At 53.7% G+C, this 40,570-nt stretch carries 36 protein-coding genes and 1 pseudogene; 12 read left to right on the top strand and 25 right to left on the bottom strand.

Translation table 11 applies throughout. The annotated features are described in order from the left end of the window. Positions 1-9: 9 nt before the first annotated feature. Genes kdpC through kdpF form a run of 4 tightly spaced genes read right to left on the bottom strand, consistent with a single transcriptional unit; the run spans position 10 to position 4,460 of the window. On the bottom strand, positions 10-555 hold the full coding sequence (gene kdpC, locus ACE04F_RS16055) for a potassium-transporting ATPase subunit KdpC (RefSeq protein WP_486108161.1): 546 nt from the start codon (positions 553-555) through the stop codon (positions 10-12). Positions 556-602: 47 nt separating this feature from the next. Beyond that, the gene (gene kdpB, locus ACE04F_RS16050) at positions 603-2,657 is read right to left on the bottom strand and encodes a potassium-transporting ATPase subunit KdpB (protein WP_486108159.1); all 2,055 of its coding nucleotides are present in this window, start codon (positions 2,655-2,657) and stop codon (positions 603-605) included. 10 nt (positions 2,658-2,667) lie between these two features. Next, positions 2,668-4,362, bottom strand: coding sequence for a potassium-transporting ATPase subunit KdpA (gene kdpA / locus ACE04F_RS16045; RefSeq protein WP_486108157.1), 1,695 nt, complete (start codon positions 4,360-4,362; stop codon positions 2,668-2,670). An 8-nt stretch (positions 4,363-4,370) separates the two neighbouring features. Next, the gene (kdpF, locus tag ACE04F_RS16040) at positions 4,371-4,460 is read right to left on the bottom strand and encodes a K(+)-transporting ATPase subunit F (RefSeq protein ID WP_003218754.1); all 90 of its coding nucleotides are present in this window, start codon (positions 4,458-4,460) and stop codon (positions 4,371-4,373) included. A 285-nt stretch (positions 4,461-4,745) separates the two neighbouring features. Here kdpF and rfbB point away from each other — a divergent pair, with 285 nt between their 5' ends. The 5 genes from rfbB to ACE04F_RS16015 all read left to right on the top strand — a co-directional run bounded on the left by rfbB (position 4,746) and on the right by ACE04F_RS16015 (position 9,449). After that, entirely contained in the window at positions 4,746-5,828 is a 1,083-nt protein-coding gene (rfbB, locus tag ACE04F_RS16035; protein ID WP_486108155.1) for a dTDP-glucose 4,6-dehydratase, read from the top strand. Beyond that, entirely contained in the window at positions 5,825-6,721 is an 897-nt protein-coding gene (gene rfbA, locus ACE04F_RS16030) for a glucose-1-phosphate thymidylyltransferase RfbA (protein ID WP_486108171.1), read from the top strand. The genes rfbB and rfbA overlap by 4 nt, the downstream gene beginning before the upstream one ends. After that, positions 6,718-7,584, top strand: a complete 867-nt coding sequence (rfbD, locus tag ACE04F_RS16025; protein WP_486108153.1) for a dTDP-4-dehydrorhamnose reductase — start codon at positions 6,718-6,720, stop codon at positions 7,582-7,584. Before rfbA ends, rfbD begins: the two co-directional genes overlap by 4 nt. 214 nt (positions 7,585-7,798) lie before the next feature. Further along, positions 7,799-9,163: an ethanolamine permease gene (eat, locus tag ACE04F_RS16020; RefSeq protein WP_305499719.1), complete on the top strand. Its 1,365-nt coding sequence runs from the start codon at positions 7,799-7,801 to the stop codon at positions 9,161-9,163. A 118-nt stretch (positions 9,164-9,281) separates the two neighbouring features. Further along, positions 9,282-9,449, top strand: a complete 168-nt coding sequence (locus tag ACE04F_RS16015) for a DUF2897 family protein (protein WP_014337248.1) — start codon at positions 9,282-9,284, stop codon at positions 9,447-9,449. Between the two features lie 125 nt (positions 9,450-9,574). Here ACE04F_RS16015 and ACE04F_RS16010 read toward each other — a convergent pair whose 3' ends face one another. The 11 genes from ACE04F_RS16010 to ACE04F_RS15960 form a co-directional block, all read right to left on the bottom strand. Further along, on the bottom strand, positions 9,575-10,426 hold the full coding sequence (locus tag ACE04F_RS16010; protein WP_486108150.1) for an urea carboxylase-associated family protein: 852 nt from the start codon (positions 10,424-10,426) through the stop codon (positions 9,575-9,577). Between the two features lie 55 nt (positions 10,427-10,481). Continuing rightward, entirely contained in the window at positions 10,482-11,495 is a 1,014-nt protein-coding gene (locus ACE04F_RS16005; protein ID WP_486108148.1) for an MraY family glycosyltransferase, read from the bottom strand. Between the two features lie 122 nt (positions 11,496-11,617). Beyond that, on the bottom strand, positions 11,618-11,953 hold the full coding sequence (locus ACE04F_RS16000; RefSeq protein WP_486108146.1) for a ComEA family DNA-binding protein: 336 nt from the start codon (positions 11,951-11,953) through the stop codon (positions 11,618-11,620). 114 nt (positions 11,954-12,067) lie between these two features. Then, positions 12,068-14,062, bottom strand: coding sequence for a polysaccharide biosynthesis protein (locus ACE04F_RS15995; RefSeq protein WP_486108144.1), 1,995 nt, complete (start codon positions 14,060-14,062; stop codon positions 12,068-12,070). 233 nt (positions 14,063-14,295) lie between these two features. Next, positions 14,296-15,474: a DegT/DnrJ/EryC1/StrS family aminotransferase gene (locus ACE04F_RS15990; RefSeq protein WP_486108142.1), complete on the bottom strand. Its 1,179-nt coding sequence runs from the start codon at positions 15,472-15,474 to the stop codon at positions 14,296-14,298. A gap of 61 nt (positions 15,475-15,535) precedes the next feature. Beyond that, positions 15,536-16,162, bottom strand: coding sequence for an acetyltransferase (locus tag ACE04F_RS15985; RefSeq protein ID WP_486108140.1), 627 nt, complete (start codon positions 16,160-16,162; stop codon positions 15,536-15,538). Continuing rightward, positions 16,159-16,755, bottom strand: coding sequence for a sugar transferase (locus tag ACE04F_RS15980; protein ID WP_486108138.1), 597 nt, complete (start codon positions 16,753-16,755; stop codon positions 16,159-16,161). Before ACE04F_RS15980 ends, ACE04F_RS15985 begins: the two co-directional genes overlap by 4 nt. Before the next feature lie 53 nt (positions 16,756-16,808). After that, positions 16,809-18,029 carry a glycosyltransferase family 4 protein gene (locus tag ACE04F_RS15975; protein WP_486108136.1) on the bottom strand — a complete coding sequence of 407 codons (1,221 nt, stop codon included), beginning with the start codon at positions 18,027-18,029 and terminating at the stop codon, positions 16,809-16,811. A gap of 2 nt (positions 18,030-18,031) precedes the next feature. After that, positions 18,032-19,165 carry a non-hydrolyzing UDP-N-acetylglucosamine 2-epimerase gene (wecB, locus tag ACE04F_RS15970; protein ID WP_486108134.1) on the bottom strand — a complete coding sequence of 378 codons (1,134 nt, stop codon included), beginning with the start codon at positions 19,163-19,165 and terminating at the stop codon, positions 18,032-18,034. A 26-nt stretch (positions 19,166-19,191) separates the two neighbouring features. Beyond that, on the bottom strand, positions 19,192-20,304 hold the full coding sequence (gene wbjC, locus ACE04F_RS15965; protein WP_486108169.1) for a UDP-2-acetamido-2,6-beta-L-arabino-hexul-4-ose reductase: 1,113 nt from the start codon (positions 20,302-20,304) through the stop codon (positions 19,192-19,194). A 2-nt stretch (positions 20,305-20,306) separates the two neighbouring features. Beyond that, positions 20,307-21,347 carry a polysaccharide biosynthesis protein gene (locus ACE04F_RS15960; protein WP_486108132.1) on the bottom strand — a complete coding sequence of 347 codons (1,041 nt, stop codon included), beginning with the start codon at positions 21,345-21,347 and terminating at the stop codon, positions 20,307-20,309. 1,002 nt (positions 21,348-22,349) lie between these two features. Between ACE04F_RS15960 and ACE04F_RS15955 the strand changes: the two genes are divergently transcribed. From ACE04F_RS15955 to ACE04F_RS15925, 7 genes and pseudogenes are all read left to right on the top strand, one after another. Next, positions 22,350-23,204 (top strand): GNAT family N-acetyltransferase, encoded by an 855-nt coding sequence (locus ACE04F_RS15955; protein ID WP_486108130.1) that lies wholly within the window; start codon positions 22,350-22,352, stop codon positions 23,202-23,204. A gap of 80 nt (positions 23,205-23,284) precedes the next feature. Beyond that, complete coding sequence (locus tag ACE04F_RS15950) at positions 23,285-24,145, top strand: GNAT family N-acetyltransferase (protein WP_486108128.1); 861 nt, start codon at positions 23,285-23,287, stop codon at positions 24,143-24,145. Then, positions 24,142-25,260: a DegT/DnrJ/EryC1/StrS family aminotransferase gene (locus ACE04F_RS15945; protein ID WP_486108126.1), complete on the top strand. Its 1,119-nt coding sequence runs from the start codon at positions 24,142-24,144 to the stop codon at positions 25,258-25,260. Before ACE04F_RS15950 ends, ACE04F_RS15945 begins: the two co-directional genes overlap by 4 nt. 9 nt (positions 25,261-25,269) lie before the next feature. Further along, a complete protein-coding gene (locus tag ACE04F_RS15940) occupies positions 25,270-26,529 on the top strand; it encodes an O-antigen translocase (protein ID WP_486108124.1) in 1,260 nt (419 codons plus the stop codon). A gap of 17 nt (positions 26,530-26,546) precedes the next feature. Then, positions 26,547-27,488, top strand: coding sequence for a glycosyltransferase family 2 protein (locus tag ACE04F_RS15935; protein ID WP_486108122.1), 942 nt, complete (start codon positions 26,547-26,549; stop codon positions 27,486-27,488). A gap of 351 nt (positions 27,489-27,839) precedes the next feature. Further along, a complete protein-coding gene (locus ACE04F_RS15930) occupies positions 27,840-28,631 on the top strand; it encodes a hypothetical protein (RefSeq protein WP_486108120.1) in 792 nt (263 codons plus the stop codon). Between the two features lie 118 nt (positions 28,632-28,749). Beyond that, positions 28,750-29,444, top strand: a pseudogene (locus tag ACE04F_RS15925) (transposase); the annotation flags it as partial. Positions 29,445-29,798: 354 nt separating this feature from the next. On the opposite strand, the gene ACE04F_RS15920 reads toward ACE04F_RS15925, so the two are convergent. From ACE04F_RS15920 to serC, 10 genes are all read right to left on the bottom strand, one after another. Beyond that, positions 29,799-30,860, bottom strand: a complete 1,062-nt coding sequence (locus tag ACE04F_RS15920; protein ID WP_486108118.1) for an LPS O-antigen chain length determinant protein WzzB — start codon at positions 30,858-30,860, stop codon at positions 29,799-29,801. 363 nt (positions 30,861-31,223) lie between these two features. Further along, on the bottom strand, positions 31,224-31,451 hold the full coding sequence (locus ACE04F_RS15915; RefSeq protein WP_486108167.1) for a lipopolysaccharide assembly protein LapA domain-containing protein: 228 nt from the start codon (positions 31,449-31,451) through the stop codon (positions 31,224-31,226). A 67-nt stretch (positions 31,452-31,518) separates the two neighbouring features. After that, positions 31,519-31,812 carry an integration host factor subunit beta gene (gene ihfB / locus ACE04F_RS15910; RefSeq protein WP_486108116.1) on the bottom strand — a complete coding sequence of 98 codons (294 nt, stop codon included), beginning with the start codon at positions 31,810-31,812 and terminating at the stop codon, positions 31,519-31,521. Between the two features lie 145 nt (positions 31,813-31,957). After that, on the bottom strand, positions 31,958-32,236 hold the full coding sequence (locus ACE04F_RS15905) for a hypothetical protein (protein WP_486108114.1): 279 nt from the start codon (positions 32,234-32,236) through the stop codon (positions 31,958-31,960). Between the two features lie 199 nt (positions 32,237-32,435). Beyond that, positions 32,436-34,124 (bottom strand): 30S ribosomal protein S1, encoded by a 1,689-nt coding sequence (rpsA, locus tag ACE04F_RS15900; RefSeq protein ID WP_186704721.1) that lies wholly within the window; start codon positions 34,122-34,124, stop codon positions 32,436-32,438. Positions 34,125-34,243: 119 nt separating this feature from the next. Continuing rightward, a complete protein-coding gene (cmk, locus tag ACE04F_RS15895) occupies positions 34,244-34,933 on the bottom strand; it encodes a (d)CMP kinase (protein WP_434572729.1) in 690 nt (229 codons plus the stop codon). After that, entirely contained in the window at positions 34,930-37,137 is a 2,208-nt protein-coding gene (locus tag ACE04F_RS15890) for a bifunctional prephenate dehydrogenase/3-phosphoshikimate 1-carboxyvinyltransferase (protein ID WP_486108165.1), read from the bottom strand. Before ACE04F_RS15890 ends, cmk begins: the two co-directional genes overlap by 4 nt. Before the next feature lie 28 nt (positions 37,138-37,165). Then, positions 37,166-38,278, bottom strand: a complete 1,113-nt coding sequence (hisC, locus tag ACE04F_RS15885; RefSeq protein ID WP_486108112.1) for a histidinol-phosphate transaminase — start codon at positions 38,276-38,278, stop codon at positions 37,166-37,168. A 12-nt stretch (positions 38,279-38,290) separates the two neighbouring features. Then, on the bottom strand, positions 38,291-39,385 hold the full coding sequence (gene pheA / locus ACE04F_RS15880) for a prephenate dehydratase (RefSeq protein WP_486108110.1): 1,095 nt from the start codon (positions 39,383-39,385) through the stop codon (positions 38,291-38,293). After that, positions 39,385-40,470, bottom strand: coding sequence for a 3-phosphoserine/phosphohydroxythreonine transaminase (serC, locus tag ACE04F_RS15875; RefSeq protein WP_486108108.1), 1,086 nt, complete (start codon positions 40,468-40,470; stop codon positions 39,385-39,387). The genes pheA and serC overlap by 1 nt, the downstream gene beginning before the upstream one ends. Between the last annotated feature and the right edge of the window lie 100 nt (positions 40,471-40,570).

Raw genomic sequence — 40,570 nt, 5'->3', positions numbered from 1 at the left:
CACAGGGGTTTACAGGTTTTCCAGGGCCAGGTTCAGCGCCAGCACGTTCACCACCGGCGGGCCCACCAAAGGCCGCTCGATATGGCTGTCGAGCAACTGCTGCAACGTCGGCACCGGCAGGTTGCGCGCCGCGGCGACACGCGCCAGTTGATAGGCAATCGCGGCCGGAGGCAAGTGCGGATCCAGGCCGCTGCCGGAAGTGCTCAGCAGCGCCAGGGGCACCGGTCCCTGGCCGGGCACTTGCAGCTTGCCGGCGTCATCGATGACCCGGGCGGCCAGCGCCGGGTTGCTCGGGGAAAAGTTGCTCGCGCCGCTGGCCACGGTCGCAAAAGCGCCTGCCGAAGGGCGCGGATGAAACCAACCATCGCCGACGAAATCCTGGGCGATCAGCCGAGAGCCACGGACCTTGCCGTCGGCGTCATGGATCAGACTGCCGTTGGCCTGCTGCGGAAAAGCGATTTGTGCCACGCCGGTGACGAACAGCGGGTAGGCGATGCCAGTGATCAAGGTCATCAGTAATAACAGGCTCAGGGCCGGGCGAATCAAGGTGAACATTCTCTAATCCTCAGTTGAAAACACATCTGTGATGGATGTCTTCAGGCTCAAACCAACCCCAACCCCGTCAGCAACAGATCAATCGCCTTGATCCCCACGAACGGCACCGCGATCCCGCCGAGGCCGTAGATCAGCAGATTGCGTCGCAGCAACGCCGCCGCACTCGCCGCCTGCACTCGCACGCCACGCAAGGCCAAGGGGATCAGCACGACGATGATCAGGGCGTTGAAGACGATGGCCGAGAGGATCGCGCTCTGCGGGCTGTTCAGGTGCATGACGTTCAATACGCCGAGCTGTGGATAAATCGAGGCGAACAGCGCCGGCAGGATCGCAAAGTACTTGGCGATGTCGTTGGCGATGGAGAACGTGGTCAGCGCACCACGGGTGACCAGCAATTCCTTGCCGATCTGCACCACATCCAGCAGCTTGGTCGGGTCGCTGTCGAGGTCGACCATGTTGGCCGCTTCCCGCGCCGCCTGGGTGCCGTCGTTCATCGCCATGCCGACATCGGCCTGGGCCAGGGCCGGGGCGTCGTTGGCGCCGTCGCCGCACATGGCGACCAGCCGGCCGTCGTTCTGCTCGTGACGAATGCGCGCCAGCTTCTTCTCCGGCGTGGCCTCCGCCAGTACGTCATCGACACCCGCCTCGGCGGCAATCGCGGCAGCGGTCAGCGGGTTGTCACCGGTGACCATGACGGTGCGGATACCCAGCTTGCGCAACTCGGCAAAGCGCTCACGGATGCCGGGCTTGACCACGTCCTTCAGGTGAATGGCACCGAGCAACCTGCCGTCCACGCAGACCAGCAACGGCGTGCCGCCGCTCTGGGCGATCTTGTCGATTTCCCGCGCCAGTACCGGCGGCAGCTCGTTGCGTGGCAGGCCGATGAAACTCAGCAAGGAATCCACCGCGCCCTTGCGATAGACGCGCCCCTGATGATCCACGCCGGACAACCGGGTTTCCGCGCTGAATGGCACCGCCGTCAGCGCGTCCAAAGCCGGCTCGGGCTGGGGATGCAAGCCGCGCAGATACTCGACGATGGATTTGCCCTCGGCCGTATCATCGGCCAACGAGGCGAACAAGGCGCCTTCAGCCAGTTCCTTGGCGCTTACGCCTGGGGCCGCATAGACCGCGGCACAGCGCCGGTTGCCAAAGGTGATGGTGCCGGTCTTGTCCAGCATCAGCACGTGGACATCACCCGCCGCCTCCACCGCGCGGCCGGATTTGGCGATGACGTTCAGGCGCACCAGACGGTCCATCCCGGCGATGCCGATCGCCGACAGCAGCCCGCCGATGGTGGTGGGAATCAACGTCACCAACAGCGCAACGAGGAACACCAGCGGCAGGCTGCCATTGGCGAAATGGGCGAACGGCTGCAGCGTCACCACCACCAGCAGGAAAATCAACGTCAGGCCGATCAGCAGGATGTCCAGCGCCACTTCGTTCGGGGTTTTCTGGCGCTTGGCGCCTTCGACCAGGGCAATCATGCGGTCCAGGGTGGATTCGCCGGGATTGCTGGTGATGCGTACCAGCAACCAGTCGGAGACCAGCCGCGTATTACCGGTGACGGCCGAACGATCCCCGCCGGATTCACGAATCACGGGGGCCGATTCCCCGGTGATCGCCGCTTCGTTGACCGCCGCGATGCCTTCGATCACCTCCCCGTCGCCGGGGATCATTTCCCCCGCCGCGACCCGCACCACATCGCCTTTACGCAAGCGGGTGGCGGGAATCACTTCAAAGCCGTCCGCCGTCTGGCGGCGAGCGCTCAGGCCTTCGCTGCCAGCCTTGAGGCTATCGGCACGGGCCTTGCCACGGCCTTCGGCCAGGGCTTCGGCGAAGTTGGCGAACAGCACGGTGAACCACAGCCACAGGGCGATCTGCGCGGCGACGAAAGTCGGCACGGCGCTATCGGGGATCAGACACAGCACGGTGGTAAGGATTGCGGTCAGCTCCACCACCAACATCACCGGAGCGCGGTGCAACTGGCGCGGATCAAGCTTGACGAAGGCTTGCACCAGCGCTGGCCGCCACAGCGCCGACAACTGGGTTTGCGGTTGTTCCGGCGCCTTGGCGACGACGGTTTTGCTCATTGGCATATTCATCATCTGTTCCTCAGAAACCCATGCTCAGGTGTTCGGCGATCGGCCCCAGGGCCAGGGTCGGCAAGAACGTCAGGCCACCTACCAGCAGGATGGTCACGGTCAGCAGGGTCACGAACAGCGGGCCGTGGGTGGGGAAGCTGTTCTGGCCGATCGGCGCGGTTTTCTTCAGCGCCAGGCTGCCGGCCAACGCCAGTACCGGCAGGATGTAGCCGAAACGGCCGATCAACATGCCCAGGCCCAGCATCAGGTTGTGAAACGGCGTATTGGCGCCGAACCCGGCAAACGCGGAACCGTTGTTCGCCCCCGCCGAGGTGTAGGCGTAGAGCAACTGGCTGAAACCGTGCGCGCCAGGATTGCTCACCGCTGCGGCAGGCCCGGGCAGGCTTGCGGCAATCGCGCCGAGTACCAGCACGCTCACCGGCATCACCAGCAGCGTCACTACCAGCAACTGCACCTCCCGGGCGCCGAGTTTCTTGCCCAGGTATTCCGGCGTACGACCGATCATCAATCCGGCGAGGAACACCGCGATCAACACGTTGAGCAGCATCCCGTAGAGCCCCGCGCCGACACCGCCGAAGATCACTTCGCCCAGCATCATGTTGACCAGCGCGACCATGCCGCTCAGCGGGTTGAGGCTGTCGTGCATCGCATTGACCGAGCCGTTGGACGCCGCCGTGGTGGTCACTGACCAGAGCACCGATGCGGTGGTGCCGAAGCGCGCCTCCTTGCCTTCCAGCGGCGCGGCTTGTTCAACGGCCGCGTGATCAAGGGCCGGGTTGGGTTGGAATTCCGCCCATAGCGACGTCGCGCCGCCGATCAGGAACAGCGCCAGCATGCAGGCGATGATCGCCCGACTCTGGCGCAGGTCCTTGACGTAATGGCCGAAGGTGAACACCAGCGCCGCCGGGATCAGAATGATCGACGCGACTTCAAACAGATTGCTCCAGGCCGTCGGGTTCTCGAACGGGTGCGCCGAGTTGACACCAAAAAAACCACCGCCGTTGGTGCCCAGTTGCTTGATCGCAATCTGACTGGCCGCCGGCCCCAACGGAATCACCTGGTCGACGCCCTGCATCGTCACCCCGTGCACATATTGCGCGAAGGTTTGCGGCACGCCCTGCCATACCAGGAACAGCGCCAGCAGCAGGCACAGCGGCAACAGCCCATAGAGAGTGGCACGGGTCATGTCGACCCAGAAATTGCCCAGCGTCGTCGCGGACTTGCGCCCGATCCCACGACACAGCGCCACCAGCACGGCCAGGCCGGTGGCGGCGCTGACGAAGTTCTGCACCGTCAGGCCGATCATCTGGCTCAAGTAACTGAGGGACGCCTCGCCGCTGTAGGACTGCCAGTTGGTGTTGGTCACGAAACTGACCGCCGTATTGAACGCCTGGGTCCACTCCATGCCGGGCAGGTTTTCCGGATTGAGTGGCAAATGCCCCTGCAACAACAGGATCGCAAACAACAACACAAACCCCGCCAGATTGAACGCGAGCAAGGCCAAGGTGTACTTCTGCCAACTCTGCTCGGCAGTCGGATCAACGCCGGCCACCTTGTAGCAACCGCGCTCCACCGGCCCAAGAATCGGCGACAGCCAGGTACGCTGGCCCTCCATCACCCGGTAGTAAAACCGTCCCAGGAACGGTGCCGGAATCAGCACCAGGGCAAAAAAGCCGAGGATCAGCCAGAAGTCATAACCGTGCATAACCGCTCCTAGTTCCGATCCGCGCGCAACAGCGCAACCAGCAGATAAATGAACAGCGCCACTGCCAGCAGCAGCGACACCCCGTCCAGAACACTCATGGGATTTCTCCGTGGTACGGCGTCGTTGCCGTGTGTGGAGTGATTGTCGGTAGGGTGGGTGTAAAGACGCGAGATCGAGGGTTGGGGTGGGGGATAAAGAAACTGTAAAAAAGATGGGTGATTGGGGGTGGGTCGCGAGTTCCTTCGACGGCGTCAGTTATTTTCCATGGGCTAGGCTCTATAAATCTCAAATTGGGCCGACACTTCTATTGCACTGTCTGGCTCATGCCGACAAGCTATGCCCTCTGCAACAATATCTACTTTTTTGAAGAAGGTTGGGCTCACATGCGTATCCTCATCACCGGCGGGGCCGGTTTCATAGGCTCTGCCCTGATTCGCGAGCTGATTGAGCACTCAGATCATGAAGTCCTTAACCTGGACAAACTGACTTACGCTGGCAACCTCGAATCGCTGGCCAGCGTTGCCAGTAACAGTCGCTACGAATTCGTTCAGGCCGATATCGTCGATCAAGCAACCGTCAGCGCGGTGCTGGACCGCTTCCAGCCACATGCAATCATGCATCTCGCTGCTGAGTCCCATGTCGACCGTTCCATTGACGGACCATCGGACTTCATCCAGACCAACATTGTCGGCACGTACAGCTTGCTGGAGGCTACCCGCGCTTATTGGCAGACCCTGGCCGAGCCAGAAAAAACCGCCTTCCGCTTCCATCATATTTCGACCGACGAGGTCTATGGCGACCTGCACGGCGTCGACGATCTGTTTACAGAGACGACCCCCTACGCGCCAAGCTCGCCCTACTCCGCGAGCAAGGCCGCGTCCGATCATCTGGTTCGCGCCTGGCATCGCACCTATGGCCTGCCGGTGCTGCTGACGAACTGTTCAAACAACTATGGTCCGTTCCACTTTCCTGAGAAGCTCATTCCGCTTGTCATCCTCAACGCCTTGGCTGGCAAGCCCCTGCCCGTTTACGGCAACGGCCTGCAAGTTCGTGACTGGTTGTTCGTCGAGGATCACGCCCGAGCGCTCATCAAAGTCGTTACAACAGGCGAGATCGGCGAGACCTACAACATCGGCGGGCACAACGAGCAGAAGAACATCGACGTGGTCCGCGGCATTTGCCAACTGCTGGAAGAACTCGCGCCGCAAAAGCCTGAAGGCATCGCGAACTATGCCGACCTGATAACTTTTGTGCAGGACCGTCCGGGCCATGACCTGCGCTACGCCATCGACGCCGGGAAAATCGAACGGGAACTGGGCTGGGTGCCGCAGGAGACGTTCGAGTCGGGGCTGCGCAAAACGGTCAAATGGTATCTGAATAACCTGGAATGGTGCCGTCGCGTTCAAGACGGCACTTATCAAGGCGAACGCCTTGGCTTCACCAATAAAAAGGAACTCCTCGCATAATGAAAGGCATCGTATTAGCGGGTGGCTCGGGCACTCGTCTGCATCCCATTACTCTTGGCGTTTCGAAACAGCTGTTGCCGGTCTACGACAAGCCGATGATCTATTACCCGATATCGGTACTCATGTTGGCTGGTATCAGGGAAATATTGCTCATCTCCACTCCACAGGATCTACCGCAGTACCGCAATTTGCTGCAAGACGGTAGCCAATTCGGCGTTAAGTTCAGCTATGCAGTCCAACCCTCGCCGGATGGCCTAGCCCAGGCTTTTCTGATTGGCGAAGAGTTTATCGGCACCGATCCGGTGTGCCTGATTCTTGGGGATAACATCTTCCATGGGGCATATTTCGGAGCGCAGCTGCAACGGGCAGCCGAACGCCCCTCAGGCGCGACTGTATTTGGTTATTGGGTAAAAGACCCGGAGCGTTTCGGGGTGATCGATTTCGACAGCAATGGCTGCGCCTTGTCGATTGAAGAAAAACCTCAGGAACCAAAATCCAATTACGCAGTAACCGGCCTGTACTTCTACGATAATAACGTGATTGAAATCGCCAAGGCAGTCAAACCCTCGGCACGTGGCGAGCTGGAAATCACTGACATCAATAATGTCTATCTCCAGCGCGGTGATCTACAGGTCGAGCGCTTCGGTCGCGGCTTCGCCTGGCTCGACACCGGAACCCATGACAGCCTGCTCGATGCCTCACAGTACGTACAAACCATCGAACACCGCCAAGGGCTTAAAGTGGCGTGTCTTGAAGAAATTGCTTATCACAATGGGTGGATTAACCGCGAACAGCTACTCGAGCGCGCGCGTTATTTCGGCAAGATCGGGTACGGTCAATATCTTGCCCAGGTCGCCGGAGAGGAAATCAATCCCGTCGGTTTGAGGCCATGAGAATTCTAATCAGCGGTCAACATGGTCAAGTATCCCATGAACTGCAGCGGCGACTGCGCGACGTCGGGGAATTGATCGTCATGGGGCGTGACCAACTCAATCTGACTAAACCGGAGCTGATCCGCCAAACGGTACGGAACAACCACCCAGATCTAATCATTAACGCTGCTGGGCACACTGGCGTCGACCAAGCTGAAAGCGAGCCGGAAGCGGCGTATGCCATTAACGCGGTAGCGCCTGGAATCTTTGCAGAAGAAGCATTGGCACTCCGTATACCGCTAATTCATTACTCTACTGACTATGTATTCGACGGCGATAAAAATCAGCCTTACAACGAAGAGGACGCACCTAATCCGCTTGGCATTTACGGCGGGAGCAAACTCGCAGGTGAGCGAGCCGTCTCTATCGTCAATGGTAAACATTTGATCCTTCGTACCAGTTGGGTGTACTCAACCCATGGAAGTAATTTTCTATTGACCATGCAACGATTGCTTCAAGAAAGATCGGAACTGCGTGTCGTCGATGACCAAATAGGTGCGCCGACTTGGGCGGGCTCCGTTGCCAATAGCACGCTAGCGATCATCAAGGAGTGGCAACGGGGTAACGAAAACTGGGGAACCTATCATCTGACGGCTCAAGGCCAGGTTTCCTGGTTTGGTTTCGCCCAGGCTATCCGCGATACGTTACAACGACAGGGCAAATCCGTTGCGGCGCTGTTACCCATTTCTTCCGCCGAATATCCCGCAAAAGCAGCCCGCCCACTGAACTCTCGGCTTGATTGCAGCAAGTTGGAAAATGATTGGGGCGTGAGCCAGCCCCATTGGCAAGAGGCGCTGCTTGAATGTTTGAATGAGCAACACTAGGCGTCTCTTGGGGTTCCCAGCGCTATAAGCGTGCCTCAGATAGCAGCGGGCCATGAGCTAAAGCGCTGAACTGGGGCACGCAACATCCTGAACGATGGCGAAACATTCCTGATACGACCTGATTCGACTCATTACGACCGCGACTGCTTTACTGGCACGCCCACTGCACTGCCCTCCCCCCAGCGCTTTTGCTATTTATCGAGGGGAGCCACCGATGAACACACAACTCAAACCCACCCTGGGCACCCTGCACTTATGGGGCATCGCCGTTGGCCTGGTGATTTCCGGTGAATATTTCGGCTGGAGCTACGGCTGGGGAGTCGCCGGCACGCTGGGCTTTTTGGTGACGTCGTTCATGGTCGCGGCCATGTACACCTGCTTCATTTTCAGCTTCACCGAACTGACCACCGCCATCCCCCACGCCGGCGGCCCGTTCGCCTACAGCCGTCGGGCTTTTGGTGAAAAAGGCGGCTTGATCGCCGGCTTGGCAACTCTGATCGAATTTGTCTTCGCCCCACCGGCCATTGCCCTGGCCATCGGCGCCTACCTGAACGTGCAATTCCCGGCGCTCGACCCGAAACATGCTGCCGTCGGCGCCTACATCGTGTTCATGGGCCTGAACATCCTCGGGGTGAAACTGGCCGCGACCTTCGAGCTGATCGTCTGCGTGCTTGCGGTGGCCGAATTGCTGGTGTTCATGGGCGTCGTCGCGCCGGCGTTCAGTTTCAGCAGCTTCGCCCTGAACGGCTGGGCCGGTTCCGATGTGTTCGGCGCACCAGCCATCGCCGGAATGTTCGCGGCGATCCCCTTCGCGATCTGGTTCTTCCTCGCCATCGAAGGCGCGGCCATGGCCGCTGAAGAAGCCAAGGATCCGAAACGCACGATTCCCAAGGCCTACATCAGCGGCATCCTGACGTTGGTGTTCCTGGCCATGGGCGTGATGTTCTTCGCCGGCGGCGTCGGTGACTGGCGTACCCTGTCGAACATCAACGACCCTCTGCCACAAGCCATGAAAACCGTAGTCGGTGAAAGCTCCGGCTGGTTGCACATGCTGGTGTGGATCGGCCTGTTCGGCCTGGTGGCGAGCTTCCACGGCATCATCCTCGGCTACTCGCGCCAGTTCTTCGCCCTGGCCCGCGCCGGCTACCTGCCCGCCTCCCTTGCCAAACTGTCACGCTTCCAGACCCCGCACCGCGCCATCATCGCCGGCGGCCTGATCGGCATCGCCGCCATCTACAGCGACGGCCTGATCAACCTCGGCGGCATGACCCTGACCGCGGCGATGATCACCATGGCCGTGTTCGGCGCAATCGTCATGTACATCATGAGCATGCTCAGCCTGTTCAAGTTGCGCAAAACCGAACCGAATCTCGAACGTACGTTCCGCGCCCCCGGCTATCCGATCGTACCGGGGATCGCCCTGGCACTGGCGGTGGTGTGCCTGGTGGCGATGGCCTGGTTCAACACGCTGATCGGGCTGATCTTCCTGGGGTTCATGGCGGTGGGTTTCGTGTATTTCGTGATGACCGCCCAACTGCGCGCAGATGCGCCGGCTGATGCGATGTTGACCGGGCTATAAGGTGAAGCCGGCATAACGGGCGTAGTATGGAACCACTGCGAACAGCCTTCGCTCATAAGTGGTATGGGCAATGGCCAGCGAATACTCGTCTGGCTATTGCCCACTCAAGGAGAACCCTATGCCCTGGTATGCCTGGTTAATCCTGATCGTCGCCATCGGCTCGATCGTGGGTGGTTTGATGATGCTGCGCGACACCGCCCATAAGGTCGAACTGACGGATGAGCAGCGCAAGCGCGTTGCGGAACGCAATGCGGAAATGGATGCAAAGGAAGCCAAGGACCGCTGATCCTCAGTTACCACACCGCTTCCGTGGCGAGGGAGCTTGCTCCCGCTGGGCTGCGCAGCAGCCCCAAAACTGCTGACGCGGTGTGTCTGCTAATCGTGCGCTGCTATCTGGACCGCCGCCTGCTGTTACTTCTCCCAATCCGCCTTGGCAATATGCAACCCATGCTGCCCCTTGTAAGCCGCCCTCTCCGGCTGACTCCAGCCCTGCAGCAACGAATCCTCCAACCGATAAATCTCCACCCCCAGCGGACGACAAACGCTTAGAGGATCCTGCGCATCCGGTCCCCACATCGCCAACGACAGGTCACCCCCAGGACACGTCGACAACGCACACAACAAATCAATCTCTGCAAAAAACTCCAAGTAATCGCCCTTCTGCGCCGGACACGCCTTCATGAAATACATGTCGTCATGATTCAGCCCGGTGCATTGGAAGATATTCAGCACGTCGTGCACATCGAACTCGGTTAAACCATGAGGCAACACCGCCCGGGTCAGATTTGAGTGGCAATGATGGTGGAAATCCTCGCCGGTCAGCATCTTGTTCACATACGGGTCACACCGTGTACCCAGCAAATCGTGCAAACGCCCGCCATGCTCGTCGATGCCATAGCTCGCGAGACTGTCATCGGTAATCGTCACCAACGGTCGCAGAAATGGGAGGTTCGACCACAGCCGATCGTAGGTGCTGACATGGGCGCCCTGAAGCTGCCGAGTACGCGCCGCCCACAACCGCTCCCGCGGGTCATGGGCGTTCCAGACGTTGAAATCTCCTACTTGTGGGCCGACCGGTGTGGTGATGCGAAACACATGACCGGCGGGTACCTGCCAGGCGCGGCCGGTACGGATGGGTACTTCGAACTGTTCGACCAAGCTGCGCTTGTCGTGTTCGGCGCGGATTCGGTCGTAGAACGGCTTGTCCACCTGAAGGGCAGAACCTTTACTGACTTGGTAGGCGGCTGGATAGTCTTTGTGCATGGCTTCCTCGATTTTGTTGCGACGAAGGAATAACCGACAAAATCAAGCTGTTCGGCTAACGAACTTCTGACTCCCCGGCCCGAAATCTAAATGCAAGTAGCAGCAGAGGAATATAAGCCACTAACAAGCCGACAATACCCTCCAGCTTTTCGCAAACAACCAGAACCGCAATTGGTAGCAGCCAACCGATATTAAGCGCTCCTGTGGCCAATGTCACAGGCAAATGCCGCCCATAGCGACGTGAAGCGAATTGATAAGCATGGCTCCGATGAGCTTCGTATATCCTCTCCCCACGCAGAAAACGGCGAGCCAACGTCAGGGTGGCATCTACAATGAACACACCGAGCAGGATCAACCACCCGAAGAACAAATTGGACGATATCCATGCAGCCTGAAGTGCGAAAATCCCGAGCGTAATACCTAAAAAGCCGCTTCCTGCGTCCCCCATGAATATCTTGGCGGGTGGATAGTTCCAGCACAGAAACCCCAGAACAGAACAGGCGAGTAGTATGGGTCCAATAGCTTGCGCCCCTTCTCCAACCAACCAATACAGTAACGCGGCGCCAGCGCAAACAGATACCGCCTCCACCGCAGCGATACCGTCAATCCCATCCATGAAGTTGTAGAGATTGAGCATACCGGCCAAAAAGACGCTGCCTATCAGGTAACCCAAAGCCCCCGTCTCAATATTTAGTCCTAGAAAGGAAATAGGGGCAAGACCGCCAATCCAGTACAATGCCCAGAAGGCAGCTATAAAGTGACCTAAAAGTCGCCATTTTGCAGCAATGTGAACATGATCATCCCGGAATCCGTTCAAAGCCACGAATGATCCCGCGCCAAGTAGAGCAGCGACATTACCCAACGGAAGCGTATGCAGAAAATACAAGGTCAAGATAGCAAAAATAAAGCTCAAAACAATGGCTGCACCGCCACCGCTAGGAGTGGGAATCGTATGGGAACTGCGCGCATTTGGAAAATCGATAACGCCATAAGCCAATGCGTAGCGTCGGAAAAACCAAGTCAGAATGAAAGAAAAAAAAACGACAATCAGGAACATGAGCCAAAGCATTAAACACTCCTGAATGCTGGCTTACGCCGTTGAAAAAATTCAAACAAGGTGTCCTACATACCCATCGGCGACCTACGCAAAAAGGCCGGTCATATCGACTGGCCTCATCTCATTGCTTTAGTTCAATTTATTTCCAGCTTGTCACGATTCCGATCGAGAATAGCCTTGCCGATTCCTTTGACTTCCAACAGTTCGTCCACCGAAGAGAACGGCCCGTTACTCTCCCGGTACGCAACAATCGCTTCAGCTTTGCCTTTGCCTATCCCTGACAACTCGCGCTGCAGCGTTGCGGCATCCGCACCATTCAAATCCACTTTGGCGCCCTGCGTTCTGGCCGGCTGCTCCACCGACTGCGGCGTAGCGAGCGTGTCAGGCTTCACCAAAGGAGCTGCGATAACCGCTATCGAGGCGCTGGTAAGAAGGGCAAAAATCAGAGAGTAGAAGTAGCCTGTACGCATAAGTGACGCTCCATGACATCGTTAAAAGAGAAGCAGCTTTTCCGAAGCTGCTACTCAAACTTAGGCGAGGATGGTGAGCTGTCAAAAATGTGTACGTTACGAGGTGTGTAACGCTCAGGGTTCGAGGCGACGTTGCTGATAGACCCAATCGACGATTTCACCGTCCGGGGCATAGCCATGAACAGTTTCGCGCAGCAGCTGACGCACCCTTGCGTAATCGTCACTCTGGACTGCGGCAAGCAACTCATCCAGCCTGAGCTTTAGCACGTCCCAAGGAAGATAATCCTCCTTGGCGGTCATGATCATCGGATGCTCGGTCGCCGCGACGTTATCGCCAATCAGCAATTCTTCATACAACTTCTCACCGGGTCGTAGGCCGGTGAACTCAATGGAAATATCGCCTTGGGGATTACGCTCCGAACGAACGCTCAGACCTGAAAGATGAATCATCTTCTCTGCCAGTTCGATAATCCTTACTGGCTCTCCCATGTCCAACACAAAGACATCTCCGCCTTGCCCCATGGACCCTGCTTGAATCACGAGTTGCGCGGCTTCCGGGATGGTCATGAAATAGCGAGTGATCTTCGGATGCGTGACGGTCAGCGGTCCGCCAGATTTTATTTGCCTGTGAAACAAAGGAATGACCGAGCCGGAGGAGCCCAGAACGTTACCGAATCGAACCATCGTGAAACGCGTTTTGTTGACGTGGGAAACATTGTCCTGGCCACCAAACAATACCGGAGCTACTTCCCGACTAAGCGCTTGCAGCGTCATTTCGGAAAGCCTCTTGGTGCTCCCCATCACATTAGTAGGACGAACCGCCTTGTCTGTTGAGATCAAAACAAAGTTGGCGACATTTGCCTTTAGCGCCGCTTGAGCAGTATTGAGAGTACCTATCACATTATTAAGAACACCCTCTGCGATATTGTGCTCAACCATAGGTACATGCTTATATGCGGCAGCATGATAAACTGTGTTTACATGCCAGGTTCTCATTACATCAAGCAACTTTTCTTGATCGCGCACTGATCCGAGAATCGGTAAAAGCCGGACAGAGAGAGATTCCCGAGCAATGCGTTGCTCAAGCTCACACATGATTGTGTATAGATTGAACTCGCTGTGCTCAAAAAGTAGAAGCGTCGTCGGATGCAGGCTAAGAATCTGTCGGCACAGTTCTGAACCGATGGATCCCCCTGCCCCCGTCACCATGACCGATTGATTTCCGACGCAATGTTCCAATAGGTTTTCTTGAGCAGGCACGGCGTCGCGCCCTAAGAGATCAGCAATATCAACCTCCTGGATGTCATCCACTTTTACCCGTCCACTCGCAAGATCCATAAAACCCGGAACGCTGCGAACGTGAAGTGGAAAACCTTCCAGAAATCCAAGAATCTCTCGCCGTCGACCTCGACTGGCGGAAGGTATGGCCAACAGAATCTCCTGCGCGCCCGTCTCGTCAATCATCTGTTGGATATGCTTTGGTTTATAAACTTGGAGGCCGGAGATGATTCTATCGGCGATGCTGGCGTCGTCGTCGATGAACGCAACAGGGCGCATGATCCGGCCCATGCGCAACGCGGCGACCAGCTGGTTCCCGGCCGCTCCGGCGCCGAAAATTGCCACCCTCGGTAAGCCGTCGTCACGATTGGCAAAAGGAACGTGCTGCGCAGCGGCAAACCAGTCCCCCAGAAAATATTGCCGCATGGCCAGCCGCAACCCGCCCACCATGATTAAGCTCAGCCACCAATAGTTGAAAATAATCGAACGAGGTACGAGATTCTGATGATTACTATACCAATATACAACAATGCCTAGAACCAAGGCCGATAAACTTACGGCCTTGATTATGGCAATCAGCGCATCGTTGCCAAAATATCGCATCACCGCACGGTACATGCCGAACCGAATGAATAAAGGAATCGAAACTAAAGGAGCACTAAAAAACAACCAAGTGTGCGCAAAAAGCGGATTTATCATATCGTCAATGCCCAGACGGACCAGAAACGATAGCCATAAAGCAATCCACACCAAAACAATGTCGGTGGACACCTGTATGAGTCGTTTCTGACGGCGCGGCAATCCTAGCAGCAGAGCGCGTATCCTATCCATAAATCCTTCATGCACCTCAATCGTCCCCCGCCTATCATCTATAAATGCAACTTTACTTATGCACTGTCTAGACACGTCTTCCAAATGGGTAAGTTTGTAAATATTTGTAAAGCGGCATAATCAATGGACAGCCAAACTTATTAAATCTAGTGATTCTGCTTGAAATCCACCTACTGGACAAATGGCTTACGCCGCTTTCGCCGAGTGGCATTCGGAGTATGAAACAGAACATTTTACGGTCTTGCAGCCTGTTGCATGACGGCTCGGATCGTCTGGACGGTCTTGTCTATCTCGGCATCGGTTAAGGTCGGATGTACAAGAAACATCAAGCTGGTCTCACCCAGTTCCTTAGCGACAGCCAACCGTGTTGCAGGGCGCCAGCCGGTGCCGTCAAAGGCTTTCTCCAAGTACACCTCAGAGCAGGATCCAGAAAAACAAGGTACACCCGATGCAGAGATTTCGGAAAGTATGCGATCGCGACTCCAGTCTGCTCTCAGTTGCCCGGGCTCTACGAAAACGTAACACTTATAGGCCGCATGAGAATGCGATTCAGGAATCGTCGGTACACGCAAACCTTTGATCGTCCGAGCGTGCGACCAAATACGTTCCGCGTAATTCAATCGAGTTGTTTGCCACTCGGCCATGCGGCGCAGTTGAATACGACCGATGGCCCCTTGTACTTCCAGCATCCGCCAGTTCGTGCCGAAGCTCTCATGCAGCCACCGAAAGCCAGGGAGGTGCTCACGTTCGTAGATTGCTTCCCAACTTTTACCATGGTCCTTATAGGACCACATCTTCGACCACAGGCTTCGGTCATTGGTCGTCACCATGCCGCCCTCGCCGCCAGTAGTCATTATCTTGTCCTGGCAAAACGACCACGCACCGATATGGCCAATAGAGCCAACCGAGCGGTCCTTATACTTCGCACCATGAGCTTGTGCGCAGTCCTCGATAATTTTTAGGTCGTGAAGCGCTGCCAGCTCCATAATCGGGTCCATGTCGCACGGCCAGCCAGCAAGATGGACGCAAATAACGCCTCTTGTACGAGGTGTGAGCACCGCCCGAATAGTTTCAGCCGTAATGTTCTGTGTATCGCGGTCGACCTCGGCAAAGACCGGAATCGCACCCACATTCACGACGCTGGAAACCGAAGCCAGGAACGTACGAGGCGTGACGATAACCTCATCCCCAGGGCCGATGCCCAAAGCTTGCAAAGCTAGATCAAGCGCCACCGTGCCATTCGCAAGGGCGACGGAGTACTCCGTACCAGCCCAAGCGGCAAACTCTTTTTCAAATCGGCGGCACTCCTGACCGGTCCAGTAATTCACCTTGTTGGACAGAATCACATCACGAACTGCGTCAGCTTCTTCAGCAGTGAACGAAGGCCACGGAGAAAATTGGGTATTCAACACGCTCTTACCTGCCATCCATAATTATGGTGATCAAACAGCCTTATTAGGTACCGACCAGAAGCTAAGCCCGGACAACTGCACGAGCGGGCACTCCCGATGCGATCATGTTATCAGCGATATCGCAGACCACCGCTGCGCCAGCGCCGATCACTACGTTAGCACCGATGGTGATCATTTGCCTGACGGATGCCCCGATACCAATCCAACTCCCTGCACCCACGCTCACGGCGCCTGCCAAGCGAGCGCCAGGGCTAATATGTACGCAACTTCCCAAAACGCAGTCATGATCAACGCTGCATCCGGTATTTAGAATCGCGCCTTCATCAACCTTGGCATAAGCATTGACCACCGCGTTGGCAAAAACCACTGTGCCCGGTCCCAAGGAGGCGTGGCGGCTGATTATTGCGGAGGGATGGATCAAAATGGGCAGATGAGTGCCAGTGGCTTTCAGTTGGTCCAGCTTGTTTTGACGGATACAGTTATTGCCGATTGCAACCAAAACGCCACCATACTCAGACGCGCGATTGAGCAGCTCCTCTGTCGTGCCTACGACAGGCCAGTCGCCAACAGCTGACACCAAAGGCCAACGGTCATCAAAAAACTCGACGGTTTCCCAACCACAACACTCGGCAGTGTCCGCGACAACCTTACCGTGGCCACTCGCCCCAAGAATTGCCAATCGTTTCATTTGCTGGAACCAGTGAACTTCGACATGGTCACTTCACCTTCAGCGCTGATCCCATCCTTGATTAATACTTTCTTCACGGTAAGAATAATAATCTTCAAATCTAACCATAACGATCGATTATCGACGTACCAAACATCTAGATTGAACTTCTCTTCCCACGACAGCGCATTCCTGCCATTGATCTGAGCCCATCCGGTAACTCCTGGGCGGACCTCATGCCGACGTACCTGTTCTGAATCGTAAAGAGGTAGATACTCCATTAGCAACGGGCGCGGCCCGACCAAGCTCATATCACCCTTGATTACATTCCAAAGCTCGGGCAATTCGTCCAGACTGCTCGAACGGAGAAACTGACCAAAGTGCGTCATACGCTCGGAATCTGGCAAGGGGTTCCCTTCGTTATCCAGGGCATCACGCATCGTTCGAAACTTGACCATTTCGAAAGCTCTGCCATTGAGTCCAGGTCGTACTTGGCGGAACAAAACCGGCGACCCCAACCGCTTCCGGATCAAATAGGCTACTATCGCTATGACCGGAGATAACAGAAGCAAGCCTATTGCGGCAGCGAAAATATCAAATAGCCGTTTAGACATAGAAGCTCCTTCAACGAAATCATTTATTCGCTGGCATATGGAAGCGCTGGAAATCACTTCACCAACCGCCTGAAATGGGCGCCGAAACGCTCCACCCCGACGCGTAACGACAGCTCTCTCTGATAAAATTCCCGTCCATTTTCAGCCATCTGCTCTCGTGCTTCCGGAGTCATACGCATCAAAGTGAGTACCGCTTCGGCCAATGCGTGCGGATCGTCAGACTCACTGACAACCCCACAACCCGCATTGGTCACCAAGTCCGCAGCGTCACCATCCACAGCCATCAGAATTGGTTTTCCGGCGGCCATGTAGGCCTGCGTTTTTGATGGGATCGTGATCGAGAACAACGGATCGCTCTTCAGGTGTACGAGCAAAGCGTCGGCACTGGCCAAGTAAGCACCAACTTCGGTCATGGAGACCCCGGGAAGGAAGCGAACGTTGTCGAGACCTTCGTTTTTCGCAAGCGCTTCGAGTCGAGAAACTTCCACTCCTCCGCCGAGAAAAACAAACATAACCTCATCCGCTTGTTCGCGAAGCAACCGAGCCGCAGCAATGACGGTACCCAACGACTGTGCTTTACCCATATTCCCAGCGAACAGAACTTTGAATTTCGATGAGTCCGGAAAATTCGGTGGTGGAAAACTAGACTGCACTCTCATCATATCTTCGGAACACCAATTATAAATCACATCAATTTTTGATGGTGGCACACCCCGCGCAATTAATAGACGCTTGAAGCCTGGTGACAAAACTACAATTTGGTCTACATTGCCATATACCCAATCGCAGATTCGAGATACTAGCTTTAATAGTTTCTCGTTAGAAAACATACCTGTCGCTTTCAGCGTGTCAGGCCACATGTCCTGAATGTCATAAACCACGGGCACGCGTCGAAGAAAACGAGCCAGCGCAGCAGCCATGCCGACCGTCAACGGCGGGTGATAGGCGTATATCACATCCGGCTTCTTCGCGCGAAAAAGGCTGTACAGCAAAAGGCTGGCTGCAAAACTTACGTAATTAAGGACACGGCCAACACCGCTCTGCCCGTGGCTAGGGTACAAGGGGACACGAGTTATCTGAACGCCATCGATAACCTCCCGTTGTAATGCCTTGACTTTATAGCCTGGATAAAGCCGTCCTCCAGGGTAATTAGGAAAGCCTGTGACCACTTCGACTTCAAATCCTTGCGCGACTAACTCGCGAGCAAATACCAATCCTTTGAAGGTAGGCTCAGGATCAAACCACTGCGTCATTAAAAGAACCCGAGTAGCCATGCTTATGAGTACCTTCTCCAGACTGTGCGCATGACGTAATCGCGATAGCTGTGAATGATTCGAACCACTTTCTCTGAGACGTTCGGCATGCTGTAATCCGCGACAAGCCGCAACGTCCGTTCTTGACCCCGCGCTTGACATTCAATCATTTGAAGTGCTTGAAGGACCCGGTTGATCTCCAGCCCAACCATCATCACTGCAGCCTCCTCCATGCCCTCAGGGCGCTCGTGTGCCTCACGCAGGTTCAATGCTGGGAAATTGAGTATCGATGATTCCTCATTGATCGTTCCGCTGTCGGATAGTGCGGCCTTTGACGAAAGCTGCAGTTTGTTGTAATCCATGAAACCTAGCGGCTTCAGCAAACGGACGTTGGGGTGAAAAACGATGCCTAATGCATCCACACGCTTTTGGGTCCGTGGATGCGTGGAAACGATAACAGGGATATCGTGATCCTGCGCCACGGTATTCAACACCTCTACCAACTTCAAAAAATTTCTGTCGCTGTCGATGTTTTCTTCTCGATGCGCACTCACCACGAAAAACTGCCCCTCCTGTAGACCGAGACGCTCCAAGACGTCCGATGCATCAATACCTGCACGGTAATGGGTGAGCACCTCAAACATCGGACTGCCGGTCTTGATGATCATGTCTGGCGAGAGCCCTTCGCGCAGGAGGTAATCCCGAGCGATGGTGCTGTAGGTCAGATTTATATCCGCCGTATGATCGACAATTCGACGGTTGATTTCCTCTGGAACTCGCATATCAAAACAGCGGTTGCCTGCTTCCATGTGGAACGTTGGAATTTTACGGCGTTTGGCTGGAATCACTGCCATGCAGCTGTTGGTATCACCCAACACTAAGAGGGCCTCCGGTAGAATCTCACCGAGAACGCGGTCTACCGAGATAATGACGTTACCGATAGTTTCCGCACCGGTTGCGCCCGCCGCGTTTAGGAAATGATCTGGCTTACGAATGCCGAGATCTCTAAAAAAAATCTCATTTAACTCGTAATCATAATTCTGCCCCGTGTGGACTAGAATATGCTCACAATGCTCATCCAGGGCTGAGATAACCCGTGACAAACGAATGATTTCAGGGCGCGTCCCAACAACAGTAACTACCTTCAATTTTTTCATGACAATTCTTTACCTTATCGATTGGCTCAAGAGCTCAATGGCAGCGCGAATGTATCTGGACGCTCGCGGTCAAAAATCTCGTTGGCCCAAAGCATGACAATCAACTCCTCATCTCCGACATTGGTGATGTCATGCGTCCAGCCTGGGACCGTTTCAACAATCACTGATTGCTCACCTGTCGTTTTCAACTCGTAAAATTCGTCAGACATAATGTGCCGGAAGCGAAAGAGAGCACTCCCCTTTATGACCAAAAATTTTTCGGTCTTGGAATGATGGTAATGGCCACCCCGAGTAATCCCTGGATGAGCGGTGAAATAAGAGAACTGCCCGGCATCGGGCGTTTTCAACATTTCCACAAAAACGCCACGAGGGTCGCCGTACTTGGGCACCTCGTAGGTAAAAAATTCAGGTGGCAAGTAGCTCAGATAAGTCGAGTACAAAGCCCGGGTCAGCCCTGTGCCCACTGCCTCACTGATCAATGTCGAGCGACTTTCACGGAAGGCAGCGATCTGATCAGCGATCTCTCCAACGGTGGTGAAGTACACCGGATCAACTTGCGCATTGCCGTCAAGAGCAGCCTTACCGTCCATGATGTCAATAAAGTGCCTTACTACATCATCGACATACACCAGCGTGAGCGCAGCCGCTCTGTCATGAATGGAAATGGGCAAACCACGAGCTATGTTGTGGCAAAAAGTTGCCACGGCGGAATTGTAATTCGGCTTTGCCCATTTTCCGAAGACGTTCGGAAGGCGGATTACATGCAGATCAACGGAATGCCGGTCAGCTAGCTCACTCAGGGCCTGCTCCGCCACTAACTTGCTCACACCATAAGGATTGTCTCGTTCAGCCTGGGTTGAAGATGTGTACACGATTGTAGGCGTACGCCCACTGGCTGCGACAGCGTCACATAGCGACCGCGTCAAATCGCTGTTACCGCTTTTAAATTCCGATGGATCCTGTGGACGATTAACCCCGGCCAAGTGGAAAATACAATCGGCTTGGGCCGCTAGATGCTTAAGCAACTCACCACCATCGTCCCTGCCGAAACGCAAAACCTCTACGTCGCTGCGCTCGCGCAGATGAGCATCAAGATTTTTACCAATAAATCCGTTTGCCCCGGTAATTAGGACCTTCATCATCATTCCTCCGGCGTAGCATATTCGCCACGCTGGATTGCTTGAATGAATTCAAGCTTAAGAAGCAATTTTCGCATACCTGCTACATCGAGCCGCTCGGTGTTATGCGAATTATAATCTTCAGTACGTGAAATTCTCTCCTCACCCTGCTCGACAAATTTACTGTAGTTCAGATCGCGAAGATCAGGCGGAATACGGAAATATTCGCCCATATCTTCGGCACAGGCCATTTCTTCTCTGCTCAACAGCGCCTCATAGAGCTTCTCGCCATGACGAGTTCCAATGATTTGGATCGGGTGTTCAGGCTGATCGAGCAACTGGGTCAACGCCTTAGCCAATGTTTCGACAGTCGCCGCAGGTGCTTTTTGGACGAACAGGTCACCGTTATTGCCGTTTTCGAAGGCGTAGAGCACCAGATCGACAGCATCCGCCAGTGTCATCATGAAGCGGGTCATATTCGGATCGGTGATCGATAGCGCGATGCCCGCGCGAATCTGTTCGATGAAAAGAGGAATGACCGAACCGCGGGACGCCATTACATTTCCATAGCGGGTTCCGCAGATAACAGTTTTGGTTTCATCGACATTTCTGGACTTCGCAACCATGACCTTCTCCATCATGGCTTTTGAAATTCCCATTGCATTGATGGGATAGACCGCTTTGTCGGTACTCAGGCAAACCACTCGGCTGACACCATTCTGAATGGCCGCTTCCAAAACATTGTCAGTACCGATCACATTCGTCTTGACGGCTTCCATCGGGTGGAATTCACAGGATGGGACCTGTTTCAGGGCCGCCGCATGAAATATATAATCGACGCCACGCGTTGCGTTAAGAATACTCTGATAATCTCGCACATCGCCGATGTAGAACTTAATTTTGCTGTTGGCGTAACATTTACGCATATCGTCTTGCTTTTTTTCATCGCGACTGAAGATTCGTATTTCGTCAATTTCGCTGCTTAAAAAACGCTTTAAAACGGCGTTTCCAAAGGAACCGGTACCACCGGTAATTAACAAGGTTTTGCTTGCAAAGTTATCCACACAGACTCTTCCCAAAAAAATATATGAAAGTTTACCACGACACTTCGCGTTTTTTGAACAACTTTCTATCTGAACCGACCACCGCTGTTCGAACAACCGAACTGCAGCCTACTATGCCCTTCCATTACCGATGAACCTAGGGGCGCCGCGACTCCTGAGGAAACTGACTGGAGCCCCTGCACACCAACACACCCATCCTACATGCCCCCAAGACCTAACGATCCCACAGCACGAGAAGCATCGCCTCGCTCAAAGGGTAAGCTCCAGCTGCCATCCATCATTGCGCTTAACTTGGTAGGGGTTGCCACCCAAAAAACGCAATTTTTAGCGTCCTGAAAACTACTCAAATGGAATATTTTTCCGAGATCGAGCACCTTTCAGCCCAGAAAAGTGATGGCTATTTGAGACCATCGTTTCAATAGTCGTTTGTCCTTACAGCATCCCCTCTTTAGCAAGAAAAGCGCAATCCGACCCGTGCCCACCCTCCAAGCAGCGGCTGCGAAACCCCAAAGCAAGCACTGTCACACTGATAATTCACAGACCACAGAAATACAATACTATCGAGCCCGCCCTCACCACGACACGCCTAGCCTAGCCTAGCCTTTGGGCATACCCATACTAAATAGTCGATCAGTTATGGCTGTCTAAGCGCACTCCAATAAAATTGGTTAGCATGCTCGCAAGGAGGCTTGACCACTGAGCCCATCGCGCGCGACGCGACTTGGGTAAGACTGCCTAAACGCCATCTCTTCTTACTGACCACCTGCCCTTCCCCGCTAAAGACACTTGGCCTTTGCTCCGCTTAGCTAGATAATAGCGACTCCCAAGCAAGCCCGCATATGGCTAAAAAGCTGAGAGGAGCTGAGAACGCCGGCTCAAGACGACCTAATGGAAAGTGCATTCATCGAACGAGTCTAAAAATCAAGATCTACAAGGTGCCAATTATTCGCTGGACGACAACCACTGCGGGCGACATCTGTAGGATCGGCCAAAGGAGCAAAAATGAACTTAGCGCAATGGGTAGAGTTTCCGCCGCTTGGTGATGAACGCGGCTCACTGGTCGCCCTAGAGGGCGGAAAATCAGTGCCGTTTGAGATTAAGCGTGCTTATTATATTTTTGGCACAAAAGAAGGTGTCGCGCGTGGGTTTCACGCCCATCGGAACCTTCAACAGCTGGCGGTTTGTGTCACAGGAAAGTGCCGAATGGTGCTGGACAATGGGAAGATAAGGGAAGAAGTATGGCTCAACTCCCCCACTAGAGGACTTTTGATCGGTAATATGCTGTGGCGAGAAATGCATGATTTCAGCCCCGATTGTGTATTATTGGTTCTTGCCAGTGAACACTACGACGAAACGGATTACATCCGCAATTATGATTTGTTTTGTGGCAACAGCGCACCCTCGATTCAGTTGGTCCCTTATGATGAAATGTTTTTAAATCTTTCATGGGATTGGCTCAATGATCCGGAGATCAAGCAGCTCACTATGTCTCCATCATTCACAAAAGAGCAGCAATTAGATTTTTTTAAGAGCTTAAAGGATAGGCAAGATTATCTGATTTATGGTATCGCCTTGGGAAGCGCGCGGATCGGCGCCTGCGGCTTAAAATCGTTCCGCGACGGAATGGCTGAGCTCTGGCTTTATATAGGGGATAAAAGTTTGTGGGGCAGAGGCCTGGGCACACAAATTCTCTTTTGTTTAGAGAAACAAGCCAAATCACTGGGCTTGGGCGGATTATATCTGAAAGTAAGCAAGGAAAATATATCAGCGCAAAAGTTATATGAAAAAAATAGTTATTATTTCGCGGACAACGATGACCACGATAAAGACTACAGAATAATGGAGAAACAATTTTGAAGTTTCACATTATTAGATACAGCGCCAACCACAAAATCCGATGGGACTCATTTCTAGAAAAATGCAAAAATAAACACTTCATGTTTTATCGCGACTACATGGAATATCATGCAGATCGCTTCGAGGACCACTCCTTACTGATTCATGACGAAAACGACAAGTTAATTGCTTTATTGCCTGCAAACACAAAAGGAACGACGCTCTACAGTCACCAAGGGCTAACCTTTGGCGGCTTTCTTATTGACGAAAAGATGCGGACAGAGGTGATGCTGGGCATTTTTTCCGAGCTGATCGATTTCCTTAAAAAATCCTCTTTTAAAAAACTTGTCTACAAGTGCATTCCTCACATCTACCACTCTATGCCCGCAGAGGAGGACCAATACGCTCTATTTTTGAATGATGCTCGGCTAATACGCAGAGACGTTAGTTCTACAATACCCCTAATGAAGGACGTTAAATATAGCAAAGGGCGAAAATGGAGCGTCAACAAGGCAAAAAAATCGAACATATTGGTAGAACAGTCGAATTCTTCTGACGAGTGTTGGAGTTTATTACGAGACGTGCTGTGCGCTCAGCATAATGCGACTCCAGTGCATACAAAAGAAGAGATGAATTTATTAATAACAAGATTCCCTGACAACATAAAAGTTTACATTGCACGCCTAGCAGGCGAGGTTATTGCGGGCGCGGTCATCTACGAAAATGCTGATATTGCCCACACCCAATACTTAGCCAACAGTAGCACAGGAAGAGAGATCGGCGCGCTCGATTTGGTCATTGATTTTTTGATAAACAATATTTATAGCACGAAGCAATACTTTGACTTTGGGATATCAAACGAAGATTCCGGCCGAATTCTAAATACAGGACTAATTGCTCAAAAAGAAGGCTTTGGTGCTCGCCCTATCGTTCATGATTTTTATGAGTTAAATATAAAATGATGCCTTTTCTCGATCTTAAAGAAGTTAACTTTCAGTTCCGCTCAGAGCTAATTGAAGCCTGCACTAGAGTAATTGACTCGGGATGGTATATTGGCGGCACGGAACTAACCCGTTTTGAAACTGAATTTGCTAAGTACTGCGGCACCAAACACTGCGTAGGAGTAGCGAATGGCTTAGATGCGCTGATTTTGACGCTGCGAGCATGGAAGGTGTTAGCTAAGCTGGACGATGGTGATGAGGTGATAGTTGCAGCTAACACGTATATCGCTAGTATATTAGCTATCACTGAAAATAAATTAGTCCCTGTGCTAGTCGAACCAGACGTAAGATCTTTTAATCTATGCCCCGAAAAAGTCAGATTGGCAATCACCCCCAAAACCCGCGCTATACTCCCGGTTCACTTATATGGACAACTAGCGCAGATGCCAGCGCTTCTTGAAATCGCCAGAGAGCATAACTTACTAGTTCTAGAGGACGCGGCGCAGGCTCATGGCGCTAGTCTTACAGGGCGGAGGGCTGGTAATTGGGGGGACGCTGCTGGCTTCAGCTTCTATCCGGGTAAAAATCTCGGTGCGCTAGGCGACGCAGGAGCTATTACTACTAACGACGACGAACTAGCACATACGTTGCGCGCGCTGCGAAATTATGGCTCACATGAGAAATATAAAAATCTGTATCAAGGCGTAAATAGCCGATTGGACGAAATTCAAGCGGCCATGCTAAATGTAAAGTTGAAGTATTTGGACAGCCAAACGGCCCATCGTCGCCTCATCGCTAAAATATATATGGATGGAATAAAAAACCCAGCGATAGGCCTGCCCCTTTCGCTTGATGCTGAGGTAGTAGCTCTCAGCTCGCATGTTTGGCATCTATTTGTCGTCTGCTGCCAAGATCGCGCAGCATTGCAAAAGCACCTTGAAAGCGCCGGTATACAGACTTTAATTCATTACCCGATACCTCCCCATGAACAACAGGCGTACCATGAATGGAACGCCCTAAGCTTTCCGCTGACAGAAAAATTACATCAGCAAGTGCTGAGTTTACCCATCGGCCCTACTCTAACGTTTGCGGAGGCGGCTCAGGTCGTGGACGCCTGCAACAGCTTTATTGCGTAGCGGTTGGCTATGACTCTTATTAAAACCAGCCTAATAAACGGCATTGCGGTCGTCATCAAAATGCTAACACTGCTCGGCATCAATAAAATACTTGCTATTTATGTTGGTCCGGCTGGATACGCTGCCATTGGTCAATTCCAAAATGCAGTGCAAATGGTTATCACATTCGCCAGTGGAGCGATTAATACCGGAGTGACTCGATACACGGCGGAGTATTCTACCGAGGAGCCCAAGCAGCGCACTGTCTGGGGCACCGCGGGCACCGTCTCGTTAATTGGTTCGCTGCTAACGGCGCTGCTGATTATTATTTTTAACCGGCCGCTGGCAGTGTGGCTCCTCAAAGATGCTAGCTACGCTGGAGTATTTCTTTGGTTTGCCGCAACTCTGGCATTATTTACTTTCAACTCTCTGTTACTAGCGATCCTCAACGGTAAGAAAGAGCTAGTTCTTTATGTAGTTGCCAATAGCGCTGGTAGCCTATTTGCCCTTGTAGTTACCTCTATTTTGTCCATAGCGTTTGGTCTATATGGAGCATTGGTCGCGTTAGCCACATACCAGTCGATAGCATTTTTCGCGACCCTGCTCGTATGCTGCCGGGCCCCATGGTTCAAAATCAGTTATTTGTTTGGCGCCTTAGACAAAGAAACTGTGATCAATCTAGGCAAGTACACGGCAATGGCATTAACCTCTGCCGCTTGCGTACCGGTGAGCCACATCCTAGTTCGAAACCATTTAGGCGAAACCTTTGGCTGGGAAGCCGCCGGCTACTGGGAGGCAATCTGGCGTCTTAGTACGGCGTACCTACTGCTCGTAACCACTACTCTTGGCGTTTACTATCTACCTAGATTATCCGAGCTAAGAGATTCACTTGAAATCAAAAAGGAAATCATTCAAGGCTATAAAATAATTCTTCCAACAGCGGCATTGTGCGGCCTCGTCATTTACTTGTCACGCGACGTTTTGATTGCGCTACTTTTCACTGATGACTTCGCGCCCACCCGCGACTTATTTGCTTGGCAAATGATTGGAGACACATTAAAAATTGGTAGCTGGATATTGGCCTATCTAATGCTAAGCAAGGCCATGCTTAAGCTGTTTATGATTACAGAGATACTATTTTCGGGTGCTTTTGTGTTACTGACTTGGTTATTTACAAGCACTGGGGAGCTCCAAGGTGTGGCTGTAGCACACGCAGTTAACTATGCGATCTATTGGGTTGTACTAGCTTATTTTATTAGAAAATACTTACGGAACCAAAAGTCAATTTAAATTTCAGGGACATCAACATGACTAAAACTCAGCCCAAAGTCAGCATTTTTATGATTTCCTACAACCAAGCCCCTTATATTGAGGAGGCTGTGTTGTCTTGTATCAAACAGGACTATAAAAATATCGAGATTACTATCTCTGATGACGGATCAAGTGATGGTACAGCTGAAATCTTGACACAACTTGAAAATAAGTATCCGCAAAAAATAAAGCTAATTCTGAATCCTGTCAATCAAGGTATCGTCAAGAACTCTAATGTCGCACTTGCTAACTGCTCGGGTGACTTGATTGCGTTTATGGGGGGTGACGATGTCATATACCCAACAAAAATAAGCACTCAAGTCCAAGCTTTTTTACAGAATCCCGAGCTCGTTTTTTGTTATCATCCTTGCCATATTATGAAGGACGGCATCGTAACAGAGACAGCTGGAAACCAAAGCAAAGATTTGGTTCGAAATTTTTACGAAATGATCTCTAACTACGGTGCACAAATTCCAGGCCCCGTTCCGATGGTGGCTAAACGGGCATTGCCTGAGGATGGATTCAACGAAAAAATTTCCACCGCATGCGATTGGCTTTTGTTTATCGAGATTAGCTCTAAAGGTCAAATCGTTCGGCTTGACCAAACCCTTTCTATCTATAGAAAACATTCAAATAATATAGGGCAGAAAATTTTCTCATACGCCGACAACTTTTTAGAAACCTTAAAAATCGTAGAATCCAAATATAGCCAGGACCCGAAGGTTTTCGCTGCTTGCAACAAGGGCCGAAAAAGGTTTCTACTTGGAATAATTTACAATGCAATACTTGTTGGCGAAAGAGTTGCGCTAGAAAAATATCTTAATATCTATAGAGAATCAGGTGGCCGCATGTCCGGACTCATCTACCTAATAAGCGTTACCCCCGCCTCCAGATGGCTCTTCACAACAATAAAAAGCTTTATGAAGAGAATATTTTAAAATTTTCAACCAGGTCGGTGATTAATGTTACACAAATTTATTGCACTATTTATTCTCCTATCGCCCGTTTTTTCTAACTATGTTTTTTTGGGCAGTATTAGCATAGGCGATTTTTTAGTTATCACCTCTGTCCTATTAGGTATTTTGGCGCTGCAAGTTACGCCTTTTTTTCTTTGGTCAATATTCCTTACATTTTTTGTTATAAGCACCAGCTTAATAGTTTTACATTTTAACGGAGTCATATCGCTTAGCTTTTTCAGGGCCTCGTTTTATTTGATTGCCCCATGTATTCTCTTATCCTTTAAACCTCAGTTTTATGAAATCTTCTTTCGCTGTTATTTAGGCATATCAATGTTATTCGTATGGGCATTAATTATTCAGGGTTTCATCTTCTATGTCATGGGGATTAATTTCCCGCTTCAGTTACCTTTTTTACGGGTATATGAAACCGACACTCTTTTTCTTGTGGACTTACAAACTCAAGGGTTCCGTACTGGGGGTGTTTTCAAGGAGCCAAGCTATTTTGCCATTTACATTCTTCCTGCCTTGCTCTATTTTCCGATAGCAAGAAAAATCAAAGAACACGCCTTATTTATTGTATCCGCTATTCTATCGACCTCGTCCCTAGGCATCGCCTCGTCCCTCGCCTCTCTATATTTTTATACAGTAACAAAAGATTATAGAGCAAAAATAGCGAAAATTTTATTGTTTATGACCTTTTCTACCGCTTTTGTTTTTCTGCTATTTTTATTTAAAAATATACCATGGATAAGCAGATTTTTTGAAATTTTCATTGATGGCGGCACTCTTAACGCTCGTTTTTTTCCGATATTTGAATCGTTAGTTATATCCGGTTACGGCCTAGTACAGCCAGAACTGAATGAGAAAGTATTGAACTCCGACGGCTATACTAATTGGTACAGTTCTTTTATTTACCTGCTCTCAAATTTCGGCTGGATATTTGTTTTACCATTCGCATTTCTGCTTCGTCGCGTGGGCTTTGTAGGTGCTGCATTTGCTTTCACCATCCTCACGCTTACGCATGCGTTTTCAACAGCATACTTTACGTGCTTCATTGTAGCTTTGTACGCAATTTATTTACAGACCCATCCCCCATTGAGGGAAAAACGTTATGCCAATTAGCTTTGTTAAACACATTAATAACGTTTTGGGAGTTTCTGCCAATTGCCAAACTATATTATTGAATCGACTAAAAATTAAACAGACACAACATCATGTAGTTTTACTTAAATATGACGAGGGCTTGCGGCCCTCACTGCATGCCGCTGCGCGGCAGATGGAGTACCTTCCTTTCAGCTTAGCGGCACTGTATGAAAAGGTCAGCCGCACAGGACCTGCCCTGCTTCGCGCCCTGGTCACCAGCAGCGAAGAGCGCTTGGCTCCGACGATGGAAGAGTTGGGACACTCAGCCGTTTTGCCTGGCTGGCAACTATGGATTGTTGACGGTAACCACCTGCCTTCCGGCGGAAAACGTCTGGGCGCTTTACGCCGTGAACGGGGCGCTGCCCTGCCTGGTTTTCCGTTGTGGTCTACAACCTCGATCGACTCTACTGCACGCTCCCGTCATGGAGACCTGCGAAGATGCCAGGGCTTCGTTCATCATCCTCGAGCGGTGCAAGCATCCACGCCTGCTTAAGGAAAGCGACTGGCACAAGCCTGTCGCGGTCACGGCAGCTAGCGTGCGCAAGAAAATCATCGAAGTCCAAGGTTGTCGCCAGTGGCGGCGTGTGGAACTACTCTGCAAATCCCTACCGAATCTGGCCACACCGCACTGTTGTTCTGGAGCAACTTGCCCGACTTCATCAATGCTGAGCAGATCGCTGATTTTTACCGCCGTCGCAGGAGCATCGAAGGGATGTCGCAGCGCCTGGAGTCGGTGCTGGTCAGTGAAATTGAAACATTGACCACCCCAAGGCAGCCTTGCTCGGGTTCTCACGTGTCGCCGGATGGGGCTCAAGGCCGCTAAAGCCAAAAGACCTTGAATGGGCTGGCTCTAGACCGCGAAGATTAGTCTTCAGTATAACTACCATCCCAAGTAACTCATTAAAGCCAATCGTATCTCTAGGTGGATATGATACGTATATCTCTGTGAAACTCCATGGTTGCACCGAAAGCGGACAGTAGCTTATGGCTAATCATGGTTCGCAGTCGACTTTTTATTACTTTATAGAAAGCATAGTCGCGTCCCCGCACCATTTACAAAAGCATTAACTTATAGATTGTATCCCTGTAACATCGAGCGTCATGTTCAGTATATGCCATTCAACGCAACCACGCCCTTAGAATCAACTATTCCGCCGTTTCCAATTTTTGCTCGTCACTATTAATAAAAATTCGAAAAAGCGCAATAATCACACCAAACATCAGTCCAAATAACCCACCAAGTAGCAATATAGCCATTTTTTTCGGCTGGATAGGTCTATCAGGAGAACTGACTTCGCCATCCATTCTGAAAACTTGTACATTTTTTATTTCGGAACCAAGTTCTGCGTAGAATTTAGATCTAGCCTGAAGAGTTCTAAGCCTGTTAATAAACGGATCATCGGACTTACGGGCACTAAGGTTTTCTATCTCTGCCTTTAGGGCCTTCGTCCCTCGCATATATAAAGGCTGCTCATCCAAGCGCCCCGCAAGCTCCATGTCAGACTCCCCGTTATTTATTGAAGGGTTCACCAAACCGATTGATTCGGCTACAAACATCGCCTCTTGGAGTTTGGTTATCGAGTCTTCCCTCTCTTTTTGACCTACCTCTCGAAATAAAACAATCTGTTGGTGAAGATTACGTGCTAGAACACCCGCTTCACTAGATATATTATTTATCATTTCTCTTTGGGCCAGTTCACTTGCGCGCTCTATATATTTTTTAACAAGCTGTGCTGCCTGGTCAGCTGTGTCAGCTTTGGCCGTTACAGAATATCGATCTGTATTATCCTTCCCTGCTACAGTAACTATTAATGCATTAGAGAAATCAAGATAAAGACTTTCTTCTGATTTTTTGCGATTTTCGCCCAATATCGAAGATAAGTAAACCTCATTAAAAAAATCCCGTCGGAGGCTTTCACCTTGCAAATTCCTTAAAAATACGCCATAAACATCTTTTACTGAGAATGGATTAAGCTGCGCTTCCGTCGTCCGCCCATAGTTAAAGTTTGCAATATCGCTTTGCGTAGGAGGCAGTACAGTTCCTCTAGCCTCATAAATAGGGGCACTTAGAAAAGCATATAGCGCGGCTACAAGCGTCGAAATTATGGCAACGACACATATAATCAGCCGTTCACGCCAAAGCGACGCTATGAGCATTCTCAAGTCAATGGTTTCGTCGGTAGAGGGTGAACTATAATAGTTACGCACTTTCTGGCAGCCCTTTAGATTTTTTAATATTTCTGCAAACCATCAATATTAGGCTTGCACGTGAATCTTAGCATATCACTATAGCTGGCATTATTGCCGAACTAGCCGAAGCTCTCGTACGATCCAGCTAATATTTCATAACGTTCGTATATAGCTTCAGAGATCAATGAACAATTTTTATCGAAAAGTCATACCAAAGAAAAAATGCAGCGAGTTTAGACCTAACGGTTATTTGCTCTTCCGTGCAATTCAAAACTAGTAGGACACAGCACATTTCACCTTTTCCATACTAATCAATTAAGCCAAAAAAATAGTATTAAAACTGTGTAGTTTCCCGTAGCTAATAAGCGTTCTACTAATGGCTTAATTCAATGACTTCGCATTGATCTTAGCGTGACTATCCGTTTTCCGGTTTGCTGTTCCCATCAAGTGAGTCGCCACAAGGAACGGACCAAGGACCATGCCGAGCAGTAATGCAATTATCATTAAAATAGACGCTGGCAACTCGGGCGCAGCCCAGCTGAAATATCTAATGGTAACAGGCTGTTGATTTTCTAAAATAAAAGACAAAACTGCTAAAATAATTAGCATGGAAAATGCAATGAGCAATCCACTTCGATGACTGAGCATAATCAAATCTCTTAACCGGGACGAAACATCAAAGACTGTCCTCCTCCTCATTCACCCGATCCCTTAACTCCTTTCCCGGCTTGAAATGCGGAACAAACTTCCCATCCAGGCTAACCGACTGCCCCGTCTTGGGATTCCGCCCTACCCGCGGCGCGCGGTAATGCAGAGAAAAGCTGCCAAACCCGCGAATCTCAATCCTATCCCCGGTCGCGAGGCATTGGGACATTTGTTCAAGCATGGTCTTGATGGCCAGCTCCACATCCTTGGACGAGAGCAGCCCTTGATGGGTGACAATCCGTTCGATCAACTCCGACTTCGTCATGTTTTTCCCTTCTTTTTCAAGCAGCTAGGAAAATCGCTTCGAAGGTTTTAGCATGCCCGGATGAATTTGAACAGCCCGGCTATTGACATATCTTCTGCACGCCGCAGACGCCCCTTTTTCGTGCGGAGCAAAGAGAATCCGCCTATCAGCGGCACATGACCAACATGGTACGAGTCACGTAACCCGCCGGATTGAAGCCAAAGGGGTATTGATCCTGGTCTTTCGCGTCGTCAGATCGGGTTATCACCTTGTAACCCGCGCCCTTGCACTCCTTGGCGGCCCGCTTCTCGCACTTCTCCCATCCGGAGCCCAACCCAGAGCAATCGATCTCGATGCCGCTTACACCGCGCATTGCGTGGGTCTTGGCGCTGGTAGCACAACCCGCCAGTATCAAAGCCATCGCGACCAGTAAGAGCTTGTTCATTCAGATCCTTAGACAGGTCGACAGAGCACTTCCCAGGATATATTTGATTTACTTCATAAAAGAGACAGCACGATGGGTCGGTTGGTTTCGCTATGCCTCGAAAGATCGTAGCGTCCAGCCTCATTACACTTAACTGTGGCGAAATCGCACCCACAAAAAAGGGCGACCGAAGTCGCCCTTTTTCATGGTCTGACAGAACTCAGTTCTGCTTTTCCATCTGTGCACGCAGCAGGTCGCCCAGAGTGGTAGGACCAGGAGCATCAGTAGCTGGCTTCTCGCGCAGGCTCTGGATTGCTTCTTTCTCTTCAGCATCGTCTTTCGACTTGATGGAGAGCTGGATTACGCGGCTCTTGCGGTCAACGCTGATGATCTTGGCTTCTACTTCTTCGCCTTCTTTCAGAACGTTGCGCGCGTCTTCAACGCGGTCACGGCTGATTTCGGAGGCTTTCAGAGTCGCTTCGATATCGTCGGCCAGGGTGATGATGGCGCCTTTGGCGTCAACTTCTTTCACGATGCCCTTAACGATTGCGCCTTTGTCGTTCTCTTGAACGTACTCGGAGAACGGATCGCTTTCCAGTTGCTTGATACCCAGGGAGATGCGCTCGCGCTCTGGGTCAACCGACAGGATAACGGTGTCCAGCTCGTCGCCCTTCTTGAAGCGGCGTACGGCTTCTTCGCCCACTTCGTTCCAGGAGATGTCGGACAGGTGAACCAGGCCGTCGATGCCGCCGTCCAGACCAATGAAGATACCGAAATCGGTGATCGACTTGATGGTGCCGGAGATTTTATCGCCCTTGTTGAACTGGCCAGAGAAGTCTTCCCATGGGTTGGACTTGCACTGCTTGATGCCGAGGGAGATACGACGACGCTCTTCGTCGATGTCCAGAACCATGACTTCCACTTCGTCGCCGACTTGTACGACTTTCGAAGGGTGGATGTTCTTGTTGGTCCAGTCCATTTCGGAAACGTGTACCAGGCCTTCAACGCCTTCTTCCAGCTCAGCGAAGCAGCCGTAGTCGGTGAGGTTGGTAACACGAGCGGTGACGCGGGTGCCTTCTGGGTAACGGGCTTTGATAGCGACCCATGGATCTTCACCCAGTTGCTTGAGGCCCAGGGAAACACGATTGCGCTCGCGATCGTACTTCAGAACCTTGACATCGATCTCGTCGCCAACGTTGACGATTTCCGAAGGATGCTTGATACGCTTCCAGGCCATGTCGGTGATGTGCAGCAGGCCATCGACGCCACCCAGATCGACGAATGCGCCGTAATCGGTGAGGTTCTTGACGATACCCTTGACCTGCTGGCCTTCCTGCAGCGATTCCAGCAGAGCTTCACGCTCGGCGGAGTTCTCGGCTTCCAGGACACTGCGACGGGAAACGACAACGTTGTTGCGCTTCTGGTCCAGCTTGATGACCTTGAATTCCAGCTCTTTGCCTTCCAGGTGCGTGGTGTCGCGCACTGGACGGACGTCAACCAGGGAACCTGGCAGGAACGCACGGATGCCGTTAACGTCGACAGTGAAGCCGCCTTTAACCTTACCGTTGATAACGCCCTTGACCACTTCCTCAGCTGCGAAGGCCGCTTCCAGAACGATCCAGCATTCAGCACGCTTGGCTTTTTCACGGGACAGCTTGGTTTCACCGAAGCCATCTTCAACCGAGTCCAGCGCAACGTGAACTTCGTCACCGACGTTGATGTTCAGTTCACCAGCGTCGTTGTAGAACTGCTCAAGCGGGATCAGCGCTTCAGACTTCAGACCAGCGTGAACGGTTACCCAGCGAGCCTGGTAATCGATATCAACGATAACGCCGGTGATGATGGAGCCTGCCTGAAGGTTCAGGGTTTTCAAGCTTTCTTCAAAGAGTTCCGCAAAGCTTTCGCTCATTTTAATTCCTGTTGATTAGGGCGAAGTAAACGCCCATCTCCACACCCCAGACGATGTGGGTTAGTTTCATATAAAAGAAGCGCCGCAGGACTATGACTGGTCCCCTGCGGAGCTTCCTGTCACCCGGCGATATCGCGAAGCGCGATCTCGCTCATGATGCGTTGCAACACCTGATCAATGGACAACTCCGTGGAATCCAGCTGAATCGCATCGGCCGCCGGCTTTAGCGGGGCTACTGCGCGCTGGGTATCACGCTCGTCGCGTGCACGGATCTCATCTAGCAGACTCGACAGACTAACATCCTCGCCTTTGCCCTTCAACTGCAAATATCGGCGGCGAGCCCGCTCCTCCGCGCTGGCGGTGAGGAATATCTTCAGCGGCGCATCCGGAAATACCACCGTGCCCATGTCGCGGCCATCGGCCACCAGCCCCGGCGGCTCCTGGAACGCCCGTTGACGCTGCAGCAGCGCTTCACGCACCGCTGGCAGCGCGGCGACCTGGGAGGCCCCGGCGCCAACGCTTTCGGTGCGAATGACGTCGCTGACTTCGTCACCTTCCAGGATGATGCGCTGCAACTGGCCATCGGTGGCGGCGATGAACTGCACGTCCAGATGGGCGGCCAGGGCCTTGAGCAGTTCTTCGTTGGTCAGGTCGACGCCATGGTTCTTGGCGGCGAAGGCCAGCAAACGATAGAGGGCACCGGAATCAAGCAGATTCCAGCCCAATTGCTTGGCCAGCATGCCGGCGATGGTGCCTTTGCCCGAGCCGCTTGGGCCATCGATGGTGATGACCGGTGCCTTGATGTTCACGACTGCGCCTCTTGTGCTACTCGAATACCGACCTGCGCGCACAACGCCAGGAAGTTCGGGAACGACGTGGCGACGTTGGCGCAGTCATGGATGCGGATCGGCGCGCTGGCGCGCAGGGACGCAACACTGAAGGCCATGGCGATGCGATGGTCGCCATGCCCATGGACTTCGCCACCGCCAATCTGGCCGCCGTCAATGATGATGCCGTCCGGCGTCGGTTCGCATTTGACACCAAGGGCCAGCAGGCCGTCGGCCATCACCTGAATGCGATCCGACTCCTTGACCCGCAGCTCTTCGGCGCCGGTCAGGACTGTGCGGCCTTCCGCGCACGCAGCTGCCACGAACAACACCGGGAACTCGTCGATCGCCAGGGGAACCAGCGCCTCGGGAATCTTAATGCCTTTAAGCTTAGCTGCTCTTACGTGCAAGTCCGCAACGGGCTCGCCGCCCACTTCGCGCTGGTTTTCCAGGGTGATGTCGGCGCCCATCAGGCGCAGGATGTCGATCACGCCGGTACGGGTCGGGTTGATGCCGACGTGTTCGAGTACCAGGTCGGAGCCTTCGGCGATCGACGCGGCCACGAGGAAGAACGCCGACGAGGAAATATCGCCCGGCACTTCGATGTGGGTCGCGGTCAGCTTGCTGCCCGATTCGACAGACGCGGTGGCGCCGTCAACGCTGACCGGATAACCGAAGCCACGCAGCATGCGCTCGGTGTGGTCGCGGGTCGGCGCCGGCTCGGTGACGGTGGTCTTGCCTTCGGCATACAGGCCGGCCAGCAGCAGGCAGGATTTCACCTGGGCACTGGCCATCGGCATGGTGTAGGTCAGGCCCTTGAGTTTGTTGCCGCCGCGAATGGTCATCGGTGGACGACCGTCGGCCGCGGTCTCGATCACTGCGCCCATTTCCCGCAGCGGGTTGGCGACGCGGTTCATCGGACGCTTGGACAGCGAGGCATCACCGGTCAGGGTGCTGTCGAAATCCTGGGCGGCCAGCAGGCCGGACAACAGGCGCATCGACGTGCCGGAGTTGCCCAGGTAGATCGGGCCCGGAGCGGGCTTCAGGCCGTGCAGGCCAACGCCATGGATAGTCACGCGGCCGTGGTGCGGCCCCTCGATGACCACGCCCATGTCGCGGAACGCTTGCAGCGTTGCCAGGGCGTCTTCGCCCTCGAGGAAACCTTCCACCTCGGTCACGCCTTCGGCCAGGGAGCCGAGCATGATCGAGCGGTGGGAAATCGATTTATCGCCCGGTACACGAATCCGCCCACTCAGGGAGCCACCAGGTTGTGCCAGGAAAATCAGATCGTTGGAGTTCATAGCGTCCACATAGGCCCGACGGGCCAGGATTTTACTGAAATGCTCGCGGGCCACCCTGGCGCGTGTGAAAACGCCCAGCAATTGGTGCCCGTCCCCTGCATCGACCGCGTCGCGCAAGGCGTCGAGATCGCTGCGAAATGTATCGAGTGTGCGCAGGACAGCTTCGCGGTTGGCGAGGAAGATGTCGTGCCACATGACCGGGTCGCTCCCCGCGATTCTCGTGAAATCGCGGAAACCGCCGGCAGCGTAACGGAAGATCTCAAGATTTTCATTGCGTTTGGCCAATGAATCCACCAGACCGAACGCCAACAGGTGCGGCAAATGGCTGGTGGCGGCCAATACTTCGTCGTGTCGCTCGACCTGCATGTGCTCGACATCGGCCCCCAACTCGCGCCACAGACGGTCCACCACCGCCAATGCCGCGGGATCGGTCTGGTCCAGCGGCGTCAGAATGACCTTATGACGACGGAACAGCTCGGCATTGGATGCCTCTACACCGCTCTGCTCGGAGCCGGCAATCGGATGACCGGGCACGAAGCGCGCCGGCATCCCGCCAAACGCCTCGGTCGCGGCCCGCACCACGTTACCCTTGGCGCTGCCGACATCGGTGAGAATCGCTTGCCCGAGGTCCATGCCGGCCAACCGGGCGAGCAATTTCTCCATGGCCAGGATCGGCACCGCCAGCTGGATCACGTCAGCCCCTTGGCAGGCGACCAGCAGGTCATCCTCGCAGCGATCCACCACGCCCAGCTCGACGGCGAGCCTGCGCGATTGCGGATCGAGGTCGACCCCGACGACTTCCCGGCACAGCCCGCTTTCACGCAGGCCCTTGGCGAACGAACCGCCAATCAACCCCAGGCCGACCACCACCAGGCGACCGATCATAGGTGTCGCAGGTTGCAGCGAGGTGACATCAACCACGAGCCAGGACCTTGCTCAGCGCCTCCAGGAAACGGCTGTTTTCCGCCGGCAGGCCGACGGTGACCCGCAGGTGATTCGGCATGCCGTAATTGGCCACCGGACGGACGATCACGCCTTCGCGCAGCAAGCCCTGAAACACCGGCGCCGCGACACAGCCCACGTCGACACAGAGGAAATTGCCCTTGGAAGGAATCCAACCCAGTCCCAGCTCACGGAAGCCGGCTTCCAGCTGCTGCATACCGGCCTCGTTCAAGCGGCGGCTCTCGGCCAGGTAGGCCTCGTCCTGCAAGGCGGCGCAGGCGGCGGCCAGGGCGAAGCTGTTGACGTTGAACGGTTGGCGCACGCGGTTCAGCACATCGGCCACCACCGCGGTGGAGAGGCCGTAACCGACCCGCAGCGACGCCAGGCCATAGGCCTTGGAGAACGTGCGCGACACCAGCAGGTTCGGGTACGCGGCGAGGAAATCCAGGCCGTCGGGCAGGTCGCTGCCCTCGGCGTATTCGATGTAGGCCTCGTCCAGCACCACCAGCACGTGCTCGGGCACGTCCTGCAGGAAGTCGTCCAGGGCCTGGGCATCGAACCAGGTGCCGGTCGGATTGTTCGGGTTGGCGATGAAGACCACGCGGGTGCTGGCGTCGATGGCGGCCAGCATGGCCGGCAGATCGTGCCCCCAATCCTTGGCCGGAACCACATGGGCATCGGCACCAACGGCCTGGGTGGCAATCGGATAGACCGCAAACGCATGCTCGCTGAACACGGCGTTGAGGCCTGGCGCCAGATAGGCACGGGCGACCAGCTCGAGAATGTCGTTGGAGCCGTTACCCAGGGTCACCTGGCTCAGCTCGACGCCGCAGCGCTCGGCCAGCAGGCTTTTCAAGGCAAAGCCATTACCGTCGGGGTAGCGGGTCAGTTCGGCCAGTTCGTCGCGGATCGCCGCCAATGCCTTGGGGCTCGCGCCCAGCGGGTTTTCGTTGCTCGCCAACTTGACGATGCTGGCCGGATCCAGATCCAGCTCGCGAGCCAGTTCGTCCACAGGCTTGCCTGGAACGTATGGCGAAAGTTGTTGCACGCCTGGCTGCGCCAGTGCGAGGAAGTTGCCACTCATTGCTATCCGCCCTTAAAGAACTGCCTTGGGGTAGGAACCCAGCACCTTGAGTGCCACTGCTTCCTGACTGATTTTCTCCAGCACACCCTTGACCAGCGGATCGCGGTGGTGGCCGACAAAATCGATGAAGAACACATAGGTCCATTTACCGCTGCGCGACGGACGGGTCTCGATCCGCGTCAGGTCGATCCCGTTGTCATGGAACGGCACCAGCAATTCGTGCAGCGCGCCCGGCTTGTTGCTCATGGAAACGATGATCGAGGTCTTGTCGTCGCCGGTCGGTGGGACTTCCTGGCTGCCGATCATCAGGAACCGGGTGGAGTTGTCCGGACGGTCTTCGATTTTCTCGGCCAGGCGCGTCAACCCGTAGAGGCTTGCCGCCATATCCCCGGCGATGGCCGCCGAGTTCCACTCGCCCTTGACCCGCTTGGCCGCCTCGGCGTTGCTCGACACCGCCACGCGCTCGACATTCGGGTAATGCGCGTCCAGCCATTTGCGGCACTGGGCCAGGGACTGGGCGTGGGAGTAGATGCGGCTGATGCTGTCAGTCTTGGTGCTCTCGCCCACCAGCAGGTGGTGGTGAATGCGCAGCTCGACTTCGCCACAGATCACCATGTCGTGTTCGAGGAAGCTGTCCAGCGTGTGGTTGACCGCGCCTTCGGTGGAGTTTTCCACCGGCACCACACCGAAATTCACCGCACCGGCGGCCACTTCGCGGAAGACTTCGTCGATAGCCGCCATCGGTTTGCTGATCACCGCGTGACCAAAATGCTTCATGGCGGCGGCCTGGGTGAAGGTGCCTTCCGGCCCCAGGTACGCAACCTTCAGCGGCTGTTCGAGGGCCAGGCACGAGGACATGATTTCGCGGAACAGCCGCGCCATCTCCTCGTTGCCCAGCGGGCCTTTGTTGCGCTCCATGACGCGCTTGAGCACCTGGGCTTCGCGCTCCGGCCGGTAGAACACCGGTACTTCGCCTTCAGCCAGGGAGGCCATTTTCACCCGGGCGACTTCCTGGGCGCAGCGTGCACGCTCGCTGATCAGTTCCAGGACTTTTTCGTCCAGGGCATCGATGCGCAGGCGCAGCGCCTTGAGTTCTTGCTCAGACATCAGCCGTGTTCCTTCTCGAACTCTGCCATGTAGGCAATCAGCGCGTTGACGGCGTTGATATCTACGGCGTTGTAGATGGAGGCGCGCATGCCGCCGACCGAACGGTGGCCCTTGAGATTAAGCAGGCCACGCTCATCGGCGCCGGCCAGGAACGGCTTGTCGAGACGATCATCGGCCAGGCGGAACGGCACGTTCATCCACGAGCGGTCGGATTTGTTGATCGGGTTGCTGTAGAGGCCGCTGGCGTCGATGAAGTCATACAGCGTGCGCTGCTTCACTTCGTTGAGCTTGCCGATGGCTTCGACACCGCCCTGCTCTTTCAGCCACTCGAACACCAGGCCGGACAGGTACCAGGCCAAAGTCGGCGGGGTGTTGTACATCGAGCCATTATCGGCCGCGACCTTGTAATTGAGCATGGTCGGGCACAGGGAACGGGCGCGACCGAGCAGGTCTTCGCGGATGATCGCGACCAGGATGCCGCTCGGGCCGATGTTTTTCTGGGCGCCGGCGTAGATCATGCCAAAACGGGAGATATCCACAGGACGCGAGAGGATGTCCGAAGACATGTCGGCCACCAGCGGCACGTCACCGGTTTCCGGGATCCAGTTGAATTTCAGGCCACCGATGGTTTCGTTCGGCGCGTAGTGCACATAGGCCGCGTCCTTGGACAGGTTCCACTCGTTCTGGCCGGGAATCGCGAAATAATCGTAAGGCTTGGCGGTGGCGGCAACGTTGACGTGGCCGTAGCGCGACGCCTCTTCGATGGCTTTCTGCGACCAGATACCGGTGTCGATGTAGTCGGCCTTGCCACTTTCCGGCAACAGGTTCAATGGAATCTGCGCGAACTGCTGGCTGGCGCCGCCCTGCAGGAACAGCACTTTGTAGTTGGACGGGATGTTCAGCAGATCACGCAGGTCCTGCTCGGCCTTGGTCGCGATGGACACGAACTCATCGCTGCGATGGCTCATTTCCATGACGGACAGGCCCTTGCCATGCCAGTCGAGAAGTTCACCCTGGGCGCGCTTCAGGACCGCTTCAGGAAGCGCCGCCGGGCCGGCACAGAAGTTATAGGCTCTCTTGCTCACATCCAATCTCGCTCTGATCTGGTGGTCACTTAAAACTTTGGATTTGCACCGCTCCCACAGGGGCTACCGCTCACTCAAGGCATGGATGAATCCGTGGGGG

This window comes from Pseudomonas sp. AGC41 (assembly GCF_057334555.1).
Note: the sequence above shows the minus strand (reverse complement) of the source record. Positions and strands in the feature narration are given on the sequence as shown.

Bases quoted from the DNA above. Each gene is read 5' to 3' on its own strand.
- ACE04F_RS15915 (WP_486108167.1), bottom strand. From the start codon at position 31,451: ATGCTAATTATTTTAGCAGTTTTGTCTTTTATTTTAGAAAATCAACAG.
- ACE04F_RS16015 (WP_014337248.1), top strand. From the start codon at position 9,282: ATGCCCTGGTATGCCTGGTTAATCCTGATCGTCGCCATCGGCTCGATC.
- rfbB (WP_486108155.1), top strand. From the start codon at position 4,746: ATGCGTATCCTCATCACCGGCGGGGCCGGTTTCATAGGCTCTGCCCTG.
- wbjC (WP_486108169.1), bottom strand. From the start codon at position 20,304: ATGAAGGTCCTAATTACCGGGGCAAACGGATTTATTGGTAAAAATCTT.
- kdpA (WP_486108157.1), bottom strand. From the start codon at position 4,362: ATGCACGGTTATGACTTCTGGCTGATCCTCGGCTTTTTTGCCCTGGTG.
- kdpB (WP_486108159.1), bottom strand. From the start codon at position 2,657: ATGAATATGCCAATGAGCAAAACCGTCGTCGCCAAGGCGCCGGAACAA.
- rpsA (WP_186704721.1), bottom strand. From the start codon at position 34,124: ATGAGCGAAAGCTTTGCGGAACTCTTTGAAGAAAGCTTGAAAACCCTG.
- ACE04F_RS15980 (WP_486108138.1), bottom strand. From the start codon at position 16,755: ATGTCTAAACGGCTATTTGATATTTTCGCTGCCGCAATAGGCTTGCTT.
- ACE04F_RS15955 (WP_486108130.1), top strand. From the start codon at position 22,350: ATGAACTTAGCGCAATGGGTAGAGTTTCCGCCGCTTGGTGATGAACGC.
- ACE04F_RS15985 (WP_486108140.1), bottom strand. From the start codon at position 16,162: ATGAAACGATTGGCAATTCTTGGGGCGAGTGGCCACGGTAAGGTTGTC.
- ACE04F_RS15940 (WP_486108124.1), top strand. From the start codon at position 25,270: ATGACTCTTATTAAAACCAGCCTAATAAACGGCATTGCGGTCGTCATC.
- ACE04F_RS16010 (WP_486108150.1), bottom strand. From the start codon at position 10,426: ATGCACAAAGACTATCCAGCCGCCTACCAAGTCAGTAAAGGTTCTGCC.
- ACE04F_RS15890 (WP_486108165.1), bottom strand. From the start codon at position 37,137: ATGATCGGTCGCCTGGTGGTGGTCGGCCTGGGGTTGATTGGCGGTTCG.
- ACE04F_RS15975 (WP_486108136.1), bottom strand. From the start codon at position 18,029: ATGGCTACTCGGGTTCTTTTAATGACGCAGTGGTTTGATCCTGAGCCT.
- eat (WP_305499719.1), top strand. From the start codon at position 7,799: ATGAACACACAACTCAAACCCACCCTGGGCACCCTGCACTTATGGGGC.
- hisC (WP_486108112.1), bottom strand. From the start codon at position 38,278: ATGAGTGGCAACTTCCTCGCACTGGCGCAGCCAGGCGTGCAACAACTT.
- ACE04F_RS15935 (WP_486108122.1), top strand. From the start codon at position 26,547: ATGACTAAAACTCAGCCCAAAGTCAGCATTTTTATGATTTCCTACAAC.
- rfbD (WP_486108153.1), top strand. From the start codon at position 6,718: ATGAGAATTCTAATCAGCGGTCAACATGGTCAAGTATCCCATGAACTG.
- kdpC (WP_486108161.1), bottom strand. From the start codon at position 555: ATGTTCACCTTGATTCGCCCGGCCCTGAGCCTGTTATTACTGATGACC.
- ACE04F_RS15905 (WP_486108114.1), bottom strand. From the start codon at position 32,236: ATGAACAAGCTCTTACTGGTCGCGATGGCTTTGATACTGGCGGGTTGT.
- ACE04F_RS15930 (WP_486108120.1), top strand. From the start codon at position 27,840: ATGTTATTCGTATGGGCATTAATTATTCAGGGTTTCATCTTCTATGTC.
- ACE04F_RS15995 (WP_486108144.1), bottom strand. From the start codon at position 14,062: ATGGATAGGATACGCGCTCTGCTGCTAGGATTGCCGCGCCGTCAGAAA.
- ACE04F_RS15945 (WP_486108126.1), top strand. From the start codon at position 24,142: ATGATGCCTTTTCTCGATCTTAAAGAAGTTAACTTTCAGTTCCGCTCA.
- pheA (WP_486108110.1), bottom strand. From the start codon at position 39,385: ATGTCTGAGCAAGAACTCAAGGCGCTGCGCCTGCGCATCGATGCCCTG.
- kdpF (WP_003218754.1), bottom strand. From the start codon at position 4,460: ATGAGTGTTCTGGACGGGGTGTCGCTGCTGCTGGCAGTGGCGCTGTTC.
- ihfB (WP_486108116.1), bottom strand. From the start codon at position 31,812: ATGACGAAGTCGGAGTTGATCGAACGGATTGTCACCCATCAAGGGCTG.
- ACE04F_RS16000 (WP_486108146.1), bottom strand. From the start codon at position 11,953: ATGCGTACAGGCTACTTCTACTCTCTGATTTTTGCCCTTCTTACCAGC.
- ACE04F_RS16005 (WP_486108148.1), bottom strand. From the start codon at position 11,495: ATGCTTTGGCTCATGTTCCTGATTGTCGTTTTTTTTTCTTTCATTCTG.
- ACE04F_RS15950 (WP_486108128.1), top strand. From the start codon at position 23,285: ATGTTTTATCGCGACTACATGGAATATCATGCAGATCGCTTCGAGGAC.
- wecB (WP_486108134.1), bottom strand. From the start codon at position 19,165: ATGAAAAAATTGAAGGTAGTTACTGTTGTTGGGACGCGCCCTGAAATC.